This window comes from Cupriavidus sp. CuC1 (assembly GCF_044627735.1).
Taxonomy (GTDB): Bacteria; Pseudomonadota; Gammaproteobacteria; order Burkholderiales; family Burkholderiaceae; genus Cupriavidus; species Cupriavidus ulmosensis.
This window is the reverse complement of record NZ_JBIUHC010000028.1, coordinates 1-55,826: the sequence shown is the minus strand read 5'-3', so window position 1 is coordinate 55,826 and position 55,826 is coordinate 1. Positions and strand designations below refer to the sequence as shown.

Below are 55,826 nucleotides of genomic sequence, written 5' to 3'. Positions count from 1 at the left end.
CTCTATGGCGTCGCCGACGTCGGCATCGAATACCTCTCGCACGCCGACGCCAGTGGCAACGCCCTCACAAGAATGGCTTCGGGCAACCTGTCCGGCTCGCGCTGGGGATTGCGCGGCACGGAAGACCTCGGCGGCGGCACCAGCGCGCTGTTCGTGCTCGAGAGCGGCTTCGACATCGACGCGGGCACGCTGGGCCAGGCCGGCCGGCTGTTCGGGCGGCAGGCCTACACCGGCCTGAACACGCCCTACGGGCGGATCACGGCGGGCCACCAGAACAACCTGCTCTACGACATCCTGATCAGCTACGACGCCATGGCCATCGCGCCGCGGTACTCGGCGTTCCTGATGGATAGCGCCCTGGCGGGACGCTATGACAACGCCGCCAAGTACGTAGGGAAGTTCGGCGGGCTGACGGCAAGCGCGATGTACGCGTTCGCGCGCGGCACCTCCGTGACGAGCGGCACCACCAGCACCATCACGGGCGAGACCGCCGGCAACGCGCGCAACGACCGCGCCTGGAGCGCCGCGCTGGAATACACCACGGGCAACGCCGGGGCCACGGTCATCTACGACCAGCAGCAGGGCACCACCGGCCTGGCCGGGCAGAACCCGGCACAACGCGACCGCCGCATCGCCGTGGCTGGCAGCTACGCGTTTGCAAAGGCCAAGGTGTTCGCGGGCTACCGCTGGCTGAGCGGCGACATCGGCAGCACCGCCACCGTGGCGGCTCGCAGGAACGACCTGTTCTGGCTAGGTGCGAGCTATGCGTTCACGCCCGCCCTGACGCTGAGTGCGTCGGCCTATGTGATGAACGACAAGCGCAGCGCGCAGGATCCCTGGAGCCTCGTCGGCACGCTTGACTACGCGCTGTCCAAACGCACCGATGGCTACCTGACGCTCGGCTACGTCAAGAACAAGGACGGCTCGCGCGTCGGCCTGAACGGCATCCAGGCCAGCATCGGCCCGGGCATGAACCAGTTGGGCGTGGTGGCGGGCGTCCGGCACAAGTTCTAGGCAAGCGGGCTGCGGCACCGTGGGCAAGGCGCGGCACCCGCACAGGGTGCCGCTCGTCGGGCGCAACCGAATGTTGCGTGACCTGCGCTTCGGGTGATTGCGGACCGCCAGGATTGTCGTGCGCCATGGATGCGTGCGCGCACTAATAACACAGCGGCTCGAAATCAAAACGCCCGCAGGCAAATCAGCTACAATAGGAACGATTTTCATTTACCAACCCTGGCGTGAGTTTGCCGACCGCGTGCCGTGCCTCGCGCCAACGGACTGGAAGCCACATGCGGTTGTCTGAACTTCCGCGGCGCACCGCCGCTGTCATCGTGTCTATCGACGACAATTCTCTTAACGATCCGGTAGCACGCCGCCTGCGCGAACTCGGCTTTGTGCCGGGCGAAGCCGTACAGGTCATCGCGCTGGGACCGTTCGGCATGGATCCCCTTGTCGCCCAGGTGGGCTTTACCCGGTTTGCATTGCGCCGCGCCGAAGCGGCCCGCATTACCGTGGAGGCGCTCAGCGCTTCCGTCTCCAGCATCACGCCGGCCGCGCAGCCCGACGCGCCCGCCGCCAAACGCTCCGCTGCCTGACCGGGCACCTGCCAAGAATATGTCTGTCGCTACCCCGACTTCCGCTTCCCAGCGTCCCGCATTGCGCGTTGCGCTGGTGGGCAATCCAAATTGCGGCAAGACCGCCCTGTTCAATCGCCTGACCGGCAGCCGCCAGAAGGTGGCCAACTACGCCGGCGTCACCGTCGAGCGCAAGGAAGGCCATTTTGTCTCGCCGGCCGGGCGCCAGGTGCGTGTGCTCGACCTGCCGGGTGCCTATAGCCTGCACGCGGCCAGCCTTGACGAAGCCATCACGCGCGATGTCTGCCTGGGCCAGCGCCCGGGCGAGCCACGCCCGGACCTGCTGGTGTCGGTGGTGGATGCCACCAACCTGCGCTTGCACCTGCGCTTCGTGCTCGAACTGCGCCGCCTGGGCCTGCCGATGGTGCTGGTGCTCAATATGAGCGACGCCGCGGCCAAACGCGGCATCCGCATCGAGCGCGACAAGCTGGCCGCCGCGCTCGGCGTGCCGGTGGTGGAGACCGTGGCGGTCAAGCGCGACGGCGCCGCCAACCTGCTGGCCGCGTTCGACGCCGCCCTGCCGGCGGTGCCGGTCGCCGCGGCCACGACCGAGCTGGCCTCCGACCTGGATGTCCACCAGGAGGTCAAGCGCCTGCTGGATGCGGCCGTCACGATGCCGGAGCGCACCGCCGCGCTGGACGACCGGCTCGACCGCATCCTGCTGCACCCCGTGTTCGGCCTGACGATCCTGGCCGTGCTGCTGTTCCTGATGTTCCAGGCGGTATTCTCGTGGGCCGCGCCGCTGATGGACGGCATCGAGGGCGGCGTGCACTGGTTCGGCGAGATCGTCGGCAGCCACCTGCCCGAGGGCATGCTGCGCAGCCTGCTGGTGGATGGCCTGATCGCCGGCCTGGGCAGCGTGATCGTGTTCCTGCCGCAGATCCTGATCCTGTTCCTGTTCATCCTGACGCTGGAAGAATCCGGCTACCTGCCGCGCGCGGCCTTCCTGCTCGACCGCCTGATGATGGGCGCCGGCTTGTCCGGCCGTTCCTTTATCCCGCTGCTCTCCAGCTTTGCCTGCGCGATTCCCGGCATCATGGCCACGCGCACCATCCAGGACCCGCGCGACCGCATCACCACCATCCTGGTGGCGCCGCTGATGACGTGCTCCGCGCGCCTGCCGGTCTACGCGCTGCTGATCGGCGCCTTCATCCCGACGCGCACGGTGATGGGGCTGTTCAACCTGCAAGGGCTCGTGCTGTTCGTGCTCTACGTGGCGGGCATCGTGAGCGCGCTGGCGGTGGCCTATGTGCTGAAGTATTTCCGCCGCGATCGCACCGACCACCCGCTGATGATGGAACTGCCCTCCTACCGCATCCCCAATCCGCGCGATGTGGCGATCGGCCTGTGGGAGCGTGCCCGCATCTTCCTGTCCCGCGTGGGCAAGGTGATCCTGACGCTGACGGTGCTGCTGTGGTTCCTGGCCACCTTCCCGTCGCCGCCGGACGGCGCCACCGCCCCGGCCATCGATTACAGCTTCGCCGGCATGATCGGCCGGGCGCTTGAGCATGTCTTTGCCCCGATCGGCTTCAATTGGCAGATCTGCATCGCGCTGGTGCCGGGCCTGGCGGCGCGCGAAGTCGCCGTGGGTGCACTGGCCACCGTCTATGCGCTGTCCGGCAGCGAGGACGCCATGGCCAGCCAGCTCGCGCCGATGATCGCCGCGCAATGGTCGCTGGCCACCGCGCTGTCGCTGCTGGCCTGGTACGTGTTCGCGCCGCAGTGCATCTCCACGATGGCGGTGATCCGGCGCGAGACCGGCTCCTGGAAGGTGATGGCCGCCTCGACGGCCTACCTGTTCGGGCTGGGCTACGTGGCCGCCTTTGCCACGTACCACATCACCCTGATGCTGAGCTGAAGCGAGGACTTTGCAGCCATGAGCCTCTACCACGCCGTTGAAACCCTGCTGGTGCCGCTGATCGTGCTGGGCTGCACGATCTCCGTGCTGGCCCGCTATGCACCGCGCACCCGCGAACGGATCAAGGGCGGGCTGGCGGCGCGCCTGGGTGGCACCGCGGCCACCGGCTGGCGCCAGCGCGCGGTGGCCTGGCTGGCACCGCAGGCCGCGGCCGGCTGCGCCAGCGGCTGCGACAGCGGCGGGTGCAATACCTGCGGCTCCGCCACCACCGGCAGCGCCCAGCAAGCGCCGGTCGAACAGGCCAGCGAGCAGGTCATCCGCTTCGTGGCCAAGCGCTGATACGCCCCCAAACCCATCGCGCACCACGTTTTTGATCCACGCAGAAACGGGTACGCTTTGGGTTCGCCGCGCCGGTTCGCCGCGTATTCGGCACCGCCTCCCCCTCTTTCCCTCCTCGTCGATACCTGCGCGCGCGGCACCGGATCAAGCGGCCGTCCGGGGACGGACCATTTAAAACACACAGAGATAGGCGCGAGCAGATACAACGACGCCCGGCAGGAACACATGCCGGGCGTCGCATTAAGGCTCAGGCAAAAGCAGGGCGCTACATCAGCTCACCGTTCCCGGAATCGTGATGGAGATCGGCTGCTGTTCAGGGCCGGCCGTGCAGGTTGCGGTCACTGTGAAATCGCCAAGCGCCAAAGGCGTCACCACGATCTGCGCAGCATTGACGCCACCTGCGAACGATACGTTTGCGCTGCTGGTCCAGCTCCAGCCCGTGCAGTTGAGATAGGCGACATCCGCACCGAAGTTCTTGAGCGTGGCGGTGACGGGAGTCGGCACGGGCAGCGACAGCAGCAGCTTGAGCGGTTGTGGCCCGTTGTAGACCAGCGCCCACTTCGGCTGCTCCGTCACCGTCAGGCTGGCGTTGGGCGTGAGCGCGATCTTGCTGCTGGCCGCGGTCACCTGCAGCAGGCTCTGCACGGTGGGCGTGCCGATCACGATGCTGGTGCTCAACGTGGCCTGCCGCGTGGCCGGGTTCGCTGCGACGGAAAGCGTTGGCGAGGTGGTGGCGTAGCTCCAGGTGCCGTCGAAATCCGCGGTGGAATCATACGAATCGCTGCGGATCACGCGAGCGTTGAAGACCTGCGGATAGCCGTTGAGCACCGACAGCGCGTTGATGGGCACGCCCCCTTGCGAGAGCTCGAGCCGATAGGTGTAGCCAGTGTTCTTCTGCACCGTCACCAGCATCTGCCCGCTGACAGCAATGCCGTTGGGCGCGGTGACCGAGACCGTGACCGTGCCGACCGCTGCGGTGGTATCCGAGCTGTTGACGCCTGTGAGCGATGCCGTGTTCTGCGCGGCACTGACCTGCACGTTGCTGATCGAGCTGGCCCAGGCCCAGTCGTGCACGGCCCCGCTGACGTCGCTGCCATTGCCATCGACCAGCGTCGCCTTGACCGGCTGCACCTGCCCGTCAACCAGCGACAAGACCGGATTCGACAGTGCCAGGTTGTAGCTGACCGAGGCGGGCTGCACGGCTATCGTCGCGGTTTGCGCGGGTAGCTGCGTGGTGCTGTTGTCCGCCGCCTTGACGGTGGCCACCACCTGGATGGTGGCCGTGCCCACCGCCACGCCCGTGATGGTGGCGCTGCCGCTTGCGGCCGGCACCACGGTGGCGATGGTGTTGCTGGACGAGGTCCAGGCAAAGGCGCTGGACGACGTCACGTCCGCTCCCTTGCTGTCCACGACCGAGGCTGACATCGAGATGCTGCGGCCCACCCCGACCTGTCCCGAGGTCATCGTGAGCGTCACCGAGTATTTCACCGGGGTGGTATTCGTCGCGGTGCTCGCGGTGGTGGGCGATGCAGCGCCCGAGCCGCCACCGCCGCCGCCGCAGCCCGCCATCAGCAATGCCATGGCGGCGCAGGCCAGCCATGCTGGCCACCTCTTGGTGTTTCTCATGATGTCTCCCCGTATGGCGTTAAATCCCGGGGCCCCTGCCGACAGAAGCTCAAGCAAGGCACCGCTGGCCAGACTCGTTATGTTTGCGCGACCGGACAGGTAAATGGCGGAATTGGGCAGCCGCGTGCTATCTAGGCTAGTCAGGATGTGCACACGGCTGTACCAGCCAGACGGCTGAGAGTTCGGCGCTTATGTACGCTCACGCACATCTGGGCTCAGCCACAAGTCCGTGCTGATAGCGAAATGGAGGTGGCTGCCCAACCGGCATTTGGAGGGGGCTCGGCGTGCCCGTCCTTGACGCCCGTTCGCGTTCTCGACTATTCTTGCCGGCTGCCGGCCGCCAAAAGGTGCTCGGCATGCATGACAAGTTATCGACGAACCTTGGTAAGCCGCGTCATCCGCACCGCTTCCCTCACACCGCTCCCCGCTCCCCGCACGCCACGCAATGCACCAAGCCACCTGCTTCCACCGCCACGCCGCCGATGCCTCCAGCATCGCTGCAGCCGCGCGCGTGCCGGCAGCAGGTCGCGCGCTGGGTACCGCCATTGCTCTTGTTGCACCGGCCCTCTCGCCGCGTCTTTCCGCCTCGCTACAGCTAGACCTACTGATCGGTTGCCGGGCCTAGTGCCTAGTGGCAGTTCGGCAGCCTCGCGCCACCCTTTTTCCGCATTAGCTTTCTGACGCCTTCGCTTTTGAGCGTTTCAACGCCTTGGCGATCTTGTGTCTTGTGCCTTGTTTCTTGTCTTGCATCTTCCCGCGAGGAAGGAGAACCGTCATGATGTTGCGCAATCCCGCCACCAAATACCGCCCTGCCACCGCCGTTGATATCGCCGACCGAACCTGGCCCGCCAAGCGCATCGCGCGCGCGCCGATCTGGATGAGCACGGATCTGCGCGATGGCAACCAGGCCCTGATCGAGCCGATGAACCCGCAGCGCAAGCTCCGCTTCTTCGAGCAGCTGGTCAAGATCGGGCTCAAGCAGATCGAGGTGGCGTTCCCCTCGGCCTCGCAGACCGATTTCGATTTCGTGCGGATGCTGATCGAGGAAGACCGCATCCCGGACGACGTGACCATCGTGGTGCTGACGCAGGCCCGCGCGGACCTGATACAGCGCACCATCGAATCCGTGCGCGGCGCCGCGCGCGCCGTGGTGCATCTCTACAACCCGATCGCCCCAGCCTTTCGCCGCATCGTGTTTGGCGCGAGCCGCGAGGAGGTCAAGGAGATCGCGCTGGAGGGCACGCGCCTGATCAAGGCGCTGACCGATGGCATGCCCGAGACGGCATGGAGCTACGAATACTCGCCCGAGACCTTCAGCATGACCGAGCTGGATTTCTCACTCGAGGTTTGCGATGCGGTATCCGCGATCTGGCAGCCGAGCGCAGCCCGCCCGCTCATCCTCAACCTGCCGACCACGGTGGAATGCAGCACGCCCAATATCTTCGCCGACCAGGTCGAATGGATGCACCGGCGTCTTGCACGGCGCAGCGACATCGTGCTGTCGGTCCATCCGCACAATGACCGCGGCACCGCGGTGGCAGCCGCCGAGCTTGCCGTGATGGCCGGCGCCGATCGCGTGGAAGGCTGCCTGTTCGGCAATGGCGAGCGCACCGGCAATGTCGACCTGGTGACGCTGGCGTTGAATCTCTACACGCAGGGCGTGGACCCCGAGCTCGATTTTTCCGATATCGATGAAGTGCGCCAGTGCGAGGAGGATTGCAACCAGCTTCCCGTGCATCCGCGCCACCCGTATGTGGGTGACCTCGTCTTCACGGCCTTCTCCGGCTCGCACCAGGATGCGATTCGCAAGGGCTTCACGCAGCAGAAGGCGGATGCCATCTGGGAAGTGCCTTACCTGCCGATCGACCCCGCCGACCTTGGCCGTAGCTACGATGCGGTGATCCGGGTGAACAGCCAGTCCGGCAAGGGCGGCATGGCTTACCTGCTGGAACAGGTGCACGGCATCTATATGCCGCGCCGCCTGCAGATCGAGTTCAGCCGCGCGGTGCAGTCGATGACCGATGAGAGCGGGCTCGAAGCCAGCGCCGATGACTTGTATGGCTTGTTCAAGCGCGAATATCTCGAACACGAGGCGCCGCTGCGCTATATGGGCCACCAGATGGTGTCCGACAGCGGCGGCCAGGTTGAGATCGAAGTGGCATTGCTGCGCGATGGCGAGCCCGTGGGCGCGCGCGGCCGGGGCAACGGCCCGATCGATGCGTTCGTCAGCGGCCTCAAAGGCGCGCTGGACATGCCGGTGCGCGTGATGGATTACCACGAGCACGCGCTGTCGTCCGGCGCCAATGCTGCCGCGGCCTGCTATGTGGAAGTGCGGGTAGGAGACTCCGCCACTGGCTTCGGCGCCGGCATCGACGCCAATATCGTCACGGCGTCGCTCAAGGCCGTGGTGTCGGGTGTGAACCGCCACCTGCGTGCCGCCAGCCAGTCGCCTCGCGAGGAAGCCCTGGCCGATTGATGCCGGCCGCGCCCGGGCCTAACGTCTCGGCGCAGAAAAACCGGTGTGCCCCGCCCCCACGGGGCACACCCGGAAAGACGCCCTTGCGGGACGCCCACGACATGCTCTTGGCTTGACTGTGTGCACAGCGTAAGGCGCGCGCACGCTTGTCTGCCACGAATATTTGCGCATGTCCTTAGAAGCCCGGCCCGGGATTGGAAATGCGAAAGATGGCTGCGCGGCGCGTGCGCAACCAGTGCAACGCGCACCGGGTACTGTCGCAAGGCCACGACGCATGCACATGTGCGCGCCACCGATGCCCATCTTCTTGCTCTCGGTCAAGGCTCGACCGGAAGCGCTCCGCCAAACTGTGCGTGAAGTTTCCTGAAACACGAGCCAACCATCATGAACAAGCGCCTGCTTACCCGCCTATCCAACACCGCCATCGCCACCCTTGCCGTGCTCGGCGCCGTTGCCGCAGCGCCCGCCGCCGCTGCCGATGACGCGCAGGGCAACTGGATGGTGCGCCTGCGCGGCACCTATCTCGACATGGCCGGCAAGTCCGACCCGATCGGCGGCGTTGGCGCCTCGGACCGCATCACGGTCAACAACAAGTGGATTCCGGAACTCGATGTCACCTACTTCTTCACGCCGCACATCGCTGCCGAACTGGTGCTGACCGTGCCGCAGAAGCAGAACGTCTACCTGGATGGCAACAAGATCGGCTCCTTCACCCATCTGCCGCCGACACTGCTGGTGCAATATCACTTCATGCCCAACGGCACCTTCCGCCCGTATGTCGGCGCCGGCCTGAACTTCACGCGCATCTGGGGCGCGGACATTGCCAGCAATTCGCTGACGCTCGATAGCTGGAGCGTGGCTCCCGCGCTGCAGGTCGGCATGGATTACAAGCTCACCAAGAACTGGTTCCTGAATGCCGACATCAAGAAGGTTTGGCTGTCGAGCGATGTCAAGGCGGCCGGCGTGAAGGTCTCGAACGTGAGCCTGGATCCCTGGCTGTTCAGCATGGGCGTGGGCTACCGCTTCTGACGAAACGCGGTACAGCGCGCCACGGCGCACCACGGCACAACGCACGCGCGGCAGATCCCGCGTCAGGCCCTGGCTTGACGCGGGATCTGCCGCAATACGTCCCGATTCAAGCCGTAGAAGCGCGCGACCACGGCCATCTCGGAGCCGGCGGACAGCAGCGCCTGCGCTGAACGCCGGCTGCGCAATATCACCGGAACATTGGCGAGGAAGACGCGCGCCACGTCCGGGTCGAAATGCGTGCCGGATCCTGCCGAGATGATGGACAACGCATCGTCGTCCGTCATGCCGGGGCGATAGCAGCGCGACTCGGTCATGGCGTCGAACACGTCGGCGACGGCCACGATACGCGCGGCTAGCGGAATCTCATTGCCTGCCAGGCCACATGGGTAGCCGGTACCGTCAAAGCGCTCGTGGTGATGATGCGCGACTTGCGATGCAAGCCGAATCAGCGCGTGGGCGCTGCCGGCAAGTATGTTGGCGCCGATCTCGGCATGCCGCTCGATCACCTGCCGCTCCTCGGGGAGCAGCTTGCCAGGCTTGAGCAGTACGGCATCGGGGATGGCGAGCTTGCCAACGTCATGCACCGGCGTGGCGAGCCGTATGCGCTCGCAGTGCGCCGCATCCAGCCCCACCAGATCCGCAAGGCATGCCGCGATCGTCGCGGTGCGAACCAGATGGCCCGATGCATGCGGATAGCGCAGGCAGCCGGCAAGCGTCAGGCTGGCCAGCGTAACAACCGCATGGTGATTCTTAGTCATTGTGCTAAAGCGGGGCGAAGCGCGCGATTCTATGCCTGCCGGGGCCTATCGCCAATAGCTGATGGCGTTCTGCCTTCGTGGCCACGCGCTCGCCTGCCTCGGTCCCCCTGAGGGGAGAGCGAGTGACAGCCGTCGTCATTGCAGACGGTTCTGGCGTATCCTGTCGAGCCTAACGGAACGCCGGCTCGTCGAAGCTGCGCAACTTACGCGAGTGCAGCTGCTCGGCCCCTCCTTCGCGCAAGATACGAATCGCCTCCAGCCCGATCGACATATGCTGACTCACCCGCTGCCGATAGAACGCATTGGCCATGCCGCGCAGCTTGAGCTCACCATGCAGCGGCTTGTCGGACACGCATAGCAAGGTGCCGTAGGGCACGCGCAGCCGGAAGCCGTTGGCCGCAACCGTGGCGCTCTCCATGTCGATGGCAATCGCGCGCGACTGGTTGAAGCGGGCGTACAGCGCCTTGGACTTGAGTTCCCAGTTGCGGTCGTCGGTGGAGACCACGGTGCCGGTGCGCATGCGGGTCTTCATCTCGTTGCCGGACAAACCCGTCACGCGTACCACGGCCTCTTGCAGCGCGACCTGGATCTCGGCGATAGGCGGCACCGGCACCCAGGGCGGCAGGTCGTGATCGAGCACGTGGTCGTCCCGCACATAGGCGTGTGCCAGGACGTAATCGCCGAGTTGCTGCGAGCGGCGCAGGCCGCCGCAGTGCCCGACCATCAGCCAGCAATGCGGGCGCAGCACGGCAAGGTGGTCGGTCATGGTCTTGGCGTTGGACGGGCCCACGCCGATATTGACCAGCGTGACGCCAAGCTTGTCCTCGCGCACCAGGTGGTAGGCGGGCATCTGCGGCAGCGCGCGCGGGCGCAGGGCATCGTCGGGCTCGGCCTCGCCGCGCTCTTGCATCACATCGCCGGGTTCGACGAAGCGCACGTGGCCGTCGGCGCCTTGCGCGTCTTCGGCTGCCATCAGCGAGCGGCCGAGCGCGATGAACTCGTCGACGTAGCGCTGGTAGTTGGTAAACAGCACGAAGCGCTGGAAATGCTGGGGCGCGGTGCCGGTGTAGTGATAGAGCCGCTGCAGCGCCAGGTCCACGCGCTCGCCGGGGAACATCGAGAGCGGCCAGGCTTCGCCGGGCACCGGCTCGTAGGTGCCGTTGGCGATGGCGTCGTCGATGCGGCTCAGCTCGGGCAGCACGAACGAGGCCTCGAGCTCGCGCGCCTGGGTGTAGCTGATGTCGGTGGTGGAGGCTTCGATGACAAACGGCAGCGGGATCGGCCGACGGCTCACGCCGACCACCACGGGCACGCGGTGGTAGCGTATCAGGCGCTCGATCTGGTCGCGGTAATAGTCGGCCAGCAGTTCGGGGCGGGTGACCGTGGTGCCGTAGACCCCGGGGTAGGCAACCGTGCCCCAGGATGGCCGGCTGTCGGTGACCATGGTTTCGAGATTGACCGAGATGCCCAGGTAGGGATAGCAGGCATGCGCCGCGGACGGCAGCGGCTGCCCCTGGGCGAAGGCGTCGAAGCGCGCGCGGATCGCGCCAACCGAGGCATCGTAGATTTCACGGATGCGAGCCAGCGCCGCGTCGGCGTCGGAGAACTCGGCCAGCTGATCGGCCGGATGGGCGGAAGAGAAGATCGAGGCATTCATGCGAAACATGATACCCCGCTATAGAGCGGAAGCAACATGGCCTGTCGCAAATTGACGGGCCTTCGCGCGCTCGCTACACTGCCAGCAGTCTTTTTTGCGGCCCCGCGCCGCACTCGCCTCGTGACGCCCTCCATTAGAAGGGAAGCGCCGAGTTGCTGTATCTGCTTGCATGGGGAGCCCCGATGGAAATCCGCAATCTGCTGCCAGAAGAGATCGAGGCGGCCAGACAACTCCTTGCGGCCAACGGGTGGGCCCACCGCGTTGCCAACACGGAGCGCTTCGCCCGGCTGATCGCCAATTCGCAACGGGTGGTGGTGGCGGTCGATAAGGGACAGATCGTCGGTTTCGCGCGGGCGCTGTGCGACGACATCTCCAATGGTTACCTGTCGATGGTCGCGGTGACGCCGAGCCATCGCCGCCGCGGCATCGGCCGCGCGCTGGTGCGCCACATCGTCGGAAACGATCCCGATATCACGTGGGTGCTGCGCGCCGGGCGCTCGTCCGAGGCAGCTTTCTTCGGGCAGCTCGGCTTTGTGCCTTCGCTGGTGGCCATGGAACGCCGGCGCACCTGAGTCCTGCCTGGCGGGCTGGCTTGCCACTCAAACCTTGATCAAGCACAACAACACCTTGGCTTCTTCCACCGGTTGGTTTCATTGGGCGTTGCTGTCGGCCGTATTTGCCGCGCTGACGGCGATCTTCGCCAAGATCGGGCTGGAAGGCATCAACTCGGACCTTGCCACGCTGGTGCGCACGGCGGTGATCATCGTGGTGCTGAGCTTTTTCGTGGTGCTCACGGGCAAGTGGAGCAACCCGCTCGCGCTGTCGCCGCGGACCTGGATCTTTCTTGTGCTCTCCGGACTTGCCACCGGCGCCTCCTGGGTATGTTACTTCCGGGCGCTGAAGATTGGCGATGCCTCGAAGGTGGCTCCGGTGGACAAGCTGAGCCTGCTGCTGGTGGCGGTGTTCGCCGTGATCTTCCTCGGCGAACGCCCCAGCCTGCGCGAGTGGGCCGGCATCGCGCTGGTCGGCGCCGGCGTGCTGGTGCTGGGGTTCAAGCGCTAAGCGGCAACCCCGGCACATCGCGCCGCATCGACACTACCGGTCCGTGCGCAGCGGCCCGTATTCCACCGGCACCCAGGCGTAGCCCTTGCTCTCCACGCGCACACGGCCGATCCCCGGGAACGGCAAGTGAGCGCCCGCCACCCACAGCTTGCCGCGCGCGGCATCGGCGAAGAGCTTCTTGCGCGTATGCACCGCCAGCGTGCTGTCCACATCGAACTCCAGCGCGACCTCCGGGCGGCGGAACTGCACCGCGTGGCTGTGCACGATATCGCCCCACAACAGCAGGCTTTGATTGCCTGACTTGAACAGGTAGCCACGGTGGCCCGGGGTGTGCCCATGCGCCGGCACCGCGCTCAGGCCTGCCACCAGCTTGTCGCCTTCGCCGAAGGTGCGCAGCCGGCCGGAAGATCAACGCTTGTCGTGCGTGGCACCGGACCGCAGGTACGCCAGCACCGGTGCCAACTGTGCCAGTGCCGGAGCCTGCTCGCAAACTTGCGCGGCAGTGCTCCAGGGATAGGGCAGGCGGGCCAGCCAGCCGTCGAGCACCGGCCGCGCGGCATCCGGCGGCATCACTTCCATGGCCTCGATCACGATGGTGAGTGCTTGCACGCGCCGGGCGCCTGCCTGTGCAGAGAATTCCCATGCGTAGCTGCCGCAGCCCACGCGCACGCCACCGCTGGCTTTGTCGGTCATGCCGACCAGCCAGTCGCAACCATAGCGTTGCGCGTCGCCCGCGGGCGGGGCCTCTGCCAGGCAGAACGTATAAACGTTGTCGTAGCTCTGGCCAAAGCGCCGCACCAGCACGTCGCTGATCGCGGCCAGGCCTTCGCTGCGGGCCGGGAACGCGATGGCCTCGGACTTGACCGTCATCTCCAGCGTGGCATCGGCGGCGAAGGCCTGCGCCATCAGGTGGGGGCGGTTCTCATCCTTGGCGCGGATATAGGTGCGGATCAGGGCCTGGGGATCGAGGGAGCCGGGAAGCGTCGATGCGGGTGCGTTCATGCGTGCCTTGCGGGTGCCCGCGGCTGGCCAGAGGCTGCTGCGCGGCAATTGTTGATAGGTTGCCGGCATGGTAGCCCGTCTCTCGCGTCAGCGGCGGCGCGGCCCTCCCGCCAGCAAGGTTGCCAGTGAATGCGCCGGATTCCCCCGGCGGCACCCGCCTGGATAACTTTGTTTCAAGTCCTTTCGTCACGAGCACGTCATCAAGCCGACATAGATTGTGATCTTTCCGCCGCCCGCCCTTACAGGTGGGCGGCAAACAAGAACAACGAACGGGTGAGAGATTGATGATCAAGCGACAGCAATGGGCTGCAGTGGCCTGTAGCCTGGCGCCGCGGCGCTGGGCGGCCTGACGGTGTTCAACGAGACGGAGTTCACGGCGCTTTCGCAGCCGGTGGGCAGCGCCAAGCCCGGCAAGCTGCCGTATGCGGTGGGATACAAGGCGACGCTGGCCCAGTAAGCTGGCCTGGCTGCCTCGCCGTGCGGGTGGATCGCACGGCGAGGCGCCGGCCACGCCTTATTCAGGCTGGATATTGGCGGCCTTGATGATGCGGCCCCACTTGGCCGATTCCTGCGCCTGGAACTTGGCCAGCTCGGCCGGCGTGCTGGTAAACACTTCGGTGCCGGTGGACTGGTAGAAGTTTGCCGCGGTGTCGCTCCTGGCCGCCTTCACCATCAGGGCGTTGAGCTTGTCCACCACCGGCTGCGGCGTCTTGGCCGGGGCGTAGGCGGCGAACCAATAGCTCATCTCATAGCCCTTGACGCCGGCCTCGTCGATGGTCGGCACGTTGGGCGCCAGTGGCGAGCGCGTCTTGCCCGACACACCCAGCGCCTTGAGCTTGCCGCTCTTGACCTGGGGCAGGCCAGTGGCGGTATCGGTGATCATCATCTGGATCTGGTTGCCCAGCAGGTCGGTGACGGCCAGCGGGTTGCTCTTGTAGGGCACGTGCAGCAACTGCACATGCGCCATCTGCTGGAACAGCTCACCGGCGATGCGCGAGGACGAGCTGCCACTGCCGAAGCTGAGCTTGCCCGGCTCCTTCTTGGCCAGCGCGATAAATTCCCCCACATTGTTGACCGGCAACTGCGGGTTGACCACCATGATCTGGCCGCCACGGCCCAGCGCGGTCACCGGAACGTAGTCCTTGACCGGATCGTAAGGCAGCTTCTTGAACAAATGCTCGTTGGCCGCATGCGTGGTGTTGGTGCTGATCAGCACGGTATAGCCATCGGGGCTGGCCTTGGCCACGTCGCTGGCGGCGATAAAGCCGTTGGCGCCGGGCTTGTTGTCGACCACCACCGTCACCTTGGCATCCACCGTAATGGCCTGGCCGATCGCGCGGGCGAGCTGGTCGGTGGCGCTGCCGGCAGCGAACGGCACCACGAAGCGAATCGGCTTGTCCGGGAACTCCGCGTGCGCCGGGCCGGCCAGCAGCGCGAGCGCGGCGGCGGCGATGCCGGTGACCACCTTCAGGCGGGAAGCGGGCTTGGTGTATGCGGACATCTTTGGTCTCCTGTTCGAATTTGGAATCGCTGTGGTTTGTCGTTGTGGCTTGTCGCTTTACTTCGGTGTTCTGCTTCGGCGTTCTGCTTCGGTGTTCTCGTTCAGCCGGCGTCGTCCAGCCGCGGGGGCAACGGGAGTTCCAGTTGCAGCAGCAGGAAGGACAGAGCCTTGCCGTGCGTATCGAGGTTGAGCGCATCGTTTACGCCACCGTCGAGCACGCCGTCGATGACGAAGTTCATCGCCTGCAGCGAGGGCACCAGGTAGCGCTTGACCGCCGCCGGCTGGCGGTAGCGGAACAGCGCCGCCACCGCGTCCTCGGTGACATGCGCGACAAGGTGATCGAAGTCGCGCGCGTCGTAGGCAATCACGCTGATGTTGGAGCGATCCCCCTTGTCGCCCGTGCGTCCGTGCGCAAGCTGGTAGAGCGCGATGGTGGCGGGGGTAGTGGTGGGGATAGTGGTAGCGTTCATGGCAGCAGGGTGTGGCTTGCGGTGACGGCGCTGCGCGGCACCAGGCAGGACATGGCGTTCAGCCGCGCGCGCAACGCGGTGCGCACGCCGCCGCCGCCGGCGGGGCCGCAGGTGTACAGCGCGTTGACTTCACGCAGCAGCGCTTCGGCCACGGGCTTGTCCTCATGCGCCAGCGCGGCGCGCAGGCGCACATCCCGCGCCTGTGCCTCGCCGGGTTGTGTCTGTTGCAGCAGGCGGCCGCCATCGTCGGCAAATACGCTCAGCACGCCAATCAGGTCGAAGCGGATCGGCACCGCATGGCCGAGCAGATGCATGCGCTTGCGCACGATCTGGGCGGCCAGGCGCGCGCGCGCCGCGGCATTGGGGCCGGCGTAGGAGATCTCGCCTTCGGCGATCCAGCCGCCTTCGTAGAACAGGTTGGCCTTGAGCTGCTCGGGCCGCTCGCGGCCGCGCACATTGCGCACCGCCACGCGGTCCGGGCCGATCTGCTCGACCGTGGCCGCGCTGATGTCGGCGATAACGTCGGGCGTGAGATAGGCGGCGGGGTCGTGCACTTCGTAGAGGAGCTGTTCCTTGACCGTGCGCAGGTCCACGCAGCCGCCCGTATCCGCCGCCTTGCCCACTTCGATATTGCCGTCTTCGTCCAGGCACACGATGGGATAGCCAACGGCGTGCACATCCGGCACGTCCTTCATGCCGGGATCTGCGAAATAGCCGCCGGTGACCTGCGCCCCGCATTCCAGCAAATGCCCGGCCATGGTGGCGCGCGCCAGCCGGTCCCAGTCCTGCCACGACCAGCCGAAGTGCGCCATGGCCGGGCCGACCGCCAGCGCGGGATCCGCCACGCGGCCACAGACTACTACCTGCGCGCCGGCGCTCAGGGCGTCGGCAATGCCCTGCGCGCCAATATAGGCGTTGGCACAGACAAAGCGCGCCTCCGGAAAGCCCGTGCCGACGATCTGCCGGAGCACGGCGCGGCCGGCATCGTGCGAGAGATCGTCGCCCTCCACCACCGCCAGCCGTGGCGGCGCCAGGCCCAGCTCCGCCGCCAGCGCACGCACGCGTTGCGCCGCAGCATGGGGATTGGCCGCGCCAAAATTGCCGACGATGGGAATGCCGTTGGCCAGGCAAAGTCCCAGCACCGGCGCCAGCAACGCGTCGAGCAGGGGCTCGTAGCCGTGGGCGGGATTGTTGCGGCGCGCTAGCTGGGCCAGCGCCAGCGTGCGTTCGGCCAGCGTCTCGAACATCAGCACGGCCGGCCCGCCCGCTGCGATCAGCGTGCGCACCACGGGCAGGGCGGCGTCGGTGCGGTCGCCGGAGAAGCCGGCGCCGGAGCCGATCAGCAAAGGGGCGGTCATAGGATGAAAGCCTGGTGAGAACCGGGTGAAGAAGGGCATGCCGCGCGCGGGAATGCGGCAGATGGAGCCATTCTAGACGCGACGCCGTCAACCAAAAAGCGGATAATTTGGATTAATCTATCGGTTTTCCAGATGAAATCAAAGCCACTGGCCACCGCGTTTCGCGGTCCGCCAAACGCGGATCTTACCTGCCCGGGCGCCTGCCAATGAACCTCTCCGTCAAACACCTGCGCGCCTTCGTGGCCCTGGTCACGCACCGCAACTTCACCCGCGCGGCGCAGGCCTGCCACCTGTCGCAATCCGCCTTCAGTGCGCTGATCCAGACGCTGGAGGAGCAGGCCGGCACGCGGCTGTTCGAGCGCACCACGCGCCATGTGGAACTCAGCGTGGAAGGACGGCGTTTCGAAGAAGTGGCGGCACGGCTGCTGACCGATTTCGAGACCGCCTTCGCCGAACTGCGCGACCATGCGGAGCGGCGCAAAGGACGCGTGTCGATCGCCGCGCTGCCCTCCCTGGCGGCAGGCGACCTGCCGCCGATCCTGGCCGCCTTCCACCAGCGCTATCCCGGCATCGCCATCGAACTGTTCGACCTGCTGGCGGACGGCTGCATCGACCTGGTAAGGCGCGGCCGCGCGGATTTTGCGCTGGCGCCCGCCCCCGCGCAGGACAGCGACCTGCGCATCGAGCCCCTGGTAACGGACACCTTCCACCTGGTCTGCCCCGCGGACCATCCGCTGGCCCGCCGCCGCCGTGTGACGCCGCAAGCGCTGGCAGGCCTGCCCTTCATCCAGCTCTCCCGGACCAGCAGCGTGCGCCAGCACCTGGATGCCGCGCTGCATCCGCTCAAGCTCAATGGGGTCATGGAAGTGGAACACCTGGCCACCGTGGCCGCGCTGGTAGCCGCCGGGCTTGGCGTGACCGTGGTGCCGGCGCTGGCGCTATTCCAGTTCCAGCAAGAAAGCCTGGCGATCCGGCCAATGCAGTTGCCTTCGCTGGTGCGTGATATCTGCCTGGTGCGGCTGAAGGAGAGGGGAGACTCGACGGCGGCAGCCGCGATGATTGAAGCGCTGCAAGCGCATTTCAAGAAGGGGAAGGCAGCGTGATCAGGAGACGCTTCCAAACCCACCAAAACCAGCAAAACCAGCAAAACCAGCAAAAGCGCTAGCGCCAGCCCAACGATTCGGCGTGGCCGTGATTTCCGCCCCCAGGCGGCAATCACCCGCCCGCGATGCGCAGCGAGCCGTCAAGGTTTTCATCTCCCGTTATGGGGCGAGGAGTCTTTCGCCCCATCCGGGTCGCCTTCTTTGCCTACTTTCTTGGCGAGACAAGAAAGTAGGTCGCCTCCCCGCAGGGGAGGTGAAACTGCCGTTGCTTTTGACTTTGAAGCTAATCAGTCGCAGTTGCAGTTGCAGTTTCAACCCAAAATCAAAAATCAAAAATCAAAAATGCGCCAAATACCCCCCATCCACCGCCAAAACATGCCCAGTAACATATGAAGCCGCCCCTGAAGCCAGAAAAACCACCGCCCCCGCAATCTCCTCCGGCTGCCCCCATCTCCCAAGCGCAGTCCTCTGCCGCAACCACTCGGCAACGCCAGCATCATCCACCATCGGCTGATTAGGCTCAGTAGCAAAATACCCAGGCGCAACCGCATTCACAGTCACCCCATCGCGCCCGAGATCGGCCGCCATGGCGCGCGTCAGCGCATCGAGCCCCCCCTTGGTCGCGGGATAAAGCACATCGTTGGCACGCGCCACCTGCCCCGCAATCGAGCTGACATTGACGATGCGCCCATAGCGCCCGCGCCTCATCAGCTGCGCCGCGTGGCGGCACAAGGCGTAAGGCGCCACCAGGTTGGTCTCCAGCATCTCGCGCAGGTCCGCCGCGTCCAGGTGCGTCATATTGCTGCGGTTGCGCGCGCCGGCGTTGTTGACCAGGATTTCCAGGCGGCCGTGCGTGGCGTCGATGTGGGCGAAGGCGGCGCTGACCGCCGCCTCATCGGTGACGTCGAGCACCAGCGGCTCGGCGCTGCCGCCGTCTGCGGCCAGCGCGGCAACGGCAGCACGCACGCGCTCGGCGTTGCGCGCGGCGACGATGACGTGTGCGCCGGCTTGTGCCAGCCCCGCGGCAATCGCCTGGCCCAGGCCTTGCGCGCCGCCGGTGACCAGCGCCACGCGGCTTTCGAGGGAAAAAGGTAAGGTAGCCATGCGGCGACTATACCGCAGCGGGCTTAGCGGATCAGCTTGCCGGTGGACGACACGATCGACATTTCGACAAACGACGAACCCGTATGCCGCGTCGGGCTGTAGCTGATCAGGATGCCGCCGAGGTCGAAGTCGCGCAGGCTCTCCAGCGCGCCGACCAGCCGCTCGCGCGTCAGGTCCGGCCCGGCGCGGCGCAAGCCCTCCACCAGCACCTTGGCCGACATGAAGCCCTCCATGCCGGCATTGCTCGGGTCCACGCCTTGCTGCCGCGCCAGGCTGCGGTATTCGCTGGCAATGCTCATCTGGCTGGAATTCGTGCCCGGCACCACCTGCGTGATGATCAGGCCGCGCGCATCCTCGCCGAGCTCCTTGATAAAGGAATCGGCGGCGTTGTTGGACAGCGTGACGAACTGCGCCTGGCTGCCGCCGCGGCGCAGTTCCTTGATCAGGCGCGCCGCCTCGGAGCCGGAGCCGATGACCAGCACCGCTTGCGGGTTGGCCTTGTTGATGGCGGTGACACCGGCCTGGATATCGCCCATCGGGCGCGCGAACGAGGCGCTGGCGGCCGGCTGCATGCCACGCGCCTGCAGCGCGGTGCTGAAGCCTTCGAACACGTCCTGGCCAAAGCCGTCGCTGGCATAGAAGATGGCGATGCGGGTCATGCCCGAAGTGGCGAGATGGTTGATCGCGCGGGCCACCTCGTCCTGGTACTTGGCGCGCACATTGAACACGTAGCGGCTGACCGGGCGGTGCAGGGTGATGGCGCCGGTCAGCGGCGCCACCAGCGGCACCTTCTCGGCGTTGATGATGGGCAGGATGCTTTCGTTCTGCGGCGTGCCGCGCACCATGAAGAGCGCGAACACCTTGTCTTCCTGGACCAGCTTGCGCACATTGTCGGGCGTGCGCTTGGCGTCGAAGCCGTCGTCGTAGGTCGCCAGCTCGATGCGCCGCCCGCCCACGCCGCCGTTGGCGTTGACCGTTTTCAGGTAGACCTGCGCCCCGGCGATCTGCTCCTTGACCGAGCCCGCCACCGGCCCGGTCACCCCCGCCGATTGCCCGATCTTGATCGTGGTCCTGGTAACCCCTTGCTCGGCCTGCGCCAGCGGCGCAAGCACACCCAGCGTGGCGGCCAGCAGGCCGCATGCGATCACTTTTGTCTTCATCTCCGACCCCTCGTTCGTTTGCGAATCTTTTGCTTTGTCATGCGCGCCACGGATGGACGCAGCGACATGCAAATTACCGCAAAGCGAGGCGATTCAGCAAATCGCTGTTGCGAAAGCGGCTCAGGAGAGCTCAGGAGGGGGAAATAGCGGGCGCTGGCCCGCCGGGGCAGGCGGCCCTCAGGCCGCCGAGCCTCGGCGCGACAACGTGACAGCCCTGCCCATCAGGGCAAGCTCAAGGGAGTACTCAGGGAAAGGCGGGGACGGCGGGATCCAGCCCGGCAAAGCGGGCTTCCGGGTGAGTCGATTGCAGCAGCGCTTCGATTTCCTCGACGCGGCCACGCGGCACGTCCACCATCAGCAGGATCTTGCCTTCCTCGATGTCCTTTTCGAAGGTCTTGTGCCGGCTGTTGGGCGCGGAGCAGCCGATCATGCTGGATGCCCAGGCGCCGAACACCGCGCCAAGCACAGCCAGCACGCCAACCAGGCCCCATTGCGGAGTGTCGCTGACGATCGGGAACATCGCCACCAGCGCACCGGCCACGATGCCGATGCCGCCGCCCACCATCAGCCCCATCTCGGCGGCATGCACGATGTCGGAAGTCTGGAACAGGTTTGCTTCATGCAGGCCGCTCATATCGGCGCCATCGCGCGCGATGAAGTGGATGTGACTGTTCTCGATGCGGGCCAGCAGCAAGTCGTCCATGGTGCGGCGGGCGCTCGCCAGATCGGGCAACAACCAGAAGATACGTTTGCGCATGACTCTCTCCTCGCTTCTGGCCATGTCAGGCCGTTTCGGACTTTCCCGGCAGCGGTGTGCATGCGGAGTCGCCTTCACGCAGCCATGCCAAGCCAGATGGTGGAGGTGGAGGTGCATCCGTATCCGCCCTGGGGACGGGTTTTTTCATTTGTACGCCAGTCGCGGAGTAAGCGCAAGGCGATGAAATCGGCATGCCAGCCGTGCATCACCTTGCGTTTCCACCTGCGGTTTTTTTTACGCGCGAACGATCCTCAGAAAGTGATTGGCAGGCGCAGCGTGACCTGCAGGTCCGGGGTGTCCCGCGTCAGCCCTGCGCCCACTGACAAGTTCAGCGTGTAGCGGCTGTTGAAGCGGTACGAATAGCCCACCAGCAAGGTGCCCTGGGTAATGCGCACCGAGCCCGGCACGGTCTGGCCGTTCTGCTTGGTCGGCCAGATGATGCTCTGGTCGTAGCCGATGCTGAACGACGCATGCTCGTTGAGCGACAGGCCCATGCCGAAGTTGAAGCCGAAGATATCGCCCGGCGCGATCTTGCCCAGGGATTCCTGCTGTCCGTTGAGCACGGTACGGCTGACGTTGTCCCGCGAGAAACTGTGCAGGTAGCTGAAGGTGCCGAAGAACACCGCCGGGTCGGTGGGCAGCAGCCATGTAATGCCGGGTTGCACCGCATGGAAGCCGGTGCCGGTCGGCAGCCCGAGCGGCAGGCCGGTGCCGGTGGTATTGCCCACGCAGCGGGTCACGCAATCGGTGACCACGTCGAACGGGCTCTTGCCGGTATTGGACTTGTAGCGCAGCCAGCCGATGAAGTACGGCATCTTCTCGTTGCCGTAGTTGATCTGGTAGCGCACCGTGGCTTCCACGTCGCCCAGGCCCCTTCCGCTCGCATTGAAGACGTTGTCGACCGCGGTGCCGGTGAACACTTCGCGGCTGATGGTGGAGCCGGAGCTCTGCACGTATGGCACCTTGGCCTCGATCTCGAAGCGCTTGGTGAGGCCGTAGCGAAAGGCGACCGCCTCGACGTAGGTGGAGGTCTTGACCTCGCGCACATCGATCAGGCCGATCAGGATTGCCGGAATGATCGTGTAGCCGACCAGCGCCACACGGTTGTTGGACGAATACCCGTACTGGAAGCTCGGCTCAACCACGATCTTGCCCGCGGGCGTCAGCACGCCCGGCTGGTCGAAGATCGGCGCGATCGCCGGCGGGGTGGTGGCGGACTCCGGCGGCTTGCCCACCGGCTGCTCGTCGCCGGCCTGCGCCATCTGGGTGCCACCCGGTTGCGCGCTGGCCGGTTGCGCGTCGCCCGGTTGCGCGTCGCTGGCTTGCGCCACGCCGCCCTGCGGCACGTTAGAGGTATTGGGCAAGGCTTGCGTGCCAGCCGCGCCGGCGGCCGCGGCTGCGGCATTGGTCGCGGTATCGCCCGGGGTCACGCCGGTGCCCGGCACGCGCTGGCCGCCGCGCTTTCTCGCCAGCGCGTCGGCACCCAGCACACTGCGCAACTCGCGGATGGTGGCCTCTTGCTCCGCCATCGACCGTTTCATCTGCTCCAGGGTGGCGGCCTGTTCGGTCACCTCTCGCTTGAGCGCCTCCAGCTTTGCCGCGGTTGGTCCTTCGTCAGGCGGGGTCTGGCCTTGTGCCATTCCGCCAAGCAACAGCAATGTCGAGCACCCGGCCTGCCGGATGCCACGCAGCGACCCTTTCTTCATTTCGCCTTCCTCCCCCGGTCCGCGGACTGCTTCGTGCAGGAGTCCGCAACCTGCTTAACGCATACTGCCCCTCTCGTTGCACCTGCCACCTACCACCTGCCGCCTGTCCTGTCACTTATCGACGGCTCGCGGAATTCAGTAATGCATTGGTCAATGCCAGGCCAGACACCTGGTCGCGGAATGCCTGCAAGGTGTTTACACCCGCATTGATCGTCACCAGACTCTGGATCGACTGGTTGTTTAGCGTGTTCTGGATCACCGTGGCCGGCGAGCCGGCCAGCGCCCCGGCCGCGGCGCTATTGCCCGGCCCGTTCTGTATCAGGTTAAGCAAGCCGTTGGTTGTTACCACGGCACTACCCGCCGAGATGGCCATGGCGGGCAGGCTGGTCACCGACGCGCCCGGGCTGCCGGTCGCGCCGGCACTGGCGCCCGCGCTGCTGCTACCGCTGCTTCCACTACTGCTACCGCTGCTTCCCGTGCTGCTGCCCATGCCGGCAGTCACGGGATTGGCGGCCAGCGCATTGTTCACTGCCGTGGTCGCTGTCGCTCCGGCTCCGACAGCCACGCCCAGCGCCGCGGCCAGTCGGGAGGCTTGATCGGCGGTGATGCGGCTCACATCCGGAATATTAAGGCTGGTTGACACTACCAGGGCACCGTTAATGAACACGGCGCGTTCGATACCGAACGAAACTTGCAGGCCGGCACCCACATCGAAGCCGCCGCGCAGTTCATCCAGACGTTCCTGGGCGACGGGCTTCCAACTCGCCATGGTGCTGCGTGCCTCCGGCACGCGAGGTTCCTGGGTGGCGGACGGCCCTGCATTGCCGGCGGCATCGAACGTATCGGGCGTCGGGCGGCCGGCCGCGGCGAAGCCACCGCGCAGGTCTTCCAGCCGCTCTTGCGCAGCCGGCGTCTTCCAGCCCGCCGCATTCGCGTCGCCGTGCGCGGCAAGCAGGCGAGGTTTTCTGGCGACAGCTGCCACTTGCGCCGCGGGAAGGGAAGTGACATCGGCGGCACCCGCTGTCTCCGGCGCGGCGCGCGCGGCCACATCAGACCTGCCGCGCAATTCGTCCTGGAGCGCTTGCTCGGCCGCGGCCAGGGCAGGCATATCGGATGGCGCCTGCACCGTGGGCGGCGTCGCCAAGCCGGAGGCATCGGGCGTGCCGAGGGCCGCCACGTCGGCGGCGACACCAGGATCTGCCTGGCGCGCGCTCGCTTGATCCTGCGATGCCGGCGTCCAGCCGGCCATGCTGCTTGATGCCGCAGCCAGGTAAGGATTGTTGGTTTCCGCCTGCACAGCCGGCGGTGCCGCAAAGCCGGCGCGGGCGGTCGCAGCGAGCGTGTCGAGCGCCTCGAGCCCCGTGCCTTCGTCAGCCCGCGCCTGCCCGGTGCAGGCAAGGCCTGCGCCAAGCAACACGACGGCAGTGGCCGAACCGGCACCACTGCGGCGATGTTGCGCGGACTTTGAGGATGTCTGGAACATGGTACGTTCCTTAGAAGTCGCTACTGCCGTGCTTAGGCATGACAGTGAAGAACAGACTATCCCGGTTGATACCCATCGAGTAAGGGCCGGTAGGCGCGACGCGCCAATCGGCCGCGAGGTTGAAGCGGGCGGATTCCTCGCGGTTGTGAATGACAAACAGCAACTGGCTGTCCCAGATTGCCTCGAAGTGTTCACGCGAAAGCGCGCGTGTCCCGAGCGCCGGATCACCGACCAACACCCGGTTGCCGTGCACGCCCTTGACCACGACAAAATGGTGATAACCGTTCTCCACCACCAGCACAATGGCGGGAATCTGGGTTTCCTCCAGCTTGGACAGGGGCAATTCATAACCATCGGCAAGGAAGCCGCGCGACTCCAGGAAGCGCTTCATGTCCAGCAATGAAAAACCTTCCTGCCGGATCTTGGGCTGGTCGCCGTTCACATACATGTTCTGGAATACGACCTCCTCGCTGACCGGATAGCCGTATTGGTATGTCAGCAGCGTGGCCACCGCGGCCGAGCCGCAGCTGAAGTCGTACTGCTGGCGGATCGTGGTCTTGAACCGCGCCTCCTTGAGGCTGGTGACCCGCACGTTGTAGTAGCTGCCGGCCTCGCCGGGCACGAAGAGGTAGTCGGCCCACGCCACGGAGGCGCTGGCCGAAGCCAGCAACAGCGTAGCCTGCAGAAGCAGCTTGCGCAGCATCATGGCTTGAACTGGATGTTGACGATCGTGGCGTTCTGGATCAGCACATTGGAGCCCGTGTTCTGGATGACGGTGGGCAAGCCCGTGGCGCTGGCGAAAGATCCTTCGGCGATCGCGTTGGAGCCGCTCATTACGTGGCTCGCACTGTTATCCGCCACGGTGCCGCCGAGGCGCATATCGTTGACCACCAGTTCTGCGCCGCCGCGGATACCTTCCAGCTTGTCACTGGCCACCGGCTTGCTGAAACCGGCAAAGACACCGCGCTGACTGGAAACCCCTCCTGGGGGGAAAGTCAATTCCGGAGCCGCCGCGCTGGTGGGCGTGGTGGGTCCGGCATGGGCTGCCGGCAAGCCGGCGGAGGGCCCGGCGGGCTGCGGCTCCGCCAGGGCCTGCAGGCCCGGCCAGAGCAGGAATGCCGTGGACAAGGTCCCGACAGCGATGCGGACCGATTGCATGATGATGTCTCCTTCGGCCTTTTGCGTGCTGCCCCCATCCTGGCAACCCACCAAAGACGACTGGAATTCCCTCGGGCAGGCATCCCGGCGCGTAACCGCGCCGGGATGCCCGGTACTGCTTGCCATCTCGAAGCCGTGCCGGCGGCGGGGCGCTTGAGCGGGCCATCCACCCCCGCCGCACGCCGGGCGCCGCACACGAGCGAGAGACTTACCTGCCGACGGCCAGGTTGGCCTGAACCGTGACGCCCTGTTGCACCAGGGAAGCCATGCCGCTGTTCTGGTTGGCCATCATGATGCCGGCTGCGGACTGCCCGACACTGGTCATGGTGTTGGACATATTGAAGGTGCCCGCATTGAGTGCGATCGAGCCGCCAGCACCGCCAGCGCCGCCAACCGCACCATTGCCGGTGCCGCCGGTACCGCCCTGGCCAGTGCCGCCGGCGCCGCCAGCCGCGCCAACCGCACCGCTACCTGCCGTGCTGCTGCCATTGCTCGCCGAGCTGGTAGCACTGCCATTGCTGGCACTGCCGCCCGCGCCTCCAGCGCCGCCGACACTGGCTTGACTACCGCCCGCGCCGCCAGTGCCGGTAGCGGCCCCAGCTGTCGAGGTCGCCGCGCCGCCGCTGCCGGCACCGCCCGCACCGCCGGTGGAGCCAGCGCCCCCGCCGGTTGCGGCCGAGGTGCCTGCTCCGCCGGCGCCACCAGTACCGCCGCCAGCACTTCCGAGCCCGCCTGTCGCGGTGGCCGCGCCGGCACTGCCGGCGCCGCCGTTGCCGGCGTTGCCCTTGGCATGGCTGCTACCGCCGACGCCGACGCTGGCGCTGAGCGCACCGCCGCCTTCACCTTCGGCACTGCCGCCCTTGCCGCCCGAGCCGCCCTTGGCACCCGACCACGCATTGCCACCGTCGCTATAGGCAGAGCCGCCCTTGCCGCCAACGCCGACGCTGGCGCTGAGGGCGCTGCCGCCCCTGGCCTTGACATTGCCGCCGTCACCAGCCCAGCCGACCGCCTTTCCGCCGTCGCCGCCGTCGCCAGCTTGAGCGCCGTAGTTAGTGGCGCTGCCATTGGTGGCGCTGCCGTTTGTAGAGTTGCCGCCATTGCCACCGTTGCCGCCGTTGCCGCCGTTGCCACCCGTGCCACCCTTGCCGGTGCCGCCGTAGCCATTGCCGCCCTTGCCACCCTTGCCACCGTTGGCATCGCCCTCATTGCTGACGTAGTTGCCGATGTTGTGGATCTTCACGTTGCTGACGTAGCCTTCCAGCTTGGTCAAGGCAATGGCCTTGCTGCTATTGAACGAATTCTGGAAAACCTTCGAATAGCTGGAAACTTCATTCGCAGTCGGGCCGCTATTGCCACTTTGCGTCGAGTTGGCAGTGGCAGTCAGGCTATTCGAACCTGATTTGCTCTCCTGGTTGCAAGATTTGTCACTATCTCCGCACGGATTTGCCATTGCGTAACCGCTGAACCCGAAGGCCAGGACCGCAGCGGTTGCCATTAAAGTTTTGTTCATGAGAAGCTCCCAGGAGGATGTCACAGCGGCTTGACCTCTCGCTCGCGCTCGGGGGAACGACGGCTGGAGGCCCGGGTCCGGCATTCCGCCAAACCAGCCTCTCCTTGCGCATAATCAGTGCCAGGCAAAGAGCCCAATCCTGTAATCCCTTGAAATACAAGGGCTACATAGCCATCACATCAGCCTTTGCCTAGCCTCCGGACGCCGTGCGCGGGCGCCGCCGCTGTGAACCGCACACAACATGTCACACGGCTGAGACACGGCCGGACGCCCTGCGTGGCCAGGCATTCCCCGGGACCGCCGAAAATCCCCTGCTATCAGGCCTTTAGCGGGGTTCCTAAGGAAAACCCTTGGCCGCAGGCGCTGTATCGCGAGTGAAACACGCCCCACCGCCGGTGCACTGGTCGTCGCTCGCCACGGGTCTCAACCCTTCGGATGAGACTCGGGCGTTGCAGTCCGGCACGGCATGCGCAGCCCCTGGGCGCAGCGGCCTTCGCGCGCGGCAATTGCGCCGCATGTTGCCTATGCGCTGCGCGCACGCAACGCCCGAGCCACGCCGGGGTACCTGATAGCGCATAAATGGCAACATGACTAGGCTCTATGTCTGATTTAAAGTACATTAAGGCTAATTCAAACCTGTCGCCTAATCACAAGGGAAACCATGAGTGAAGCCGTCGTTCCCCTGTATCACCAGATTTACGTGGTACTACGCCAACAGATCGTGGAAGGCCGTTTTGGCCAAGGCCCCTTGCCCGGTGAAATCGATCTCGCCAAGCAGTTTCACGCCTCGCGCGTGACCATGCGGCGCGTGTTCGATCGCCTGGTGCAGGAGGGTCTGGTACGCCGTCATCGCGGCCTTGGCACCTTCGTCAACCCGCACCCGATCAAGCCGGTCACGCTCGGCGACCGGCCCGGCAGCCTGCTCGACAACATCATCGACATGGGTCAGAAGACCTCGGTCAAGGTGATCTCGATCGACGATGTGCATGCCACCCCGGAAGTCGCCGAAGCGCTTGGCCTGCAGCCGGGCGACCCGGTGGTCAAGGTGGTCCGCGTGCGCCACTACGGCAGCCGCCCGCTGTCGCACATCACCGCCTACCTGCCGGCCGACCTGGGCCGCAGCCTGAATCGCAAGGATCTCGAGCTCACGCCGATGCTGCGCCTGCTCGAGCGCTCGGGCGTGCAGCTTGGACGCGCCAGCCAGACGCTGTCGGCCCGGCTGGCCGATGTGGTGGTGGCGCCGTTGCTGGACGTGCCGGTGGGTGGCGCGCTGCTGGCGGTGCGCCGCGTGGTGCTGGACAAGGCTGGCCGCCCGGTGCAATTCCTGCTCGGCCAATACCGCCCGGACCGCTACGAGTACCGCATGGAGCTCTCCCCCGCCGGCGGCGACAGCGCCAATGTCTGGGTGGAAAGCGAAGCGCGAACGGGGCTGCGCGAGTAAGAAAAGCAAGCGATACTGCACGCTCACGATCTTCCTGGAAGGAATCCGCGATGCCTGCTCCCCGCATGGGCCGACCTCTCTCCCAAGCGCTCACACGCCCCTCGCGCCGCAAGGCAATGCGCGGGCTGCTCGGCGCCGCTGCCAGCCTTGGCTTGCTCACGCAGGCGCCGTCGGCGCGCGCCCAGGTGGCCGCCCGCAAACCCATCCGCATCCTGGTGGGGGCGCCCGCCGGTGGCACCACGGACACGCTGGCGCGCACCATCGCCCAGGAAATGTCCCGGGAGCTGGACCAGCCCGTCATGGTGGAAAACCGCCCGGGTGCCGGCGGCAATATCGCCGCCGACACGGTCGCCAAGAGCGCGCCTGACGGCACCACGTTGCTGATGAGCTTCACCAGCCACACCATCAACGCCACGCTGTACAAGAAGCTGCCCTTCGACCCGGTCCAGGATTTCACGCCGATCACGCTGGTGGCCACCGTGCCGAGCGTGCTGGTTGCCACACCGAGCCTGCCCGCGAATAACATCCCGGAATTGATCCAGCTGGCCAAAAGCAAGCCCGGCAAGCTGAATTTTGCGATCGGCTCGGTGGGCTCGTCGGTGCACCTGGCCGGCGACATGTTCAAGATGATGACGGGCACCTACATCGTCAACATCCCTTACAAGGGCACCGCGCCGGCCATTACCGACCTGCTCTCGGGCCAGGTCGACCTGATGTTCGCCAGTACCTTCAACGTGCTCCCGCACGTGAGGACCGGCAAGCTCAAGGTGCTTGGCGTCACCAGCCCGACGCCGCTGCCGCAGTTCCCCGGCGTCGCGCCGATCGGCGCCACCGTCAAGGGGTTCGAGTCCAGCGCCTGGTTCGGCCTGTTCGGCCCCGCTGGCCTGCCGCCGGACGTCTTGCAGGCGCTTTACCAGGCTGCCCGCAAGGGCCTTGAGGCGCCCGGGGTACACAAGCGCCTGGAGCTGGACGGCGCGCAGCCGGTCGGCAATTCTCCAGATGCCTTTGCTGCCTTCGTGCGCAATGACATCAAGCGCTGGGCCAAGGTGGTCAAGTATTCGGGAGCCACGCCCGAATGAGGCCGCTTGCCGGGCCCGCCCACACGCCGGCCACATTGGCGCAAAAGCTGGTTGCCCGGGCTGCTGGCCTCAATACGGTCACGCCGGGCACAATCGTGACGTGCCGGGTGGATCTGGCCATGTCACACGACTCCAGCGGCCCGCGCCGGGTGGCGCCGCTGCTGCGCGAGCTGGGCGCCAAAGTGTGGGATCCGGAGCGCTACGTGGTGGTCACCGATCACTACCTGCCCGCGGCCGATCCCGAGGCCGAGGCCATCGTGCGCTTCACCCGCGACTGGGTCCGCGAGGCGCGCCTGCCTCACTTCATCGACGGCGAAGGCATCTGCCATGTGGTCTTGCCCGAGCACGGCCACGTGCTGCCGGGACGTTTCATCGTGGGCGGCGACAGCCACAGCCCCACCGGCGGCGCGTTTGGCGCTTACATGTTCGGCATCGGCGCGACCGAGATGGCGGGCGTGCTGGCCACTGGCGAGATCTGGTTGCGCGTGCCGCATACCATCCGCCTGCAATGGGACAGCAACCTGGCCGCCGGCGTTTGCGCCAAGGACATCATGCTGTTCCTGTGCGGCCGGCTGGGGCTGGACGGCGGCCGCTACGAAGCCATCGAGTACACCGGCGAGGCCGTGACGGCGCTGCCCATGCAGGAGCGCATGACACTGACCAACATGAGCGCCGAGCTTGGCGCGCAGACCGGCTTGATCGCGCCCGACGCCACCACGCTGGCCTGGCTGGCGCAGGCCGGCGTGCCCGCCGCCACGCTCGACGCCATCGCGCTCTCCCACTGGCGCACCGAGCCCGGCGCGCCCATGCTGGCCAGCCACCGCTTCGACGCGGCCGCGCTGGCGCCGCAGGTGGCCGCGCCGCATTCGCCGGCCAACACCGGCCCTGTCGACCAGGCCGCCGGCCAGCGCGTGGACATCGCCTACCTGGGTGCCTGCACCGGCGCCAAGCTGGAAGACCTGCGCATGGCCGCCAGCGTGCTGCGCGGCCGGCGTGTGGCGCCCGGCGTCACGCTGCAGGTAGCGCCCGCCTCGCTGCGCGACCAGCGCCAGGCAGAGAGCGAGGGCACGCTGGCCATCCTGCTGGATGCCGGGGCGCAATTGCTGCCCAATGCGTGCAACGCGTGCGCGGGCTATGGCCCGTCCCGCTTCCCTGCCGACAGCCGCGCCATCGCCTCGACCGCGCGCAACTTTGCCGGCCGCATGGGCGAGAGCGGCAGCGCGGTCTGGCTGGCTTCACCGTTGACGGTTGCGGCATCCGCCGTCACCGGCTGCATCACCGACCCGCGCGGGTTGCTGCCATGAGCCCAGCCCCCATCCATCCCCTTCCGGGCGGCCGTATCTGGCGCTTTGGCGACAACGTCGATACCGACCAGATGGCGCCCGGCGCCCATATGAAGGGGGGTGTCGAAGAGATTGCCCGTCACTGCCTGGCCGGGCTGCGTCCCGAGTTTCCGGCCACGGTGCGCCCCGGCGACCTGCTGGTGGCCGGGCGCAATTTTGGCGTGGGTTCCTCGCGCGAGCAGGCGCCGCAGGCGCTGCGCCATCTCGGCCTGGCCGCCGTGATCGCGCCGTCTTTCGCCGGCCTCTTCTACCGCAATGCGATCAATCTGGGCCTGCCGGTGCTGATCTGCCCCGATGCCACGCGCCTGGTGGATGGCGGCACGGCGCGGCTTGAGCTCGAGCAGGCCTGCCTGGTGCTGCCCGATGGCAGCCGCGTGGCTTGCGAGCCGATTCCCGAATTCCTGCGTGCCCTGCTGCAGGCCGGCGGGCTGGTGCCGCACTTGAAGGCCAGGCTGGCGGCGCAGCGCTAAAGACGCCCGCGCAGCCAGCAGCGCAGCCTCAAGCCGGGCGCCCGTTGTCGCACTGGCGCAGCAAAGCCATCACTTCCTCATCGGTGGTCTGCCTGAAATCCAGGTAGAACGCGCCCACGGCGCCAAAGCTGGCTGGCACGTTCAGGCAGATCACCTCGTCGGCCGACGCGCGCAGGCTGGCCTCGCCATCGACGGAGGCAACCGGCACGGCCGCCACCACCCGCTTTGCCTGCGCCCGGCGCACGCCTTCCAGCGCGGCGCGCATGGTTGCGCCGGTCGCCACGCCATCGTCCACCACGATCACGGTGCGCCCAGCCATGGCCGGCACGGGCGCACCGCCGCGATAGCGCTGCTGCCGGCGCCCGATCTCGTCGAGCTGGCGGCCGCGCTCGGCATCGAACGCCCCGCTGTCACGCGCGCGGCGTGTCCAGGGATCATCGTTTGCCACCGTCAGCGGCGCACTGCCGGCGGCGTCGCCTTCCACCACCGCGCCCAGCGCCAGTTCCGGATAGCCGGGGGCGCCGATCTTGCGGACCAGCAAGATATCCAGGCGCCCTTCCAGGATCCGCGCCACCTCAAAGGCAACCGGCACACCGCCGCGCGGCAGCGCCAGCACCAGTGGCGTCTCGCCAGCCGCGGCGGCGCCAAAGCCGAGTTCCGCCAGGTGCCGGCCAAGAAAGATCCCGGCTTCGCGGCGATCGGCAAAGCACGGCGGCAATGGCGGGAAGCGGGACATGGCTGGCTCCTGCAGTGGGTCGGTCGGGCCGGGTCGCGGCAGGCCAGTGCCGCAGCGGTGCTTGCGCGCGCTCACGGCAACGAGGCAGCGCGGCATGCACGTGCCCTAGCCAAATATAGACCGATAAGGCTGACGAATCGAGGTGCGCAAAGGGAATCCGGAAAGGAATGCGGAATGGGGCGGGTAAGGCACCGCTCATACCCGGTCAGCGCGCCACGTGCTGCCAGCGCCTCGGCCGGCGCGCGATTGGATGCAATTGCGCAATAGTGTATTTTGCCAGGGCTGGATTTTCTTTCCGGCGCGTTTGGCTAAGATGGCCCGTACCGATGGCAGCCACACGGATCGCCATTTCACCAGCGCCAGCCACGAGGCATTACCGCATGGCGCGACAGTCAGACTCAGCGAGAAAGCATATGAGCACGCATCACAAATCCACGCACGACACCCAGCGCAAGGACCAGGCCGTCACCGACGCCGGCGGCCTCGGCCTCGATATCCCCTTCGGCTCGCTGGACGCAGCGGCACTTGCCGAGCTGCCGTACACGTTCCGTCCGGTGGGCACCGCCACGCGCTACTACAACGAGTGCTTCAGCTGAGCCGCTGAATGCAGCAACGCCACCGGTGCCCGGGGTCGCATGACCCCGGGCACCGGCGGCGTTATCCATAGCGCTCACGCGTTAGCGGCTACGCTTGGCGTCTTCCTTGGCGTCACCATAAGCGGCCTGCGTCTTGCCGGCGATCTGCTCTACCTTGCCCTTGATCTCGGTGCCGGCGCGGCCGGTCACCCTCCCGGCAACTTCCTTCATCTTGCCCTTGGCTTCCTCGATACGGCCCTTCACTTGATCCTTGTTCATCGTCAGCTCCAGTTAGCGACTGGTACAGGAATGAATGCCCTCCAGCGGCGGGCGCCGGCAAGATCGCCGTGCCCGCGCCGTGTCCACATGCATGAACGGGAGAGCGCTGAGATCAGCTTAGGCAGCCGCGGGGGCTTTGCGTGTCAGGCGGCGGCTGCAAGCCGTGTAGGACGAATGCCCACGCGTTTGCGATTGAGACGCGATTGAGGCCCGGCAGTGGGGGAGACAGAGAAATGCGAGAGAAAAGCGCCTCGCGCAGGAGCACGAGGCACTGGCCGGCAAGGGTATTCCGGCAGGGAGGCGCATAGCCCGACGGGGAAAGTAAGGCTATATCCGGATTATATATCATTTTTATCAATTAAAAATAGGGCTAAAGTTTCATATTTGCGCTGCGACCGGTCCGCCAGGAGAGGATCAGACGCGCTCCGGCACGGCCTGGCTGCCATCAGGCAAAGCTGCCGGCGCGCCGCGCTCGAGATGCGCGGGCAGCCACTCGCATAGCCCTGCCCGCGTCATCGGCCGCGCGAAGTGATATCCCTGCCCCAGGCGCACGCCCTTGCCCGCCAGCAACACGCGCTGTTCCTCGCATTCGATGCCTTCGGCCACCACCGCCAGATCCAGCGCGTGGGCAAAGTTGATGGTGACGTCGACAATCTGGCCGCTCACCTTGTCGCCAGGATCGGCCTGCACAAAGATGCGATCGAGCTTGAGGAAGTCCACCTCGAACTGCTTGAAGTAGGCCAGGCCGCAGTAGCCGGTGCCAAAGTCGTCCACCGCCAGCTTGATGCCGCGCGCCTTGGCGCGCTGGATCGCACTTCGCTGGTGCTCCACCAGCGAGACGGCATCGCGCTCGGTGATTTCCAGCACCGGGGTCACGTTGGCCCGCAGCAGCGCGAACAGCGGCGAGTCTTCGGCCCAGAAACTGGGGTCGTCGAAGTGCTCGCTGGTGATGTTGAAGGCGAGATGGAACGCGGGCGGCAACGCCAGCGGCTCGAGGTCGCGCAGGACGCGGGGGATCAGGTGCAGCGTCAACGCGACCGCCAGATGCTGTTGCTCGACGGCCGGGATGAAATGCTCCGGCTCGAGCAAGCCGCGTCGCGGGTGCGCCCAGCGCGCCAGCACTTCCACCCCCGCGCACAGCCCGCTTTCCAGATCGACCAACGGTTGGTAGTAAGGCACGAATTCGCCGTTGCGCAGCCCGCGCTGCAGCTCCGCGGCAAAGGAGCGGCGCGCCGCGCGGCGCGAATGCAGCCCCAGCACCACCAGCGCGGCGATGCCCGCGGCCAGCGGTGGCAGCACCAGGTACTTGAGGCTCTCCTGCAGCACCAGGCTGTGCGGTGCGCTCGCGATCACGGTGATCGGGTGTCCCGCCAGTGGCCGGATGTCGACAATGCCGTGCACGCCCTGCCCGCCATCATCACGCACGACGAGGCTTGGGGTACCGGAGGGTTCGCCCCCATCGCTGCCGTTGAGCATGAACCGTGTGCCCGCCACCTCGATCTCGATATCCGGAAACCCCAGCTTGCCGGCCGACTGCACCATGTCGGCCAGGTAGCGCCCCTCCACCCAGACCAGTACGCCGCTGCCCGGGACAGTGCCGAAGAACACGGCGAGCGCCATGCTGCCGCCGCGATGGGGTTTGGCAAGGTGGTATTGCAGCCCGGGCTGCCAGTTCAGCAGTTCGCCCAGCGGCGTCGCGATCTCGCCGCGCACTGCCGAGCAATAGCGCATGCCGCGCGCCACCAGCACCACATCGCGGATATAGGCGGTGTAGGCACCCTGCTCCTGCAACTGGCGCGCCACGCTGCGGCAGGGTGCGCCCACCAGCGCGCGGTTCTGGTAGGCAATGCCAAGCGTATCGGCCAGCGCGAGCTCCAGGTTGTCACGCACCGCGGACGACATGCGCTCCACGCGCTCGCGCGCATCGTGCGCGGCCAGCATCGCGACCAGCCATAACGCCAGGCCGGCGGCAAGCAACGCCGCCAGCAAGGCGGGCCGCCGCGCCCCCGCCCGGCCCGCTTCTCCCCGCAGCCAGCGCTTCATGCGGCCGCCGGCAGGCTGAGGGTGACGACGGTGCCCTTGCCGATCTCACTGGCAAGCGTGATCTGCCCCTGATGCACCGCCACAATTTCCCGCACGATCGCCAGGCCCAGGCCATTCCCCGTTGTATCGCCCTGCCGGTTGGCCCGGTAAAAATTGTCGAACGCCATGCCCGCTTCTTCCTTCGTCATGCCGATACCCCGATCCTCGACCCTGACCGAGACCTTTTCCTGCTCTAGCGGCAGCGGCTCGACCGTGACGGTAACCTCATCTTTTCCGTCAGAATACTTCAGCGCATTTTCTATCAGGTTGCGCACCGCCTGAGTCAATTGCGCGCGGTCCGCCAGAACGTGCAGCGGCACGCCGGCATCGATCACGCGCACCCTGCCCTCTTCGGCGAACTCGCTCGCCACCGTCTCGCGCACCAGCGTGGCCACCTCCACGCGTTCACGCTCGAGCATGCCGCTGCTGCGGGCTTCGATGCGGGCCAGGTCGAGCAGGTCGGACAACAGCGCGTTGAGCTGGCCGGCACGGGCGTGGATGGCACGATAAATGCCATTGCGCCGCTCCACCGGCACCACATCGGCACTCAGCAGTTCGGCATAGCCGGCAATGCCCGCCACGGGCGCCTTGAGCTCGTGCGCGGCGGCGGAGACAAAATGGGATTTCATGCGGTCATGGCGCAGTTGCGTTGTCACGTCGCGCAGCACCAGCACCAGGCCGCCGCCGCTGGCCGCATGCACGATGCGCACCTCGTAGGCGGGCGACACCGCCATGTCGAACTCGACGATGCCGGCGAACTCCCCGGCCGGCTCGGCCCGGTCCAGCTCCGCCAGGAGCTGCTCGGCGCGGCAGGCCTGCCGCGCTGGACGCCGCCCGCGGTAGAGCCAGTGGACAAACTCGCGCTGCGTGGCGCCGCGCAGCCGTGACAGCGACACGCCCAGCAGTTCGCACAGCGCGGTATTGGTCTCGTCGATCACACGGTCGCGGCCAAACACCGCCACGCCGTCGGGCATGGCCAGGAACAGCCCACGCAAATGCTGCTTCTTCTCGGCCAGGATATCGCGCACCACGGACTCCCGGTCGGCCAGCGCGGCGAGCTGGCCCAGCGCGGTGAACTGCCGGACCTGGAAGAACATCACCAGCACGGTGACCACGCCGGCGATCACGATCCCGACGCGCAGGCGGTCGTGATAGCTGGCAAGGGCCGCATCGCTGCTGATGCCGACCAGCACCGCGAGATTGCGCCCCGGCAGGCGCTGGATGGCGTAGATGCGGCGGGTGCCATCCAGCCCGCCGGCGGCCGTGATGAGGCTGTCCTGCGCGCCGGCCAGTGCCCTGCGCAACGCCGATCCGGGCATCAGCATCTGGCCCGGCTGGCAGCTTTCCTCGCTCCAGCGCGCGCGCACCACGAAGTCGTCGGTGCCCGCCAGCAGCACGGTGCCGGAATCCCCCAGGCCCGCCTTTGCGTAGACCTGCGACAGATAGCCGGGGTCGAGCGACACCACCACCACGCCCGCGAAGCGGCCATCCTTGGCGGCCACGATGCCTCGGGACAATTGCACGGACCAGTGGCCGCTGACCCGCCCGACAAGCGGCATGCCGACATAGAGCGACGGCAGCGCACGGCTCTCGTGAACGCGGAAATACTGGCGGTCGCTCAGGTCCAGCGACTCGAAGCCCTCGCTGGTGGATGCGCGCAGCCTGCCGGCGCGGTCGAGCACGGATACCTCGAGAAAGGGCTCGACAGCAAGGTAGCCGGCTCGCTTCCATTGCGCCAGCGGCAGCGCAGGCCCGCGCTCCACCACGGCGCCACCAGTGAGCGACGCGATCTGGTCGGCCTCGGCCAGCGTAAGCTCGGCGTGTTCGCCGAGCAGCCCGGCCACGCGGGCCAGGCCGGCATGCACGTGCCGCAATTCGGCCGCGCGGTCCCATAGGCCCCAGCCGGCGAGCGCGCACCAGATGCAGACCACGATGACAATGCCTGACCAGAACGGGTGCCTCGCGGAGCGATGCGCACCTGCCAATGCCTGTCGGTAGATTTCCAGCCTCATGGGAAAGCTACCAAAAAACGAATATATTGTTCATCACAGCCGTGAATCGCAGCCTTCGATACTAGTCCGCGCGTGCGTGCGCCCCGCGCACCCCCCCGGTGCTGCTGCCTGAGGGCAGCCTGCTTGCGGCAAAGCTTCACAGTATGATCTATTCGGCTGCGCCAGTCCGCTCGCACTGGCCCATCGCCCCGGGACATCCGGCTTAGCCGGCCAGGTGCATCGCGAAGCGTTAGCTTCGACGGTTCAGCGATGCCTTATCATGATTGCGTGTTTTCCTGGCATTAAGTTGCGCTCTGGCAGCTTTCCGAAGAATAATGAAAACAATACGATACGTAACGCCGCAGCCTCGCCCGGCGCGCGTTGCGTCAGTTGAAGAGGCCATATGACCGATCTGCGCTTTTATTCCACCAAGACCGCTGCCGAGTTGCTTGGCGTCTCCCTGCGCACGGTCCAGCTCTGGGTCGAAAACGGCCGGCTGCCCGCGTGGAAGACCGACGGCGGACATCGCAGGATCCCGGCCGATTCGGTCGACCGCATGGTGGCCGACCAGCGCAGCCAGACCGCCGCGTCCACGACAGCGGCAGCCGCCCCGGCGGGAAGGGCGTTTCGCGTACTGCTGGTAGAAGACGACGAGCACCTGCTGCAGATTTACCGCATGGCGCTGGAAACCCTCAACCCACCGGTCGAAATACTCGAGGCCACCAACGGATACGACGGTCTGCTGCTCATTGGCAGCAGCAAACCCGACCTTGTCATCCTGGATCTGATCATGCCTGGCATCGATGGCTTTCGCCTGTGCCGGACCATCGACGCGCAGCAGGAGTTTGCCGCCACACGCATCGTCGTGGTGACTTCGCTGGACAAGCATGCGATTGCGGACCGTGGCGGCATTCCCGCGCATATCCGTGTCTTTTCCAAGCCGATCCCGATGTCCGTGCTGCAGTCGCTGGTGGTGACCTTGCAGGTCGGCCCCGGCACGCCAGCCTAGGATTTGGGCAGGCGCAATGGCGGGATTCAGCGGAGCCATTGTATATCATTTTTTTCAAATGCCTTGATGCGCAAGGTTTCATATTTGCGCGAATCGCGTGCGATGAAGGGCTGCCCCCCCACTAGCCACGCCCCCTCCCGGAGATCCCATGTCTATCCATGAACAACACCTGCGCGAAGCCGTACGCCTGGCCCGCGCCAATCGCGCGCGCGGCGGCCGGCCCTTTGGCGCGGTGCTCGCGCTCGATGGCGAACTGGTGGCAACCGGCGTCAACGACATCGTGCACAGCTTCGATCCCACCACGCACGCCGAGATGCAAGCCATCCGCGCCGCGTGCCGCAAGCTGGGCCGGCCAAGCCTCAAGGGTGCCATAGTGTATGCCAGCGGCCATCCGTGCCCGATGTGCCTGGCCGCGTTGACCATGACAGGCGTGGCGGCGGTGTACTACGCCTTTGACAATGCCGACGCTGCGCCCTATGGGCTCTCTAGCGAGGCCGCCTACCAGGCGCTGCGCCTGCCGCTGGACCCGCCACCGCTGCCGCTCACGCGCCTGCCGGCAGGAACGACGGCGGCGGAACTGTATGGGGCGTAGGACGGACGCCATGCGCAAAAACGGGCCGCATAACCAAAGCGTACCCGTTTCTGCGTGAGCGATAAAACCTGTTCCGTACCCATTTCTGCGCGGCTTTCAGGAGGCCGGAACAGGGAGCGTACCCGTTTCTGCGTGGCGCGGAGCGCCCGGGTGCCAGCCCCAATCAGTAGGTTTTATAGGGCAGGAACTTGCCTGACATCTCGATCTTCACGCGATCGCCATTCGGATCGGCCTCGCGCTGCAGGTCCATGCGGAAATCGATCGCGCTCATGATGCCGTCGCCAAATTCTTCGTGGATCAGCGCCTTGAAGGTCGTCCCGTAGATGCTGACCAGCTCGTGGAAGCGGTAGATCAGTGGATCGGTTGGCACGGAAGTGGGCAGCGAGCCCTTGTAAGGCACGGCACGCAGCCACGGCCCGGCCTGCGGCGGCAAGCCGAAGATTTCCATCACGGCCTGCGCGCCGGGCGCGTCGAAGGCCATCTGGCCCAGGCACGCGGCGGTCGTCCACTCCTTGCTCTTGCCTACCTTCTCGGCCACATCCGCCCAGCGAATGCCTTGGGTGACCTTGGCTTCGATGATCAGGTCGGTTACATCGCTGCGGTTCATTTGCGCTCCTCTGGATCCGGGTTCAGGGTGGGGGTGGCGGCTGCCGCGGCGTGGCGGTATATGCGCCGCGATGTCAGGGAGGCCCCTCCAACCGGGTGCAAGCCGCGGTGCGCGCGTTGTCGTATCGCGCCAGCGCGGCAAATGAGGTAGCACCCGGCACGAGGGCCTGCAGCGCCAACACGACAAGAAGGATCGGCATCACACCTCCGGCAGGTTCGTGCGCACCACATGGGGACTCGGTACCGGCACCACGCGTGCCGGCGTGGATCGTTGCGCGCATAGCCAGCATGACCATGCGCGCGCTCCCGTGACAAAGCGCTCCGCGCAAGGTTCGTGCCACTGCGCGGAACGCTGCGCCAGATGGTGCGTGCGAGCGCAGGCGCCGCACACAGGCGCACCAAAGCCGTCGCGACGCGCGCACTGCCGCGGTGAATCACGCCGCGCTTGCGCACCCATCACCGCGCTCGCGCCCCCAAGCGGTGCAGCGCGGCGCATGGAATCCCGCCGCACGCGCCGGGCGTTGCGGCATGGCGCACATGGCGCACGTGGCACAGCCATTGCTTGCATACAAGATCGCATACAAGCAGCGGCCCGAGACCAACGAATTCCCGGAGAAATGCCATGACCAAGCTTTGCGACGAGACGCTGGCGCACTACGCCCGCAGCGCGCTCAAGCTGCACGGGCTGGAGCTGCCCAAGGACGCCGAGGCGCGCGTGATCGAACAATTCCTGCGCGTCGCCGCGGTGGCGGCGCCCATGCTGGCGCACCCGCTGGACGCCCATGACGAGCCGGCTCCGGTGTACCGGCCATGAGGGCGCACGATCCCTTGTTCGAATCCGCGCTGGCGATCCGCAGCGACATCGACACCGGCGCGCGCAGCGCGCTGGATGTGGCCACCGCCACGCTCGCGCGCATCGAGGCCTGCGACCCGCTGCTGCACGTCTTCACGGCCGTGACGCGCGAGCGCGCGCTGGCCGAGGCGCGCCGCATCGATGCTTTGCGCGCCCAGGGCGCGCGGCTGCCCCCGCTGGCCGGCGTGCCCTACGCCGTGAAGAACCTGTTCGACGTGGCGGACCTCACCACGCTGGCGGGCTCTCGCGTGCTGGCCGGCGCCGCACCGGCCCGACGCGACGCGACGCTGGTTTCGCGCATGCGCGAGGCGGGCGCGGTCCTGGTGGGCGCGCTCAACATGGATGAGTTCGCCTACGGCTTCACCACCGAGAACGCGCATCGCGGCACCTGCCGCAATCCGCACGATCTGGCGCGGGTGGCGGGCGGCTCCTCAGGCGGCAGCGCGGCGGCGGTGGCCGCTGGCCTGGTGCCGCTGTCGCTCGGCTCGGACACCAATGGCTCGATCCGCGTGCCGGCGGCGCTCACCGGCATCTTCGGCCTCAAGCCCACCTATGGGCGGCTGTCCCGGCGCGGCAGCTATCCGTTCGTGCACAGCCTGGACCACGTCGGCCCCTTCGCGCGCTCGGTGGCGGACCTGGCGGCGGCCTACGATGTGCTGCAGTTCGCCGACACGCGGGATCCGGCCTGTGCGCGCCGCCCGCTCGAAGCGGTCAGCGGGCAGGCGCCGATGCGCGTGCGCGCGGCACGCCTGGGCGGCTACTTCGATGACATGGCCGGCGCCGACGCCCGCGCCGCCGCGCAGCGCGTGGCCGATGCGCTCGAAGCCACGGGCGTGATCCATCTGCCGGGCGCGGCAGCCGCGCGCTCGGCCGCCTTCGTCATCACCGGCACCGAGGGCGGGCACCTGCACCGCGAGCATCTGCGGCACCAGTACGCGCAGATGGAGCCGCTCTCGCGCGACCGCCTGGCCGCCGGGCTGGTGCTGCCGGCCGCGTGGTATGTGCGCGCGCAGCAGGTGCGCGCGGCCTTTCGCCAGGAACTGCTCGACGCCTTCACGCGCACCGAGCTGCTGATCGCCCCGGCCACGCCGGTGGCAGCACCGCTGGCCGGGCAAGAAGGCATCGAGATCAACGGCCAGGTGCTGCCGGCGCGCGCCAGCCTGGGCCTGCTGACCCAGCCCGTCTCGTGCATCGGCCTGCCGGTGCTGACGGTGCCGCTGGCCGGCCCCGACGGCTTGCCGCTAGGCGTGCAGCTGATCGCGCCGCCGTGGCGCGAGGACCTGGCCTTTGCGGCCGCCCAGGCGCTGGAGGCCATGGGTGTGGCGGCATGCCCGCGGCCATCCGCCTTGCTCGCGCAGGCCGCAGCATGAGCGGCGCCGAGGTCCGTGTCGTCTCACGCGCCGAAGCGGTCTATGCGCAACTGCGCGACGACATCTTCGAGTTCCGGATGCTGCCCGGCGACCGCTTCACCGAAGGCGAGATCGCCCTGCGCCTGGGCGTGTCGCGCACGCCGGTGCGCGAGGCGCTGCTGCGGCTGCAATCCGACGCGCTGGTGCAGGTGTATTTCCGCAGCGGCTGGGAGGTGGTGCCGCTGGATTTCACCCGTTTCGACGAGCTCTACGAGCTGCGCAAGCTGATCGAGGTCAACGCCGTGCGCATGTTGTGCACGCACGCCACGCCCACGGTGGATCACGGCGCGCTGGCCCAGCTCGCGCAGTTCTGGCAGGTGCCGCAGGACGCACGCCTGGACGATGGGCGCCTGGTGGCGCAACACGATGAGGCCTTTCACGCCGCGCTGGTGGCAGCGGCCGGCAATCGCGAAATCGCCAGCGTCCACCGGCAGGTCACCGAGCGCATCCGCATCATCCGCCGGCTCGATTTCACGTACGCCGCGCGCGTGACCGCCACCTACGACGAGCACGCCGCCATCCTGCGCGAGATCCAGCGCCAGCGCGCGGAGCAGGCCGTGCTGCTGCTGTCCAGCCATATTGAAGAAAGCCGCGCCGAAGTGCGCAAGATCACGCTGCACCGCTTGCAGACGATACGCACCGACGGCGCGCGCGCACGCGCCTGACGTGCACCGCGATGGCACCACGCAGGCACGGCGCTCACCTGCCGCGCCTTATCGCGCCTGATCGCACCATGGCGCGCCCGCATGCGCCGGCACGCGGGCGTGCGCGGGCAGTGGCACAGAGCTTGCGTCTTTGATCTTGTGCACCGGCTTGCATACAAGATGCAACGAACCTCCCCGCCCGCGCTTCGCGCTCCCCGGCGTCTGCGGATTTTGTCCCTCCACTCCTTTCGTCGCGAGATCACCATGACCGATTCACGCTTCAACCCACGCCGCCGCCTCGCCCTGCGCCAGGGCCTTGCCGCCGGCGCGATGCTGGCCGCGCCTGCCATCGTGCGTGCGCAAACGCAGAAGATCCGCCTGGGCTTCTGGCCGATCGCCGGCGGCATCCCGCTGTACGCGGGCATCGAGACGGGGCTGTTCAAGCAAGCCGGCCTGGAGGTGGAAGCCGTGAAATTCGCCAGCGCGCAGCAAGTGGTGGAAGCCATGATCGCCGGGCGCATCGAGGGCTCGGCCAACGGCACGGCTTCCGCGGCGCTGGGGCTGGGCGAGATCACCTCGCCCGGCCTGTGCAAGATCTTTGCCGCCAACCCGTCCAACGCCACGCTGCTGCTCGATGAGATACTGGTGGCCAAGGACAGCCCCTTCAAGACCCTGGCTGATCTCAAAGGCAAGCGCATCGGCTGCGGCCCCGGCATCCAGAACGTGACGCTGGCCAGGGTGATCTTCGAGAAGAACGGCTACGCCGACGTCAAACCCGTCGAGTTGCCGGTAGGCCAGCACGTGGCCGCACTCGCCGCGGGCCAGCTCGACGCGGTCTATACGCTGGAGCCCACCGGCACCGTGGGCCGGCTCAACGGCACCTGCCGCGCGCTGGAGTACGGCGTGATCTCGCGCTATGTGCTGGGCAACGCCGGCCTGCCCTGGTTTGGCGGCTCGGCCTCGCTGACCTCGGCCTTCCTGTCATCCAACCCGGAGTTGTCGAAGCGCTTTATCGCCGCCTACGGCCACGCCATCGACATGGTGCGCAAGGATCCGGTCAAGGTGCGCCCCTTCCTGAAGGGCTACACCAGCATCGACGACCAGCTTGCCAAGGAAGTGCCGCTGCCCGGCTTCACGCTCTACAACGAGTTCAAGCCGGCCGATATCGAGGCCTTCCAGAAGTTCTTCGACGTCTTCCACGACCGCAAGCTGTTTGCCCGCCGGGTGCCGGTGGCGGACATGCTCTACCGGGGCTGACATGCGTGCTTCCCACCTGGCGCCGCGGCTGCTGCCGCTGATCGGCCCGCTGGCGCTGCTGGCGCTGTGGCAAGCCGCGGTCTCGGCCAAATGGGCCAACCCGGTGCTGCTGCCATCGCCGGCAGCCACGCTCGGCGTGCTGTTCGGCAGTTTTGCCGACGGCTCCATCAACACAGACCTGCTGGCCACTGTGTCACGCACCTTCTACGCGTTTGCGATCGCCGCGGTGATCGGCGTGCCGCTGGGCGTGGCGCTGGGCAGCTCGGTCCCGGCCTATCGCAGCGTGGAGTTCCTGATCGACTTCTTCCGCTCCACGCCGTCATCCGCGCTGATCCCGCTGTTCATGCTGCTGTTCGGCCTGTCGGATGCGAACAAGATTGCCATTGCCGCGTTCGCCGCGGTGCTGCTGATCCTGTTCAACAGCGCTTACGGCGTGATGAACGCCAAGAAGACGCGCGTGCTGGCGGTGCAGGCCATGGGCGTGTCCAGGTGGCACGTGTTCAAGGACGTGCTGCTGATGGAGAGCCTGCCGCAGACCTTCGTCGGGCTGCGCACCGGGGTGTCGATGTCGCTGGTGATCGTGATCGTGGCGGAGATGTTCATCGGCTCGGACACGGGCCTTGGCCACCGCATCATCGACGCGCAGCAGGTCTTCAACATCCGCAGCATGTACGCCGCCATCCTGGTCACCGGCGCGCTCGGCTATGTGCTCAACCTGGCCTTCTTCATGCTGGAGAAGCGCTTTGTCCACTGGAGCGGCAAATGAGAGTCCTGCAATCGGGTGCCGGCGTGGCCGACGCGCCGCCGCCGTCGCCGCTGGTGGCCGCACCGGCCGGGCGCGAGGTCCATGTCACCATCCGCGGCCTGTCCAAGGCCTTCGGCGGCGTGCCGCTGTACCAGCATCTCGACCTGGACCTGCCGCGCGGCAAGATCGTCTCGATCTTCGGGCCCAATGGCTGCGGCAAGTCGACGCTGATCAACATGGTGGCGGGCCTGCTGCCGTTCGACCGGGGCGAGGTGCTGTTCGACGGCAAGACGCTGCGCCAGACCGTGATCGGCTACGTCTTCCAGAACTACCGCGACGCCCTGCTGCCGTGGATCAGCGCGCGCGACAATGTGGCCTACCCGCTGCGCCGCAAGGGCATGCCGGAGGCGCAGGTCAAGGCGCGCACCGAGGAGCTGCTGCGCACCTTCGACGTACGCTTTGACGTCAACCGCTTTCCCTATGAGCTCTCGGGCGGGCAGCAGCAACTGATCTGCATCATGCGCGCGCTGGCGCCGCGGCCCGAGGTGCTGTTCCTCGACGAACCCTTTTCTGCGTTGGATTTCGAGACCACCCTGTTCATCCGCGACAAGCTCCAGGAGGTGCAACTGGCCGAGGGCACCACCATGGTGATCGTCTCCCACGATCTGGAGGACGCCGTCTTCCTGGCCGACCGCATCCTGCTGCTGACGCGCCGGCCCACGCGCGTGGCCGAGGCGATCGACTTCGACATGCCGCGCCCGCGCGATGCGCAGGCCGTGGCCGATCCGCGCTTCATCGCCACCCGCGCGCATGCGCTGGCGGTGTTCCAGCGCGAGGTGCGGGCACGCTGAGGCGCGTGTCGACGGGCCGCTGCAGGGGCAAATCCTTGCGAGAGTTATTTCCGATGTAACGCCACATTACGGGACCGGCCACGGTCCCGTTTTCTTTTTGAGGCTGCGGCCGGCCCCGCGGCACCACCCGTGCGCCCAATGCCGGCAAGGCCTGGCGGGTCGCGTGCAAGGGCTCGGAGAGCCTCTCCGAGGGTGACGCCGAGGCTTGAAAGTGTGATTGCGCCTTACAAGTGCAAGCACACCGGCGCGGGCCCGATGGCTACAGTGAAGCCATGTTCAACGCGAAGCCAGTCACGGAGTCCCCAACATGAAACGCGCCATCGCCCTGGTTGTCCTGCTCTCCTCCGCAGCGGCCCTGCTGTCCGCCTGCATCGTGGTGCCCCCGCGTGGCGGCCCGCCGCCGTACCGTTACCACGACCGCTATTGAGCGGCCGCCGGCAAGACGCACGCGCCGCCCCCGAATCCAATGCATCGCTCGCCCCCTGGAGTTGAACCATGAAACGCCAACTGCTGCTCGCCCTCACTACCCTTGCCGCTGGCGCCGCGCTTGGCCTGATCTCGCCGGCCCAGGCCCAGGCCTATCCCCCGGGCTACCACGGCACCCCGCATATGCGCCCGGCGCCGCCCCCGCCGCGCTATGAGCCGCGCCCGCCGGGCCGCCCTGGCCAGGCATGGGTACCGGGACACTGGAACGCCCACGGCGGCAGCTATGCCTGGCGCGGCGGCTACTGGCAACGCGAACGCCCGGGCCACCGCTATGTGCCCGAGCGCTGGGTGCAAGGCCCGCATGGCGGCTGGGTGATGCGGCCCGGCTACTGGACCCGCTAAGCCGATCCTCCGCGGCAAGCACGCCACGCACGCCGTCCCTGCCTCGCGCAGGGACGGCGTTTTTTTTTTGCGTGCCTGGCTGGCGCGCCCGGCACGCTCCAGCAGCCGGCCATCGAGTGTGTGCTAGCCAACAGTCCCCCTCGTGGCCCCGCATTACAGTCACCTCACTACCCGTCACCCGGCTCGCCGCTAGCGCGAGCCAGGCTTCGTGCTGCGTGAAGGAGACATGCCATGGCAGACGACAAGCAGATCGTACCGGTCATCCTGTGTGGCGGCGCTGGCTCCCGGCTGTGGCCATTGTCCCGTGACGGCTATCCCAAGCAGTTCCTGCGCCTGCTCGGACAGGACTCGCTGCTGCAAGACACCCTGCTGCGGGTGCGGGAGATTCCTGGTGCGCAAGACCCCATCCTGGTCAGCAATGAAGCGCACCGTTTCGTGGTGGCCGAACAGGCGCGGGAGGCGGGCTGCGCACTGTCCGCCATCGTGCTCGAGCCGCATCCGCGCAATACCGCGCCCGCCGCAGCCGTGGCTGCGCTGCAGGCGCGCAGCGGCGGTGCCGACCCGGTGCTGCTGGTGCTGCCCTCCGATCACCTGATCGGCGACCGCGCCGCCTTCACCCAGACCGTGTGCCAGGCCAGCGCCGTGGCCGCGACCGGGGTGGTGGTGACGCTGGGCGTGGTGCCCACGTTTGCCGCCACCGGCTACGGCTATATCAAGGCGGTGCCCAGCAATACGGCCGACTTGCTGTCAGTCACGCGCTTCGTCGAAAAGCCGTCGCTGGAAATGGCCACCGGCTACCTGCAGGAAGGCAACTGTTTCTGGAACAGCGGCATCTTCCTGTTGCGCGCCTCCGCCTATCTCGCCGCGCTGGAACGGTTCGCGCCGGACATCCTGCTGGCCGCGCAAGAAGCGATGGTGCGCGGCCACCGCGACCTGGACTTCTTCCGGCTCGACGCCGACGCCTTCGCCGCCTGCCGCTCCGACTCGATCGACTACGCCGTGATGGAACACCTGCGCGACGCGCAAATGGCGCCGCTCTGCGCCGACTGGAGCGACGTGGGCTCCTGGGACGCGGTGTGGAAAGCCGCCGGGAAAACCGCCGATGGCAACGTGGCCATCGGCGACGTGGTCACGCACCACGCCCAGGGCTGCCTCGTCCACGCCTCGCACCGGATGGTGGCGATCGCCGGCCTGGACGACGTGATGGTGGTGGAAACGCCGGATGTGGTGCTGGTGGTCCACAAGGATCACTGCCAGGACGTCAAGCAACTGGTGGAGGCGGTGCGCGCCCAGGGCCGCCCCGAGGCCACCCAGCATCGCAAGGTATACCGGCCCTGGGGCACCTACGACGCCGTGGACCACGGCACGCGCTACCAGGTCAAGCGCATCACGGTCAAACCCGGCGCCAAGCTTTCGCTGCAACTGCATCACCACCGTGCCGAGCACTGGGTGGTGGTTTCCGGCACGGCGCGCGTGCGCCGCGGCGACCTCGAGTACCTGCTGACCGAAGACCAATCCACCTATATCCCGATCGGCGAGGCGCACAGCCTTGAAAACCCCGGCCGGATCCCGCTCGAACTGATCGAGATCCAGTCTGGCTCCTACCTTGGCGAAGACGACATCATCCGGATGGCAGATATCTATGGGCGCGCATGACTTCGAACGCCTTGGCCGGCTCGCGACCAGCGAGTTGCAACCCCAAGCCTGCGGCGACACCGGCAGCGGCGGGGCGCAACGCCCGCGCCGCGCGCTGATCACCGGCATCACCGGGCAGGACGGCGCCTACCTGTGCGAACTGCTGATCGCCAAAGGCTACGAGGTACACGGCATCAAGCGCCGCAGTTCGTTGTTCAATACCGAGCGCATCGACCACCTGTACCAGGACCCGCAAGCGCCCAGGCGCAGCCTGATCCTGCACCATGGGGACATGACCGACACCGCCAGCCTGGTGCGCGTGGTGCAGCAATCGCAACCCGACGAGATCTACAACCTGGCGGCGCAAAGCCATGTGCAGGTGTCGTTCGAGCAGCCTGAATACACTGCCAACACGGATGCACTGGGCACGCTGCGCCTGCTCGAAGCCGTGCGCATTCTCGGCCTGGAGAAGCAAACCCGCTTCTACCAGGCGTCCACCTCCGAGCTGTACGGCCTGGTGCAGGAAACACCGCAAAAGGAGACCACGCCGTTCTACCCGCGCAGCCCCTATGCAGCCGCCAAGCTGTACGCCTACTGGATCACGGTGAACTATCGCGAGGCCTACGGCATGTATGCCTGCAACGGCATCCTGTTCAATCACGAGAGCCCGGTGCGTGGCGAGACCTTCGTCACGCGCAAGATCACGCGGGCGATCGCGCGCATCGCTCTGGCGCTGCAGGACACGCTCTATCTCGGCAATCTGTCGGCCCTGCGTGACTGGGGCCACGCGCGCGACTACGTGCAAATGCAGTGGCTGATGCTGCAGCAGGACAAGCCCGAGGACTACGTGATCGCCAGCGGCGAGCAGCACAGCGTGCGCGAGTTCGTGCAGTTGGCCGCCCAGGAGCTCGGCATCACGATGCGCTTCGAGGGCGAAGGCGTCGATGAGGTTGGCGTGGTGGCGCGCGTCGATGCCGCCACCGGCCCGGTGGTGGCGCGTTGCAAGGTAGGCGACGTGATCGTGCGGGTGGATGCGCGTTACTTCCGGCCCACCGAAGTCGAGACCTTGCTGGGCGACGCCAGCAAGGCGCGCGAGCGTCTTGGCTGGTCGCCGCGCACGCATTTTGCGGCGTTGGTGCGGGAGATGGTGGAGGCGGACTTCGCCGCGGCGCGGCGCGATGCGTTCGTCAAGCTGGCCGGGTTCCGGGCTTACGACCATCATGAGTGAAGCCGGCAACGCGGTGTCAAGACATCCCGCGCCAGGTTCCACTCCCGCGCGGCGAGCCCCTGTGTTCGTGGCGGGCCACCGCGGCATGGTTGGCTCGGCCATCGTGCGCGCGCTGGAGGCAAGCGGGCAGGCCGACGTCATCACGCGCAGCCACGCCGAGCTCGACCTCACCGACCAGCAGCAGGTGCGTGCGTTCTTTGCCACCCAGGGCATCGACACGGTCTACCTGGCAGCCGCCCGGGTCGGCGGCATCCACGCCAACCACACCTATCCCGCCGAGTTCATCCAGCAGAACCTGATGATCGCGGCCAACGTCATCCACGAGGCCTGGCGCGCGGGCGTGAAGCGCCTGCTGTTCCTCGGCTCGAGCTGCATCTATCCGAAGTTCGCGCCGCAGCCCATTGGCGAGGCCGCGCTGCTCACCGGGCCGCTCGAGCCCACCAACGCGCCCTACGCCCTGGCCAAGATTGCCGGCATTGCCCTGTGCGAGAGCTACAACCGCCAGTACGGCACCGACTACCGCTGCGTGATGCCGACCAACCTCTACGGCCCGGGCGACAACTATCACCCCGACAACAGCCACGTGATACCGGGCCTGCTGCGGCGCTTCCACGAGGCCGGCATGGCACACGCCCAGCACGTGCCGGTGTGGGGTAGCGGCACGCCGCTGCGCGAGTTCCTCTACGCGGACGACCTGGCTGCGGCATGCCTGCATGTGATGGCGCTGCCCGAGGACGTGTACCGCCAGACCGCGCCGGCCGGATTCCTGAACGTGGGCAGCAGCGAGGAAGTCAGCATCCGCGAACTGGCGGTGCTGGTGGCGCTGACCGTGGGCTTTCGCGGCGACGTGGTCTTCGACAGCGGCAAGCCCGACGGCACGCCGCGCAAGCGGCTCGACTGCACGGCCCTTGCCGCCACCGGCTGGCAGCCGGCCGTGGCGTTGCGCGACGGCCTGCGGCTGGCCTACCTGGACGCATTGCAAAGCGGAAGGCTGGCGCATGGCACAGCGCCGGCACAACCCGTGGAGGCCTGACATGAAACCCCTGCTCCGCCATGCCGACAAGCGCACACGGCCCCAGGCCGCTGCGCCCACGGCGTCGGCTACCTCCGCCGCAAGCGGCGCGCCAGCGCGTCCCGGCGTGCTCTGGCCCGGCCAGGTCGTCTTTCCCACGGGCAGCGCTGATGCGGGCCTGTGGCGGCGCTGCCTGCAGCAGATGAGAGCCATCTCGCTCAGTCCCGGCGCGCTGGTGGTGTTGGCGGGCCAGAGCCGGCTGGAGAACTGGGCCATGCTGCTGGCCAGCATGGCCCTGGGCCGGCGGCGCGCGGCATTCTTCCACGGCGCCGCCTTTGCGAGCGTTCCCGGCCGCCTGGGCGCGCTGGCAGATGCGGTATTGCTGCGCCGTTGCCAGGGCGTCTTCGTGGGCAGCGAGCGCGGCTGCGCGCGCGCCATTGCCGCCGATGTCCCACCGCGCAAGATCTTTGCCTGCCGCCCGCCTGCCGTGCTGCCGGACGGCTTCAATGCCGCCGCCGAACTGCGCGAGCGGGTCGAGCACGCACCGCCGCCGCATGCGCCGCATTTCCTGCATGTTGGCACCCTCGCGCACGATCCGGCCCTGGTACTGCTGCTCTACGCGTTTGCCGGCGCGCGGCAGGCGTGGCCGGCGGCCACGTTGGCGCTGGTGGGCACCGGCCCCGCCTATGGCCGCCTGCGCACCATGGCCGACGCGCTCGGACTGGGGGCATCGGTCCGCTTCCTGGGTGCGATGGCGCCGGCGGACTATGCCGTGGAGTACCGCAAGGCGAGCTGCCTGGTACTGCCCGATGCCGCGCTGCGCTGGCATCCGCTGGTGCGCGAGGCACTGAGCTACGGCTGCCCGGTGGTGGTAAGCGTGAACAACGACGACGCCGGCGAACTGATACGCGACGGCGTCACCGGCTTGTACTTCAAGGCGGGAGACGCCGGTGCGCTGGCCAGGTGCCTGACGCAGGTACCCACGCGTTTTGCCGATGCCGCCGCCACCGCCGCGCGCTGCCAGGCCGCCGCGCTGGAGGACTCCCCCGCCTCCGCGGGCAGGGCCATGGCCGCCGGCTGCGTGCGGATCATGGCCGCGGACTAGGCGCGCGCCAGCATGTGCCGCCACGCACCCCCGCGCGCCGCGCAGGGCGTGACGGCTTCGTACCCCCAGACAAAGCATCGACGCCACTGACGCTACCGTTGCCATGAAGATACTCATGTACTGCCTCAACTACGCGCCCGAGCTGACCGGCATCGGCAAGTACACCTGCGAGCAGGCCGAGTGGCTGGCCGCGCGCGGCCATGAGGTACGGGTGGTCACGGCGCCGCCGTACTATCCGGCGTGGCGCGTGGGCGAGGGCTATCGCGCCTGGCAATACAGCCGCGAGCGGCGGCGTTGGGTAGAAGTGTATCGCGCGCCGCTGTGGGTGCCGCGCAAGCCAACCGGCGTCACGCGGCTGCTGCACCTGGCGAGCTTTGCCGTATCCAGCCTGCCCAGCCTGATGGCCCAGTTGCGCTGGCGCCCGGATGCGCTGTTCGTGGTGGAGCCCCCCCTGATGTGCGCGCCGGCCGCCCTGCTGTTCGCGCACTGGTGCGGCTGCAAGACCTGGCTGCATGTGCAGGACTACGAGGTCGACGCGGCCTTTGCGCTGGGGCTGCTGCGCCGGCCCTGGCTGCGCCGCCTGGCGCAGCACATGGAGCATCAACTGATGGCGCGCTTTGACCGGGTCTCATCGATCTCGCAGGCCATGGTCTCGCTGGCGCGCGGCAAGGGCACGCAGCCCGAGCGCGCGGCCTTGCTGCCCAACTGGGTCAACCTGCGCGAAATCGGCGCCGGCAGCGCCACGCTGGCGCGGCGTGCGCTGGGCATTCCGGCCAATGCCGTGGTGGCGCTGTACTCGGGCAATATGGGCGCCAAGCAGGGGCTCGATGTCATGGCCGACGCAGCCCGCCTGCTGCATGGCCATGAACGCCTGCTCTTCATCTTCTGCGGCGACGGCGCCGGGCGCCCGGCACTGGAGGCCGCCTGCGCCGGGCTGCCACAGGTGCGTTTCCTGCCCTTGCAGCCCGCCGACATGTTTGCATCGCTGCTGGCCGCCGCCGACATTCACCTGCTGCCGCAGCGCGCCGGCGCTGCCGACCTGGTCATGCCCTCGAAGCTGACCGGCATGCTGGCCAGCGCCCGCCCGGTGGTTGCCACCGCGCAGCCGGACACGGAACTTGGCCGGGTGGTCGCGCAATGCGGCGTGCTGGTGCCGCCGGGCGACGCGGCGGCGCTGGCCGGTGCCATCGACATGCTGGCGGCCCGGCCCGCGCTGCGCTCGCACCTTGGTGACGCCGGGCGCCGGTGGGCCGAGCAGTACCTGGACCGCGACATGGTGCTGGGGGAACTGGAGAAGGCACTATTTGCGCTGGTCAGGCGGCAGCCTGCCGGTGCGCCTACGACCGCCGGGGTTGGTGGAGAGTGATTTGGTGGGGCGCTTTAGGGCTCTTAGCTGTTGGTGCAGGCTGGCGTCCCCAAGCACCCCAACCTCATACCCAAAAAAACTCTCACGCATCCACCGATACGCGGTCTTGCACCGAAGCCGCCGCCAACACACCAAGATAGATACGCTCGTACTGGTCGATGGCCTTCTCCGCGGAGAAGTTCTTGGCCCACGCTATCGAGCGCGCGGCCACTTCGGCGCGCCGCGCCTGCGGCCATGCGAGCATCCCGGCCAGCGCCTGCGCGCCGCGTAGCGCCCAACCGTCCATGTCACCGCTAGCCATCGGCTCGAGCAACTGCACCTGGTTGCCACTGATCTCGGTCATCGGCGAGCGGTTGGTGGTCAGCACCGGCGCGCCGCATGCCATGGCTTCGATGATGGGCCAGCCAAAGCCTTCTTCCAGGCTGGGAAACAGCATCACGGCGGCTAGCGAATAGGCTGCCTGCACCGCCTCGGTGGGCAGCCTCGTCAGGAAGCGCACGCTGCCGCCGAGGGCAGCCGCCCGCTCGCCCTGCTCGCGCATTTGCGCGGTGGGATCGCCACCGATCATCCACAGCGCCCGGGGCTCGCGGCACTGGCGGCAATAGGCGAGGTAAAGCGCCAGCACGCCTTCGCGGTTCTTGTACCACTGGTTGCCGCCGATATGCACCAGCATGCCTTGCGGATCGGCCGGCACGCCGGCGCGCTGCAGGCAGGCCAGCGCCTCGGTGGTGCCCATCCTGTGGAACGGATAGTTCATCCCGTTGTAGACCACCCACGCCGCCTCGGGCGCGCACGGATGCAGCCGCCGCAGGTCGCGCATGGTCTTGTTCGAGACCGCGATAAACGCCTTTCCCTGCAACAGGCCCCAACGGATCAGCGACTGATAGGTGTGCCCGCTGGGCGAGAGGCCGTGCTCCGGGAACTCGCCGGCGAGCGTGCGCAGGGCAATGAAATCATGGCAATGCACCACGTGCGGACGATGGCGCAGCAGGGGCATCCAGATGCCCAGCGCATGATCGGCCAGCACCAGCAAGGTGTCCTTGTCGACTTTGCGCAGGCGCCATAGCGCAAGGATCGGGAACAGGATGTACTGGTCGATGTAGCCCAGCCATTTGCGCAGCCCGCCCCGGGCCGGCAGGCGCCACATCACGGCCGCGGGTGTCCATAGGTCGGCCTGGTGGCCGCGTGCGCGCATGCCGTCGACGATCATCGCGGCAAAGCGGTCCATGCTGTGGCTGCCAAAAAAGGCGGGGTGACCCAATAAGATGATCTTCATGGTTGTTGGAAGGTGTGCGGATAGCCGGTCGCTGCCGCGTAGTTTTTTTATGACGTGACTTCGTCATGCCGCTCCCAGGAGGGCTTAGCCGGGGTGATACAAGCGTTGGCTCGCCTGCCGCGTGGCCGCCAGCGTAATGCCGGCAAACACGAAGCCAAGCACATTGGCTGTCAGTTGCCCGACCACCGGCCAGGAGGTCAGCCCGAAGATGGCAATGGTCCACATCAGGATAAGAAAGCAGTTGCCGGTGCGCTTGGCCACGCGCAACGCGCGCCACATGCCGTTGCAGAAGATCAGCACCTTGAGCAAGATGCTCAGGTAGCCGACCAGGCCCATCTCGCCAATGACGCGACCGGTCTCCGTTTCGCTGATCACGAACAGCAGGCCGGTCTGCAGGAAGTAGTTGGCAAGATTGCTGCCAAGCCCGAGCCCGCTGCCAAGCAGGCTCTGCTCGGCCGAAACATCGTTGACGCCAAAGAACATCGACTCCACCCGGTCGCCGAAGCTCTCCGACTCCGCCGCGGAGCTGAAGCGCTCGAGTGTCGCGTCCACGGCCGAGCTGACGAACAGCACGATGACCACGCTCATGAGGATGGAGACGATGCCCCACGACACCGCCGCCCTGCGCCGTTTTCCCTTGCCGTAGCGCAGGTTTGCCAGCAGTGCGATGCCGAACACGATCGGCAGCAGCAGGATGGCCGAGCGCGACCCGCTGACCAGCGAGGCAATGAAGAGACTGCCCATGACCGCAAGCGAACGCAGCTTGCCCCAGAGCCCCGGCTTCTGCCCGCCCAGCACCGCCTCCAGCGCGAAGGGGCTGACGATCGCCAGGAACAGGGTGTAGCCCAGCGTGAACGAGAAGGTGCCCGTGGTACGCACCACGTCGGCCGTCACGCGGAAGACCGTATCCGGATCGCCCTCGATCTGGCGATTGAGGAAACTCTCCGGCGGCTGGAAATGCTGCACCAGTGCCAGCGGGGCCATGAACAGCAGCATGGCGAGCGCGACCTTGTAGATGGCATCCAGGTCCTGCTCCTCGAGCAGCTCTGCGGCGGCGTAGGCAAACCACAGGTACAGTAGCCAGAAGCGCACGCCGATCAGGAAAATGGGCAGCGAGTTGATGCCCGCGACCAGCTGCAGCAAGCCCCAGAAGCAAACAATGGCCGACCACCACAGCAGCATGCGCACGGTGCGCCGCGCCGGGGTAAAGCCTGAATAGCGCACCGCGTGGTACAACGCATACACGACCATCAGGTCGCGCAGCAGGATCAGCGGCATGGTGAGCGAATCCGACACCCACTTGCGCGCGGCGCCCTCGAGCACCGCAATCACGAAGACCGTGATGAAGATCCGCCCGAACACGGTGACGCGTGCCCGGCGGGCCGCCACCGCGGGTTTCGCGTAGGGAAGGGAATGGCTCAGCATAGCGCGGCTACCGTTTCGGCTGCACTCAGGCGGTACCTCGCCCAGGTGTATTTCTGCCCGGCGACACAGGCCTGGGCGCGCGCGCGCTCCAGCTGCGCGCGATCGGTGGCCAGCGCCAGCATGCGTTGATACAGCGCTTCGGCGCTGAGCGGCACCACCCAGCCGGCCTGCGGGAACTCATGGATGATTTCTTTCGCCCCGACCCGATCCGAGAGCAGCACCGGCGTGCCGCATGCCAGCGCCTCGGCCACCACCATGCCGAAGGAATCGAAGCGCGACGGCAGCACGAAGCAATCGGCATCGGCAAACACCTGGAACAGCGCCGGCTGCGGCAACGCGCCAAGGTGAACCACGCCCGGCATGGCAGCAATGCGCCCGCCCAGCTCCGGCTCCACGAGCGCGCCGGCAAGCACGAGCTCCACCTCCGGCAGGCGCTCCTGCAGCCGCGCGAACGCGTCCAAGAGCAGGTCGATGCCCTTGCCCACGCGCACCGCCCCTGCGAACACAAAGCGCGGGCCGCCAGCGGGCCGCTGGCGGCGGACGTCATCCGGCAGCGTTGCGCCAAGCAGGATCGGCTTGAGCTTGGCGGGTAGCACGCCGGCGTCGATGTAGGTACGCGCGGCAAACTCCGAGCAGGTGATGATGATGTCCGCCAGCGCAATCTCCGCATCCTTTTGCGCGTTGATCTGCGCAAGGTAGGTGCGGTCTTCGACCGGCACCATGGCCTCGGCCGCGCGGTGGTGCACGGCGGGTGCCTCCAGCACGCAGCGCGCGCCAATGCGCCGCGCCGCCTGGAAGGTGCGCAGCGCGGAGTTCTCGTAGGCCACCACGATATCCGGGCGCAGCGCCTCCACCCGGGCGGCCACCCAATGGTCGAACAGGTGGAAGACCCGGTGCGCGTAAGCCGACGAAGAGCGCCCGACGTAGCGATTCAGGCCGAGCTTGAGCACGCCCGGAAAGAATACCGGGTGCCGCCGCATCGCGCTGGGGATCGCCACCTCACGCAGCTTGGCGCGATAGGCGGCCGGCAACCACCACGGCGGCGCCTCGCCCGGGGCGCGCACTGGCACGCCGGACCAGTATTGCTTGAGCAGATCGTGCTCATAAAGCGCCTGTGCCATCTGGTGCGAATGCTGCAGGCCGGGATGCGTGACCAGGGCTTTCATGCTTCGCTCCCCCGTGGCGCGCCACCGGGCCTCGCGCCCGCGGGCACCGCTGCCGCGACCGGCCCGGCCCAG

51 protein-coding genes and 1 pseudogene (1 of these 52 running past the window's edge) are annotated in these 55,826 nt (G+C 67.1%); 28 read left to right on the top strand and 24 right to left on the bottom strand.

Annotated features, from left to right (window positions below):
• The 4 genes from ACGLHR_RS14755 to ACGLHR_RS14740 form a co-directional block, all read left to right on the top strand.
• Positions 1-1,014, top strand: the 3' portion of a protein-coding gene (locus ACGLHR_RS14755) for a porin (RefSeq protein ID WP_400094739.1). 111 nt of this gene lie to the left of the window's left edge; only the last 1,014 of its 1,125 coding nucleotides appear in the window; its start codon lies off the left edge, out of view; it ends in the stop codon at positions 1,012-1,014.
• 275 nt (positions 1,015-1,289) lie between these two features.
• Positions 1,290-1,595: a ferrous iron transport protein A gene (locus tag ACGLHR_RS14750; RefSeq protein ID WP_400094738.1), complete on the top strand. Its 306-nt coding sequence runs from the start codon at positions 1,290-1,292 to the stop codon at positions 1,593-1,595.
• Positions 1,596-1,614: 19 nt separating this feature from the next.
• Positions 1,615-3,492, top strand: coding sequence for a ferrous iron transport protein B (feoB, locus tag ACGLHR_RS14745; RefSeq protein WP_400094736.1), 1,878 nt, complete (start codon positions 1,615-1,617; stop codon positions 3,490-3,492).
• Between the two features lie 18 nt (positions 3,493-3,510).
• The gene (locus tag ACGLHR_RS14740) at positions 3,511-3,831 is read left to right on the top strand and encodes a DUF6587 family protein (RefSeq protein WP_400094734.1); all 321 of its coding nucleotides are present in this window, start codon (positions 3,511-3,513) and stop codon (positions 3,829-3,831) included.
• A 270-nt stretch (positions 3,832-4,101) separates the two neighbouring features.
• On the opposite strand, the gene ACGLHR_RS14735 is transcribed toward ACGLHR_RS14740, so the two are convergent.
• A complete protein-coding gene (locus ACGLHR_RS14735; RefSeq protein WP_400094732.1) occupies positions 4,102-5,457 on the bottom strand; it encodes a hypothetical protein in 1,356 nt (451 codons plus the stop codon).
• Positions 5,458-6,235: 778 nt separating this feature from the next.
• On the opposite strand from ACGLHR_RS14735, the gene leuA reads away from it, so the two are divergent.
• Complete coding sequence (leuA, locus tag ACGLHR_RS14730; RefSeq protein WP_400094771.1) at positions 6,236-7,933, top strand: 2-isopropylmalate synthase; 1,698 nt, start codon at positions 6,236-6,238, stop codon at positions 7,931-7,933.
• Positions 7,934-8,317: 384 nt separating this feature from the next.
• Positions 8,318-8,962, top strand: a complete 645-nt coding sequence (locus ACGLHR_RS14725; RefSeq protein WP_400094730.1) for an OmpW family protein — start codon at positions 8,318-8,320, stop codon at positions 8,960-8,962.
• Between the two features lie 62 nt (positions 8,963-9,024).
• Here the strand turns inward: ACGLHR_RS14725 and ACGLHR_RS14720 are convergent, their stop codons facing one another.
• Both ACGLHR_RS14720 and ACGLHR_RS14715 read right to left on the bottom strand, forming a co-directional pair.
• A complete protein-coding gene (locus ACGLHR_RS14720; protein WP_400094728.1) occupies positions 9,025-9,720 on the bottom strand; it encodes an HD-GYP domain-containing protein in 696 nt (231 codons plus the stop codon).
• Positions 9,721-9,889: 169 nt separating this feature from the next.
• Entirely contained in the window at positions 9,890-11,386 is a 1,497-nt protein-coding gene (locus tag ACGLHR_RS14715; protein ID WP_400094726.1) for an AMP nucleosidase, read from the bottom strand.
• A 173-nt stretch (positions 11,387-11,559) separates the two neighbouring features.
• Between ACGLHR_RS14715 and ACGLHR_RS14710 the strand changes: the two genes are divergently transcribed.
• Both ACGLHR_RS14710 and ACGLHR_RS14705 read left to right on the top strand, forming a co-directional pair.
• Entirely contained in the window at positions 11,560-11,949 is a 390-nt protein-coding gene (locus ACGLHR_RS14710; protein ID WP_318231458.1) for a GNAT family N-acetyltransferase, read from the top strand.
• A 55-nt stretch (positions 11,950-12,004) separates the two neighbouring features.
• Positions 12,005-12,439 carry an EamA family transporter gene (locus ACGLHR_RS14705; protein ID WP_318231459.1) on the top strand — a complete coding sequence of 145 codons (435 nt, stop codon included), beginning with the start codon at positions 12,005-12,007 and terminating at the stop codon, positions 12,437-12,439.
• A gap of 33 nt (positions 12,440-12,472) precedes the next feature.
• Here the strand turns inward: ACGLHR_RS14705 and ACGLHR_RS14700 are convergent.
• From ACGLHR_RS14700 to ACGLHR_RS14680, 5 genes and pseudogenes are all read right to left on the bottom strand, one after another.
• A pseudogene (locus ACGLHR_RS14700) lies at positions 12,473-12,847 on the bottom strand (MBL fold metallo-hydrolase); the annotation flags it as partial.
• Positions 12,848-13,441, bottom strand: coding sequence for a hypothetical protein (locus ACGLHR_RS14695; protein WP_400094769.1), 594 nt, complete (start codon positions 13,439-13,441; stop codon positions 12,848-12,850).
• A gap of 514 nt (positions 13,442-13,955) precedes the next feature.
• The gene (locus ACGLHR_RS14690; RefSeq protein WP_318231461.1) at positions 13,956-14,942 is read right to left on the bottom strand and encodes a tripartite tricarboxylate transporter substrate binding protein; all 987 of its coding nucleotides are present in this window, start codon (positions 14,940-14,942) and stop codon (positions 13,956-13,958) included.
• A 101-nt stretch (positions 14,943-15,043) separates the two neighbouring features.
• Positions 15,044-15,412: a hypothetical protein gene (locus tag ACGLHR_RS14685; RefSeq protein ID WP_400094724.1), complete on the bottom strand. Its 369-nt coding sequence runs from the start codon at positions 15,410-15,412 to the stop codon at positions 15,044-15,046.
• Positions 15,409-16,770, bottom strand: coding sequence for an acyclic terpene utilization AtuA family protein (locus tag ACGLHR_RS14680; protein WP_400094722.1), 1,362 nt, complete (start codon positions 16,768-16,770; stop codon positions 15,409-15,411). Before ACGLHR_RS14680 ends, ACGLHR_RS14685 begins: the two co-directional genes overlap by 4 nt.
• A gap of 206 nt (positions 16,771-16,976) precedes the next feature.
• On the opposite strand from ACGLHR_RS14680, the gene ACGLHR_RS14675 reads away from it, so the two are divergent.
• Positions 16,977-17,873, top strand: coding sequence for a LysR family transcriptional regulator (locus ACGLHR_RS14675; RefSeq protein ID WP_400094720.1), 897 nt, complete (start codon positions 16,977-16,979; stop codon positions 17,871-17,873).
• Positions 17,874-18,209: 336 nt separating this feature from the next.
• On the opposite strand, the gene ACGLHR_RS14670 is transcribed toward ACGLHR_RS14675, so the two are convergent.
• The 8 genes from ACGLHR_RS14670 to ACGLHR_RS14635 all read right to left on the bottom strand — a co-directional run bounded on the left by ACGLHR_RS14670 (position 18,210) and on the right by ACGLHR_RS14635 (position 26,751).
• Positions 18,210-18,977 carry an SDR family oxidoreductase gene (locus tag ACGLHR_RS14670; RefSeq protein WP_400094718.1) on the bottom strand — a complete coding sequence of 256 codons (768 nt, stop codon included), beginning with the start codon at positions 18,975-18,977 and terminating at the stop codon, positions 18,210-18,212.
• Positions 18,978-19,000: 23 nt separating this feature from the next.
• The gene (locus ACGLHR_RS14665; protein ID WP_400094716.1) at positions 19,001-20,137 is read right to left on the bottom strand and encodes an ABC transporter substrate-binding protein; all 1,137 of its coding nucleotides are present in this window, start codon (positions 20,135-20,137) and stop codon (positions 19,001-19,003) included.
• A 244-nt stretch (positions 20,138-20,381) separates the two neighbouring features.
• Positions 20,382-20,894 (bottom strand): DUF1269 domain-containing protein, encoded by a 513-nt coding sequence (locus ACGLHR_RS14660; protein WP_318231467.1) that lies wholly within the window; start codon positions 20,892-20,894, stop codon positions 20,382-20,384.
• 251 nt (positions 20,895-21,145) lie between these two features.
• Positions 21,146-22,600, bottom strand: coding sequence for an acetate kinase (locus ACGLHR_RS14655; RefSeq protein ID WP_400094714.1), 1,455 nt, complete (start codon positions 22,598-22,600; stop codon positions 21,146-21,148).
• A gap of 115 nt (positions 22,601-22,715) precedes the next feature.
• On the bottom strand, positions 22,716-24,083 hold the full coding sequence (locus ACGLHR_RS14650; protein ID WP_400094712.1) for a hypothetical protein: 1,368 nt from the start codon (positions 24,081-24,083) through the stop codon (positions 22,716-22,718).
• A gap of 10 nt (positions 24,084-24,093) precedes the next feature.
• Positions 24,094-24,789: a C39 family peptidase gene (locus tag ACGLHR_RS14645; protein WP_318231470.1), complete on the bottom strand. Its 696-nt coding sequence runs from the start codon at positions 24,787-24,789 to the stop codon at positions 24,094-24,096.
• Positions 24,786-25,241 carry a hypothetical protein gene (locus ACGLHR_RS14640; protein WP_400094710.1) on the bottom strand — a complete coding sequence of 152 codons (456 nt, stop codon included), beginning with the start codon at positions 25,239-25,241 and terminating at the stop codon, positions 24,786-24,788. Before ACGLHR_RS14640 ends, ACGLHR_RS14645 begins: the two co-directional genes overlap by 4 nt.
• 208 nt (positions 25,242-25,449) lie before the next feature.
• A complete protein-coding gene (locus tag ACGLHR_RS14635) occupies positions 25,450-26,751 on the bottom strand; it encodes a hypothetical protein (protein ID WP_400094708.1) in 1,302 nt (433 codons plus the stop codon).
• A gap of 661 nt (positions 26,752-27,412) precedes the next feature.
• Between ACGLHR_RS14635 and ACGLHR_RS14630 the strand changes: the two genes are divergently transcribed.
• Genes ACGLHR_RS14630 through ACGLHR_RS14615 form a run of 4 tightly spaced genes read left to right on the top strand, consistent with a single transcriptional unit; the run spans position 27,413 to position 31,084 of the window.
• Positions 27,413-28,192, top strand: a complete 780-nt coding sequence (locus ACGLHR_RS14630; protein ID WP_400094706.1) for a GntR family transcriptional regulator — start codon at positions 27,413-27,415, stop codon at positions 28,190-28,192.
• Between the two features lie 50 nt (positions 28,193-28,242).
• On the top strand, positions 28,243-29,271 hold the full coding sequence (locus ACGLHR_RS14625; protein ID WP_400094705.1) for a tripartite tricarboxylate transporter substrate binding protein: 1,029 nt from the start codon (positions 28,243-28,245) through the stop codon (positions 29,269-29,271).
• Positions 29,268-30,575: a 3-isopropylmalate dehydratase large subunit gene (locus ACGLHR_RS14620; protein ID WP_400094704.1), complete on the top strand. Its 1,308-nt coding sequence runs from the start codon at positions 29,268-29,270 to the stop codon at positions 30,573-30,575. The genes ACGLHR_RS14625 and ACGLHR_RS14620 overlap by 4 nt, the downstream gene beginning before the upstream one ends.
• Positions 30,572-31,084, top strand: coding sequence for a 3-isopropylmalate dehydratase (locus ACGLHR_RS14615; protein ID WP_400094702.1), 513 nt, complete (start codon positions 30,572-30,574; stop codon positions 31,082-31,084). The genes ACGLHR_RS14620 and ACGLHR_RS14615 overlap by 4 nt, the downstream gene beginning before the upstream one ends.
• Positions 31,085-31,112: 28 nt before the next feature.
• On the opposite strand, the gene ACGLHR_RS14610 is transcribed toward ACGLHR_RS14615, so the two are convergent.
• Complete coding sequence (locus ACGLHR_RS14610) at positions 31,113-31,820, bottom strand: phosphoribosyltransferase (protein WP_400094700.1); 708 nt, start codon at positions 31,818-31,820, stop codon at positions 31,113-31,115.
• A gap of 413 nt (positions 31,821-32,233) precedes the next feature.
• On the opposite strand from ACGLHR_RS14610, the gene ACGLHR_RS14605 reads away from it, so the two are divergent.
• Positions 32,234-32,416, top strand: a complete 183-nt coding sequence (locus ACGLHR_RS14605) for a hypothetical protein (protein ID WP_400094699.1) — start codon at positions 32,234-32,236, stop codon at positions 32,414-32,416.
• Positions 32,417-32,497: 81 nt separating this feature from the next.
• Here the strand turns inward: ACGLHR_RS14605 and ACGLHR_RS14600 are convergent, their stop codons facing one another.
• From ACGLHR_RS14600 to ACGLHR_RS14590, 3 genes are all read right to left on the bottom strand, one after another.
• Positions 32,498-32,674 carry a CsbD family protein gene (locus ACGLHR_RS14600; protein ID WP_400094697.1) on the bottom strand — a complete coding sequence of 59 codons (177 nt, stop codon included), beginning with the start codon at positions 32,672-32,674 and terminating at the stop codon, positions 32,498-32,500.
• 414 nt (positions 32,675-33,088) lie between these two features.
• Positions 33,089-34,717, bottom strand: coding sequence for an EAL domain-containing protein (locus tag ACGLHR_RS14595; protein WP_400094695.1), 1,629 nt, complete (start codon positions 34,715-34,717; stop codon positions 33,089-33,091).
• Positions 34,714-36,768 carry an ATP-binding protein gene (locus ACGLHR_RS14590; protein WP_400094693.1) on the bottom strand — a complete coding sequence of 685 codons (2,055 nt, stop codon included), beginning with the start codon at positions 36,766-36,768 and terminating at the stop codon, positions 34,714-34,716. The genes ACGLHR_RS14595 and ACGLHR_RS14590 overlap by 4 nt, the downstream gene beginning before the upstream one ends.
• Positions 36,769-37,150: 382 nt before the next feature.
• Between ACGLHR_RS14590 and ACGLHR_RS14585 the strand changes: the two genes are divergently transcribed.
• Positions 37,151-37,756 carry a response regulator gene (locus ACGLHR_RS14585; protein WP_400094692.1) on the top strand — a complete coding sequence of 202 codons (606 nt, stop codon included), beginning with the start codon at positions 37,151-37,153 and terminating at the stop codon, positions 37,754-37,756.
• A 148-nt stretch (positions 37,757-37,904) separates the two neighbouring features.
• A complete protein-coding gene (locus ACGLHR_RS14580; protein ID WP_400094691.1) occupies positions 37,905-38,348 on the top strand; it encodes a nucleoside deaminase in 444 nt (147 codons plus the stop codon).
• Positions 38,349-38,511: 163 nt separating this feature from the next.
• Here the strand turns inward: ACGLHR_RS14580 and cynS are convergent, their stop codons facing one another.
• Positions 38,512-38,955, bottom strand: a complete 444-nt coding sequence (gene cynS / locus ACGLHR_RS14575) for a cyanase (protein ID WP_400094690.1) — start codon at positions 38,953-38,955, stop codon at positions 38,512-38,514.
• 621 nt (positions 38,956-39,576) lie between these two features.
• Between cynS and ACGLHR_RS14570 the strand changes: the two genes are divergently transcribed.
• The 12 genes from ACGLHR_RS14570 to ACGLHR_RS14515 all read left to right on the top strand — a co-directional run bounded on the left by ACGLHR_RS14570 (position 39,577) and on the right by ACGLHR_RS14515 (position 51,887).
• Complete coding sequence (locus tag ACGLHR_RS14570) at positions 39,577-39,768, top strand: DUF4089 domain-containing protein (protein ID WP_400094689.1); 192 nt, start codon at positions 39,577-39,579, stop codon at positions 39,766-39,768.
• Complete coding sequence (locus tag ACGLHR_RS14565) at positions 39,765-41,177, top strand: AtzE family amidohydrolase (RefSeq protein WP_400094688.1); 1,413 nt, start codon at positions 39,765-39,767, stop codon at positions 41,175-41,177. Before ACGLHR_RS14570 ends, ACGLHR_RS14565 begins: the two co-directional genes overlap by 4 nt.
• Positions 41,174-41,881: a GntR family transcriptional regulator gene (locus ACGLHR_RS14560; protein ID WP_400094687.1), complete on the top strand. Its 708-nt coding sequence runs from the start codon at positions 41,174-41,176 to the stop codon at positions 41,879-41,881. The genes ACGLHR_RS14565 and ACGLHR_RS14560 overlap by 4 nt, the downstream gene beginning before the upstream one ends.
• A 243-nt stretch (positions 41,882-42,124) precedes the next feature.
• Positions 42,125-43,117 carry an ABC transporter substrate-binding protein gene (locus ACGLHR_RS14555; RefSeq protein ID WP_400094686.1) on the top strand — a complete coding sequence of 331 codons (993 nt, stop codon included), beginning with the start codon at positions 42,125-42,127 and terminating at the stop codon, positions 43,115-43,117.
• A gap of 1 nt (position 43,118) precedes the next feature.
• A complete protein-coding gene (locus ACGLHR_RS14550; protein WP_400094685.1) occupies positions 43,119-43,883 on the top strand; it encodes an ABC transporter permease in 765 nt (254 codons plus the stop codon).
• Positions 43,880-44,713 carry an ABC transporter ATP-binding protein gene (locus tag ACGLHR_RS14545; RefSeq protein WP_400094684.1) on the top strand — a complete coding sequence of 278 codons (834 nt, stop codon included), beginning with the start codon at positions 43,880-43,882 and terminating at the stop codon, positions 44,711-44,713. Before ACGLHR_RS14550 ends, ACGLHR_RS14545 begins: the two co-directional genes overlap by 4 nt.
• Before the next feature lie 495 nt (positions 44,714-45,208).
• Positions 45,209-45,541 (top strand): hypothetical protein, encoded by a 333-nt coding sequence (locus ACGLHR_RS14540; protein ID WP_318231490.1) that lies wholly within the window; start codon positions 45,209-45,211, stop codon positions 45,539-45,541.
• 231 nt (positions 45,542-45,772) lie between these two features.
• Positions 45,773-47,197, top strand: coding sequence for a mannose-1-phosphate guanylyltransferase/mannose-6-phosphate isomerase (locus tag ACGLHR_RS14535; protein ID WP_400094681.1), 1,425 nt, complete (start codon positions 45,773-45,775; stop codon positions 47,195-47,197).
• Positions 47,184-48,404: a GDP-mannose 4,6-dehydratase gene (gmd, locus tag ACGLHR_RS14530; protein ID WP_400094680.1), complete on the top strand. Its 1,221-nt coding sequence runs from the start codon at positions 47,184-47,186 to the stop codon at positions 48,402-48,404. Before ACGLHR_RS14535 ends, gmd begins: the two co-directional genes overlap by 14 nt.
• Positions 48,397-49,437 carry a GDP-L-fucose synthase family protein gene (locus ACGLHR_RS14525; protein ID WP_400094678.1) on the top strand — a complete coding sequence of 347 codons (1,041 nt, stop codon included), beginning with the start codon at positions 48,397-48,399 and terminating at the stop codon, positions 49,435-49,437. Before gmd ends, ACGLHR_RS14525 begins: the two co-directional genes overlap by 8 nt.
• 1 nt (position 49,438) lies before the next feature.
• Positions 49,439-50,521 (top strand): glycosyltransferase, encoded by a 1,083-nt coding sequence (locus tag ACGLHR_RS14520; protein ID WP_400094676.1) that lies wholly within the window; start codon positions 49,439-49,441, stop codon positions 50,519-50,521.
• 103 nt (positions 50,522-50,624) lie between these two features.
• Positions 50,625-51,887, top strand: coding sequence for a glycosyltransferase WbuB (locus ACGLHR_RS14515; protein WP_400094674.1), 1,263 nt, complete (start codon positions 50,625-50,627; stop codon positions 51,885-51,887).
• Between the two features lie 82 nt (positions 51,888-51,969).
• On the opposite strand, the gene ACGLHR_RS14510 is transcribed toward ACGLHR_RS14515, so the two are convergent.
• From ACGLHR_RS14510 to ACGLHR_RS14500, 3 genes are all read right to left on the bottom strand, one after another.
• Positions 51,970-53,163 carry a glycosyltransferase gene (locus tag ACGLHR_RS14510; RefSeq protein ID WP_400094672.1) on the bottom strand — a complete coding sequence of 398 codons (1,194 nt, stop codon included), beginning with the start codon at positions 53,161-53,163 and terminating at the stop codon, positions 51,970-51,972.
• An 84-nt stretch (positions 53,164-53,247) separates the two neighbouring features.
• On the bottom strand, positions 53,248-54,588 hold the full coding sequence (locus tag ACGLHR_RS14505) for a hypothetical protein (protein ID WP_400094671.1): 1,341 nt from the start codon (positions 54,586-54,588) through the stop codon (positions 53,248-53,250).
• Positions 54,582-55,826: glycosyltransferase family 4 protein (locus ACGLHR_RS14500; RefSeq protein WP_400094669.1), on the bottom strand; the 1,245-nt coding region annotated here is incomplete at its 5' end. The genes ACGLHR_RS14500 and ACGLHR_RS14505, both read right to left, overlap by 7 nt.

What these genes read in the sequence shown, in the direction of transcription:
- ACGLHR_RS14555 (WP_400094686.1), top strand. Translation starts at nt 42,125, where the DNA reads ATGACCGATTCACGCTTCAACCCACGCCGCCGCCTCGCCCTGCGCCAG.
- ACGLHR_RS14610 (WP_400094700.1), bottom strand. Translation starts at nt 31,820, where the DNA reads ATGTCCCGCTTCCCGCCATTGCCGCCGTGCTTTGCCGATCGCCGCGAA.
- ACGLHR_RS14725 (WP_400094730.1), top strand. Translation starts at nt 8,318, where the DNA reads ATGAACAAGCGCCTGCTTACCCGCCTATCCAACACCGCCATCGCCACC.
- leuA (WP_400094771.1), top strand. Translation starts at nt 6,236, where the DNA reads ATGTTGCGCAATCCCGCCACCAAATACCGCCCTGCCACCGCCGTTGAT.
- ACGLHR_RS14520 (WP_400094676.1), top strand. Translation starts at nt 49,439, where the DNA reads ATGAAACCCCTGCTCCGCCATGCCGACAAGCGCACACGGCCCCAGGCC.
- ACGLHR_RS14635 (WP_400094708.1), bottom strand. Translation starts at nt 26,751, where the DNA reads ATGAACAAAACTTTAATGGCAACCGCTGCGGTCCTGGCCTTCGGGTTC.
- ACGLHR_RS14675 (WP_400094720.1), top strand. Translation starts at nt 16,977, where the DNA reads ATGAACCTCTCCGTCAAACACCTGCGCGCCTTCGTGGCCCTGGTCACG.
- ACGLHR_RS14615 (WP_400094702.1), top strand. Translation starts at nt 30,572, where the DNA reads ATGAGCCCAGCCCCCATCCATCCCCTTCCGGGCGGCCGTATCTGGCGC.
- ACGLHR_RS14560 (WP_400094687.1), top strand. Translation starts at nt 41,174, where the DNA reads ATGAGCGGCGCCGAGGTCCGTGTCGTCTCACGCGCCGAAGCGGTCTAT.
- ACGLHR_RS14670 (WP_400094718.1), bottom strand. Translation starts at nt 18,977, where the DNA reads ATGGCTACCTTACCTTTTTCCCTCGAAAGCCGCGTGGCGCTGGTCACC.
- ACGLHR_RS14660 (WP_318231467.1), bottom strand. Translation starts at nt 20,894, where the DNA reads ATGCGCAAACGTATCTTCTGGTTGTTGCCCGATCTGGCGAGCGCCCGC.
- ACGLHR_RS14595 (WP_400094695.1), bottom strand. Translation starts at nt 34,717, where the DNA reads ATGAAGCGCTGGCTGCGGGGAGAAGCGGGCCGGGCGGGGGCGCGGCGG.
- ACGLHR_RS14510 (WP_400094672.1), bottom strand. Translation starts at nt 53,163, where the DNA reads ATGAAGATCATCTTATTGGGTCACCCCGCCTTTTTTGGCAGCCACAGC.
- ACGLHR_RS14605 (WP_400094699.1), top strand. Translation starts at nt 32,234, where the DNA reads ATGAGCACGCATCACAAATCCACGCACGACACCCAGCGCAAGGACCAG.
- ACGLHR_RS14515 (WP_400094674.1), top strand. Translation starts at nt 50,625, where the DNA reads ATGAAGATACTCATGTACTGCCTCAACTACGCGCCCGAGCTGACCGGC.
- cynS (WP_400094690.1), bottom strand. Translation starts at nt 38,955, where the DNA reads ATGAACCGCAGCGATGTAACCGACCTGATCATCGAAGCCAAGGTCACC.
- ACGLHR_RS14620 (WP_400094704.1), top strand. Translation starts at nt 29,268, where the DNA reads ATGAGGCCGCTTGCCGGGCCCGCCCACACGCCGGCCACATTGGCGCAA.
- ACGLHR_RS14590 (WP_400094693.1), bottom strand. Translation starts at nt 36,768, where the DNA reads ATGAGGCTGGAAATCTACCGACAGGCATTGGCAGGTGCGCATCGCTCC.
- ACGLHR_RS14545 (WP_400094684.1), top strand. Translation starts at nt 43,880, where the DNA reads ATGAGAGTCCTGCAATCGGGTGCCGGCGTGGCCGACGCGCCGCCGCCG.
- ACGLHR_RS14650 (WP_400094712.1), bottom strand. Translation starts at nt 24,083, where the DNA reads ATGTTCCAGACATCCTCAAAGTCCGCGCAACATCGCCGCAGTGGTGCC.
- ACGLHR_RS14540 (WP_318231490.1), top strand. Translation starts at nt 45,209, where the DNA reads ATGAAACGCCAACTGCTGCTCGCCCTCACTACCCTTGCCGCTGGCGCC.
- ACGLHR_RS14685 (WP_400094724.1), bottom strand. Translation starts at nt 15,412, where the DNA reads ATGAACGCTACCACTATCCCCACCACTACCCCCGCCACCATCGCGCTC.
- ACGLHR_RS14585 (WP_400094692.1), top strand. Translation starts at nt 37,151, where the DNA reads ATGACCGATCTGCGCTTTTATTCCACCAAGACCGCTGCCGAGTTGCTT.
- ACGLHR_RS14645 (WP_318231470.1), bottom strand. Translation starts at nt 24,789, where the DNA reads ATGATGCTGCGCAAGCTGCTTCTGCAGGCTACGCTGTTGCTGGCTTCG.
- ACGLHR_RS14600 (WP_400094697.1), bottom strand. Translation starts at nt 32,674, where the DNA reads ATGAACAAGGATCAAGTGAAGGGCCGTATCGAGGAAGCCAAGGGCAAG.
- ACGLHR_RS14630 (WP_400094706.1), top strand. Translation starts at nt 27,413, where the DNA reads ATGAGTGAAGCCGTCGTTCCCCTGTATCACCAGATTTACGTGGTACTA.
- gmd (WP_400094680.1), top strand. Translation starts at nt 47,184, where the DNA reads ATGGGCGCGCATGACTTCGAACGCCTTGGCCGGCTCGCGACCAGCGAG.
- ACGLHR_RS14535 (WP_400094681.1), top strand. Translation starts at nt 45,773, where the DNA reads ATGGCAGACGACAAGCAGATCGTACCGGTCATCCTGTGTGGCGGCGCT.
- ACGLHR_RS14655 (WP_400094714.1), bottom strand. Translation starts at nt 22,600, where the DNA reads ATGAAGAAAGGGTCGCTGCGTGGCATCCGGCAGGCCGGGTGCTCGACA.
- ACGLHR_RS14640 (WP_400094710.1), bottom strand. Translation starts at nt 25,241, where the DNA reads ATGCAATCGGTCCGCATCGCTGTCGGGACCTTGTCCACGGCATTCCTG.
- ACGLHR_RS14695 (WP_400094769.1), bottom strand. Translation starts at nt 13,441, where the DNA reads ATGAACGCACCCGCATCGACGCTTCCCGGCTCCCTCGATCCCCAGGCC.
- ACGLHR_RS14565 (WP_400094688.1), top strand. Translation starts at nt 39,765, where the DNA reads ATGAGGGCGCACGATCCCTTGTTCGAATCCGCGCTGGCGATCCGCAGC.
- ACGLHR_RS14680 (WP_400094722.1), bottom strand. Translation starts at nt 16,770, where the DNA reads ATGACCGCCCCTTTGCTGATCGGCTCCGGCGCCGGCTTCTCCGGCGAC.
- ACGLHR_RS14570 (WP_400094689.1), top strand. Translation starts at nt 39,577, where the DNA reads ATGACCAAGCTTTGCGACGAGACGCTGGCGCACTACGCCCGCAGCGCG.
- ACGLHR_RS14505 (WP_400094671.1), bottom strand. Translation starts at nt 54,588, where the DNA reads ATGCTGAGCCATTCCCTTCCCTACGCGAAACCCGCGGTGGCGGCCCGC.
- ACGLHR_RS14580 (WP_400094691.1), top strand. Translation starts at nt 37,905, where the DNA reads ATGTCTATCCATGAACAACACCTGCGCGAAGCCGTACGCCTGGCCCGC.
- ACGLHR_RS14525 (WP_400094678.1), top strand. Translation starts at nt 48,397, where the DNA reads ATGAGTGAAGCCGGCAACGCGGTGTCAAGACATCCCGCGCCAGGTTCC.
- ACGLHR_RS14690 (WP_318231461.1), bottom strand. Translation starts at nt 14,942, where the DNA reads ATGTCCGCATACACCAAGCCCGCTTCCCGCCTGAAGGTGGTCACCGGC.
- ACGLHR_RS14550 (WP_400094685.1), top strand. Translation starts at nt 43,119, where the DNA reads ATGCGTGCTTCCCACCTGGCGCCGCGGCTGCTGCCGCTGATCGGCCCG.
- ACGLHR_RS14625 (WP_400094705.1), top strand. Translation starts at nt 28,243, where the DNA reads ATGCCTGCTCCCCGCATGGGCCGACCTCTCTCCCAAGCGCTCACACGC.
- ACGLHR_RS14720 (WP_400094728.1), bottom strand. Translation starts at nt 9,720, where the DNA reads ATGACTAAGAATCACCATGCGGTTGTTACGCTGGCCAGCCTGACGCTT.
- ACGLHR_RS14740 (WP_400094734.1), top strand. Translation starts at nt 3,511, where the DNA reads ATGAGCCTCTACCACGCCGTTGAAACCCTGCTGGTGCCGCTGATCGTG.
- ACGLHR_RS14665 (WP_400094716.1), bottom strand. Translation starts at nt 20,137, where the DNA reads ATGAAGACAAAAGTGATCGCATGCGGCCTGCTGGCCGCCACGCTGGGT.
- ACGLHR_RS14735 (WP_400094732.1), bottom strand. Translation starts at nt 5,457, where the DNA reads ATGAGAAACACCAAGAGGTGGCCAGCATGGCTGGCCTGCGCCGCCATG.
- ACGLHR_RS14710 (WP_318231458.1), top strand. Translation starts at nt 11,560, where the DNA reads ATGGAAATCCGCAATCTGCTGCCAGAAGAGATCGAGGCGGCCAGACAA.
- ACGLHR_RS14750 (WP_400094738.1), top strand. Translation starts at nt 1,290, where the DNA reads ATGCGGTTGTCTGAACTTCCGCGGCGCACCGCCGCTGTCATCGTGTCT.
- feoB (WP_400094736.1), top strand. Translation starts at nt 1,615, where the DNA reads ATGTCTGTCGCTACCCCGACTTCCGCTTCCCAGCGTCCCGCATTGCGC.
- ACGLHR_RS14715 (WP_400094726.1), bottom strand. Translation starts at nt 11,386, where the DNA reads ATGTTTCGCATGAATGCCTCGATCTTCTCTTCCGCCCATCCGGCCGAT.